The following is a 57,671-nucleotide window of genomic DNA, read 5'->3' on the forward strand; positions in this document are numbered from 1 at the left end:
TTTGTCTGGCGACCATAGCGCTGTGGCCCCACCTGATCCCATGCCGAACTCAGAAGTGAAACGCAGTAGCGCCGATGGTAGTGTGGGGTCTCCCCATGTGAGAGTAGGTCATCGCCAGGCGCCAAATTTCTAGAATTCGTTTGTGACGAATTTTAAAACAGAACAATGTGCTGGTATGGCTCAGTTGGTAGAGCGCACCCTTGGTAAGGGTGAGGTCCCCAGTTCGAATCTGGGTACTAGCACCATTATTTAGTTCAGCGACAATAGCGCAATGGAACCACCTGATCCCATGTCGAACTCAGAAGTGAAACGTTGTAGCGCCGATGGTAGTGTGGGGTCTCCCCATGTGAGAGTAGGTCATTGCTGAGCACCAATTTAAAACCCAGCCAATGGCTGGGTTTTCTCGTTTCTGGCGTCTAGAAATTAAATTCTAACCCTCTGTTTTTGTCGTTTTTTCTCTTCTTCAATTTTCTTTTGTGCTTCTTTTTACACTCTTCTACTTGCGCATCGTCACGATTTTCTATAGTTTTGTTTAGGTCTCCGGACGTCTAAACATCTTAAAGGTTAAGGAGTAAGCCAAGATGCCAATTAAAATTCCCGATCGTTTGCCCGCTACGGATATTCTGCGTAGTGAGAATATATTTGTAATGACTGAAGCAAGGGCTGCTAGCCAGGGAATTCGTCCGCTAAAAGTATTACTGTTAAATTTGATGCCAAAGAAGATTGAGACAGAAACCCAGTTTTTACGTTTATTGTCCAATACTCCTTTGCAAGTGGATGTTGAGTTATTACGTATTGATAACCGCCCGACTAAGAACACCCCCACTGAGCATCTGGATACTTTTTACCGGCAATTTGAAATGGTGAAAGATCGTAATTTTGATGGTTTGATTGTGACTGGGGCACCTCTGGGGTTAGTGCAGTTTGAAGATGTGCTGTACTGGGAAGAGATCCGGCTCATTATGAACTGGGCCAAAGATCACGTAACCTCAACAATGTTTGTCTGTTGGGCTGCTCAAGCCGGATTAAAGCTGCTTTATGATTTGCCTAAGCGGACCAGGAAGGAAAAGTTATCAGGCATATATCAACATTCCATCCATGACTGTCATCATCCTATTTTGCGCGGTTTTGATGAGACCTTTAAAGCCCCGCATTCTCGCTATGCTGATTTTTCTCCGAACTACTTAGCCGAACATACAGATTTAGATATATTGGCAACCTCAAAAGAGGCAGGCGTCTATCTGGCGGCAACCAAAGACAAACGGAATGTTTTTGTCACCGGCCATCCTGAGTACGATGTAGCGACCCTTCATGGTGAGTATATTCGAGATCTTGCTCAAGGAATGGAGCCCAATATTCCGGTGAATTATTATCCTGATGACAATCCGGATAATCCCCCTGTGGCAACTTGGCGTAGCCATGGTCATTTGCTGTTTCTGAATTGGTTGAATTACTGTGTTTATCAGCAAACCCCCTATGATCTGGAACATTTCTCTGAAGATAATTTTACTAAAGATGACTAGTGGTTGATCGGTATTATTAGATATAAAGAAGACTGGCTGGGCCAGTCTTCTTTATATCACTGTTCTGTTATTTGTTCTGTGCTTCCCACGCTCTCGCTTTCTTGATTAGCGGTGTAATTGTAGAACCTTGTATCAGAATGGAAAAAACAACAACGGCATAAGTCATCACAAGGATGATTTCACGCACATCGATGTTTTTTTCTGGAATAACGAGAATGCCCGCCGGAATTGCCATCGCCATGGCTAATGCAAGACCACCGCGTAAACCGCCCCAAGTCAGGATTTTTACCGAGAGTGGATTGTAGTTACGGTAACGAGAAAAACCTAAATAAGACAGTTTAATACTCAGATAGCGGCTGAGTAAAACCAAAGGGACAGCAATCACCATCATCAACCAGTCTTCCTGGTGGAAGCTGAATTGCAGCATCGCCATACCAATCAGCAGAAACAACACACCATTGAGGAACTCATCAACTAATTCCCAGAAATGATCAAGGTGGTCTTCACTCTCTTTCGAAAAACCAATATAGCGTGTCCAGTTGCCGATCATGATGCCCGATACCACCATGGCAAGCGGTCCGGAGACATGGATAATATCGGCGAAGACATAACCTGCGGTTGGAATACCTAGAGTAAGCAGTAACTCCATCGAGTGATCGTTGGTTGAGCTTATTAGGTAATGGAACAGAAGGCCAAGTGAAAATCCGTACACAATGCCACCAATGGCTTCTTGCAGGAATAGCTGACCGACACCTAATACGGTCGGTGTTTCGTTACCAAAAGCAATCGTGAAGAGGGTAACGAAGATGACCAGGCCAAAACCATCATTAAATAATGATTCACCTTCAATTTGAGTCGAAATACGGCGCGGGGCATCCAGCTTTTTGACAATAGCAAGTACGGCAATGGGATCGGTTGGAGAGATCAGTGATCCAAAGATCAGGCAGTAGATTAAGTCAAATTGAATACCAGCGAGCTGGCAGATCCCCCATAAGCTGATACCGATAAAAAGGGTGGAAAATAGGGTTGCTCCCAGAGCTAAGACTGTAATTTCCCATTTTTGATCTTCCATGTGAGGAAGTTTGATACCGAGACCACCGGCAAAGAGTAAGAATCCTAAAATTCCTTTAAGCAGAAAGCCCTCAAAATTAATATGCGCTAATTGCTCGGCGGCAATGTCTTCTAGGTGGAACCAGCCATTTTGACCAGCAATGATGATGCCCAACGATAGTATCAACGCACCTGCTGTGATAGCGATTGTTGTTTGCATCTTACCGATCTTACTGTTTATAAAAGCAATGATCATTGCTGCAGCAGCAAGAAAGCATAAGGTACTGTAGACCGGCATGCGTCAACCTCTGATTGGTTAAAAAATAATGACTGAAATTGTCACAAAATATAAATCCATCACGCGGTGATAGCTATACAAAAATTTCCTAGATTGAGATTTTGTTTTGTCGATTAAAACAACTTTAGACGTCTAGATTTCCATCAAGGCTGTGGTAGGATGTTATTCAGCTGTAAAATTGGAAAAAGGAAGTAGTGTGGTGTTGAAGGGAAAAGAATTATTACAGAGTCGATTAAAGCAGCAGATCCTGATCATTGATGGTGGCATGGGCACCATGATCCAAGGCTATAAGCTGGAAGAAGATGACTATCGCGGTGCGCGGTTTGCTGATTGGCATAGTGACCTGAAAGGTAACAATGATCTGTTGGTCCTGACGCAGCCACAATTGATCAAAGATATTCATAATGCCTATTTAGAAGCCGGCGCAGATATTCTCGAAACGAACACCTTTAATGCCACGACTATCGCGATGGCTGACTATGACATGGAAAGCCTGAGTGCTGAAATGAACTTTGAGGCAGCCAGGCTAGCGCGCCAGGTGGCTGATGAATGGTCAGCAAAAACACCAGAAAAACCTCGCTTTGTAGCCGGAGTTCTTGGCCCAACTAACCGCACTTGCTCAATCTCACCAGATGTTAACGATCCTGGTTTTCGTAATGTTACTTTTGATCAATTGGTTGAAGCCTATTCTGAATCTACTCGCGCCCTGATTAAAGGCGGTGCGGATCTGATTTTGATTGAAACTATCTTTGACACCTTAAATGCCAAAGCCTGTTCTTTTGCGGTTGAAACCGTATTTGAAGAAGATGGTATTGTTTTGCCTGTCATGATCTCAGGGACGATCACTGATGCTTCTGGCCGGACTCTTTCAGGCCAGACGACAGAAGCTTTCTATAACTCGATGCGACACGTAAAACCTATCGCTTTTGGCCTGAACTGTGCGTTGGGTCCTGATGAACTGCGTCAGTATGTTGAAGAGCTTTCTCGTATTTCAGAGTGTGCTGTTTCGGCTCACCCGAATGCCGGATTACCCAATGCCTTTGGCGAGTATGATCTTAGCCCTGAAGACATGGCTGAGCATATTGCTGAATGGGCGCAGAGTGGTTTCCTGAATTTAGTGGGGGGGTGCTGTGGCACAACACCAGAACACATTCGGAAGATGGCAGAGGTCACTCGTCATGTAAAACCTCGCCAGTTACCGGATATCCCCGTTTCCTGTCGCTTATCAGGGTTAGAGCCCCTGACGATTTCGGCTGAGACGCTATTTATCAATGTGGGTGAACGTACCAATGTGACAGGTTCGGCTCGGTTTAAGCGTCTTATCAAAGAAGAGTTATATGACGAAGCACTAGAGGTCGCCCGCCAGCAAGTGGAAGCCGGAGCTCAGATCATTGATATCAATATGGATGAAGGCATGCTGGATGCGGAAGCGGCAATGGTACGCTTCCTTAATCTGTGTGCAACCGAGCCTGAAATTTCTAAAGTCCCGATCATGGTCGATTCCTCTAAATGGGAAGTGTTGGAGGCGGGTCTGAAATGTGTCCAGGGAAAATCGGTCGTCAACTCGATCTCGATGAAGGAAGGGAAAGATAAATTTGTTGCGCAAGCGAAACTGATCCGGCGATATGGTGCGGCAGTGATCGTGATGGCGTTTGATGAGGAGGGGCAGGCGGATACCCGAGAGCGTAAAATCGAAATTTGTACCAATGCCTACCATATTCTGGTTGATGAAGTCGGCTTTCCGCCGGAAGACATTATCTTTGATCCGAATATTTTTGCCATAGCTACCGGTATTGAAGAGCATAACAACTACGCTGTCGATTTTATTGAGGCTGTTGGAGATATTAAACGGACGCTGCCACATGCGATGGTTTCCGGCGGTGTCTCGAACGTCTCCTTCTCGTTCCGTGGTAATAACCCCGTAAGGGAAGCGATCCACGCTGTATTCCTGTACCACTGCTTTAAGAACGGTATGGATATGGGGATCGTCAATGCAGGTCAGCTGGCGATTTATGACGATCTGCCTGATGAACTGCGTAATGCGGTAGAAGATGTGGTGCTGAACCGCCGTGATGACAGTACCGAGCGGTTGCTTGATATTGCAGGCAAGTACCGTGATAGCGGCGCAGTAGAAGAAGATCGCAGTGCCCAAGAGTGGCGCGGCTGGCCCGTTGAAAAACGTTTGGCGCATGCTCTGGTTAAAGGTATTACGGAATTTATTGTCGAAGATACCGAAGAGGCCCGTGCTAATGCCTCGAAGCCACTGGAAGTGATCGAAGGTCCTCTAATGGCGGGCATGAATATTGTGGGTGACCTGTTTGGCGAAGGCAAGATGTTCTTGCCACAGGTGGTGAAATCAGCCCGGGTAATGAAACAGGCGGTCGCTTATCTGGAGCCGTATATTGATGCAGAAAAGCAAGCCGGGCAAACGAACGGTAAGATCCTGCTGGCCACCGTCAAAGGTGATGTACATGACATCGGTAAGAACATTGTTGGTGTCGTTTTACAGTGCAATAATTACGAGATCATTGACCTTGGTGTGATGGTCTCTTGTGACAAGATACTGAAAGTCGCCAAAGAAGAAAATGTCGATATTATCGGCTTGAGCGGATTGATCACGCCATCACTGGATGAAATGGTGCATGTTGCCAAAGAAATGGAACGTCAGGGCTTTGATCTTCCTCTCATGATTGGTGGAGCGACCACCTCAAAGGCGCATACTGCCGTAAAAATTGAGCAAAACTACCATGGACCCGTTGTTTATGTTTCCAATGCATCCCGTGCGGTTGGGGTGTGTTCGACATTACTGTCTGATGAGCGTCGGCCGGCATTTGTTGAGAGTTTGAATAAAGAACATGAAATAGTGCGGGAGCAGCATGCCCGCAAGAAACCACGTACAGCACCAGTGACACTAGAAGAAGCCCGGGCGAATAAGGTGGTGATTGATTGGGATAGCTATACCCCGCCAGCACCGGCTAAACCGGGTGTGCATGTCTTTACGGATTTTCCTGTCTCTACCTTACGGAAATACATCGACTGGACGCCATTTTTTATGACCTGGTCACTGAGTGGCAAGTATCCGACCATTCTTCAACATGAAGTGGTCGGGGAAGAGGCCCGGCGTTTGTTTGACGATGCCAACCAGCTACTCGATGAGATTGAACGTAGTGGCATGATGACAGCAAACGGGGTGTGCGGCCTGTTTCCTGCGAATGCGATTGGTGATGATATCGAGGTATACACTGATGAAGGTCGCACTGAAGTGTTGACGGTACTTCATGGTTTACGCCAGCAAACTAAAAAGCCGAAAGGGCCAAATTATTGTTTGTCTGATTATATTGCGCCAAAAGAAAGCGGGAAGCCTGACTGGATCGGTACGTTTGCGGTGACGGGGGGGATAGGCGAACACGATATTGCAGCGCAATTTAAAGCTAAAGGTGATGATTACCATGCCATTATGATTCAGGCTGTGGCTGATCGCCTGGCAGAGGCATTTGCGGAGTGTTTGCATGAGATGGTCAGGAAAGAAATTTGGGGCTATGCGCCAGATGAAGCGCTGGCCAAAGACGATCTGATCCGGGAAAAATATCAGGGTATCCGTCCGGCTCCGGGGTATCCGGCCTGTCCTGAACACACCGAAAAAGGTGAGATCTGGAAATTGCTGGATCCAGAATCGACGACTGGAATGGTCTTAACGGAAAGTTATGCCATGTGGCCGGGCGCTGCGGTTTCTGGCTGGTATTTCTCGCACCCTGATTCCCGTTATTTTGCGGTAGCCCAGATCCAGGAAGATCAGCGTGATAGTTATGCTGAGCGTAAAGGATGGGATTTAGTCGAAGCCGAGAAATGGTTAGGTCCTAACCTCTAATGCGATGATGACAGACAATAAAGGCGCTCTGGTGAGCGCCTTTATTTTTTGGGGATGTCCCGTCCTGAAATAGGATTATTCAAAGATCTTGCGATGCAGCTCTTTGACTACCGGTTTGGCATCGTGCTCTTTGACTAAGAAGCACAGGTTGTGAGGGCTGGCACCGTAGCAAATCATTCTTGGGTTAAAGTCTTCCAGTGTGTTGAAAACCTTCGAGACGGAACCTTTCGTATTGCTCATCTGATTGCCAATCAAGGCGACTAAGCAGAGATCCTGCTCGACCTCTACCCGGCATAACTTGGTGAGGTCTTCCAGTGCACCTTGAGGGAGTTTTGGGGTACCGCCACTCGTATCGGTTTGATCCAGGGTTAATGAGACGCTGACCTCAGAAGTGGTGATCAAATCAACAGAGACTTTATGCTCAGCCAAAATCCTGAACACTTCAGCCAGAAAGCCATAAGCATGGAACATATTGAGGCTGGTCAGGGTCACCATGGTCTGATTACAGCGCAGTGCTAAGGCGCGAAACAGAGGAGCAGCACTGACACTTTCCCGAATCCAGGTACCGCCCAGCTCCGGAGCCTTGGATGAGCCGACAAAGACAGGGATCTGTTGACGGATCGCTGGGCGTAAAGTTGACGGGTGCAAGATCTTCGCACCGAAATTGGCCATCTCATAGGCTTCACTGAAGCTGATCTCTTTGATCGGTTTTGCTTTCGGCGCAATACGAGGATCGGTGGTGTACATACCGGGAATATCAGTCCAGATCTCCAGGGTTGCAGCATCAATCGCCTCTGCCATCAGGGCTGCACTGTAGTCGCTGCCTCCGCGACCCAAAGTGGTGGTTTTACCTTCGGCATCAGAACCAATGAAACCTTGTGAGACTACCACGTGATTGGCAAAGAGTGGGTTGAGCGCTTGCTGCGATAACTGGCGGATCACTTCTGGTTGTGGAATTGCTCTGCCGAAATGGCTGTCTGTGCGCATGACATCGCGAATATCAAAGCGAACAGCATTGATCCCTTGCTCGATCATGATTTGGGTAAAGAGATGGGTGGAAAGCAGCTCACCATTTGCGACTAATTGATCGGTTAACTCTGCCGAAGTGTGCAGTGCGGCCTGCTCCGCCAGAGTGGCGATCTGGTCCAGTAAACTATTGACTGCTTCTAAAATCGGGCTTGGTTGCTGTAATTGACTGATAACGGATTGATGAATGTCAGTCAGACGCGTCAGTAAAGCTAAGCGATGCACTGAATCTGTCACACCGTTAGCCAGTTCAACCAAGATGTTAGTCACCCCGGAACAGGCGCTGATTAGCACTAAACGGGTTTGCGGGTTATTTTGGATGATCGCGGTGCTACGGCTCATCGCGGAAAAATCGGCAACGCTGGTACCGCCGAATTTGGCCACTGTCAAAGGTGGTGAAGTTGCTGAATTGTGATTTACATGGCTCAAGGTAAGTCTCCCAGTAACAATAAAAATATAATGAGGAAAAGGGAATTTACACGGATAAATATTCCCAATATCTAATTGTCAGGAGAGCAGGCAGGCGAGACGTACGAATAGCGCTACAACCAGAAGCTCTCCACCTTTTACTCATCAAAAATAAAAGGTGACAGCCAGAAGGATTCAACCTTCGAAGCCGATATTACTGGTCCCCTGTCCAGCAATACCTCGGCGTTATTCCCCCTCTCTAAACTGCTTTGGGGTGGGGCCCCGCAACCTAGATACCTGGATAACGCTCCTCTTCTGTCTTTACCCGATGGCATACTATCCATCTGGATGAACAAAACTTATCCTTCATTGAATAGGATTTGTTGTTAGGTTGTCAATCTTTCTGTGGTTATTTATGCAAAATAAATGCAATTGATTGATATTAGTTTTCAACGAGACTTGCGACTTAGGGGAATTCCTTTAATACTCTGTAGCTGAATTAGCGTAATTATTCCCCCGACATATAATAAAATAGGGAATTGCTGACCTCTTACCTCAAGGAGAAACAATCATGACAATTGGGAGTTTTTATCCGCCGCAGCGTACCCTTATGGGGCCTGGCCCATCAGATATTTATCCGCAAGTTTTACAAGCATTAAGCCGTCCGACAGTGGGTCACCTTGATCCACTGTTTATTGGCATGATGGATGAGTTGAAACAACTGCTGCAATACGCGTTTCAAACAGAGAACACCTTTACTATCGCCGTTTCCGCACCGGGTAGTGCCGGCATGGAAGCGTGCTTCGTTAATCTGGTTGAACCGGGTGATAAAGTCATTGTCTGCCGCAATGGTGTTTTTGGCGATCGTATGCGTGAAAATGTCGAGCGCTGTGGTGGCCTGGCTGTGCTGGTGGATAATAATTGGGGTGAGCCCGTCGATCCGGTACTGGTCGAGCGGGCACTTGTTGCGCATCCGGACGCGAAGATTTTAGCTTTTGTGCATGCAGAAACGTCAACCGGTGCGTTAAGTGATGCTGAGACACTAGCGAAACTGGCGCGTCAGCACGATTGTCTGACAATTGTTGATGCGGTCACTTCCCTGGGCGGGGTGCCTCTGCGGGTGGATGAATGGCAACTGGATGCGGTGTACTCGGGAAGCCAGAAGTGCTTATCTTGTGTACCGGGCTTATCGCCACTGACATTTTCCCAGCGGGCCATAGAGAGAATACAGCGCCGCACCATACCGGTACAGAGTTGGTTCCTGGATCAAAGCTTAGTGCTGGCTTACTGGAGCGGGGAAGGGAAGCGCAGCTATCACCATACCGCGCCGGTCAATAGTTTGTATGCCCTGCATGAAGCTTTGGTGCTGCTGAAGAAAGAAGGGTTGGAAAATGCGTGGCAGCGACATAAAGATCAGCATTTTGAATTACGTGAAGGGTTAGAAAAACTCGGGATTGAGTTTGTTGTCGATGAAGCCTCTCGTTTGCCACAACTTAACGCAGTATATATTCCTGAAGGGGTGGACGATGCGTTAGTGCGTCAGACCTTGCTTGAACGCTATAATCTGGAGATCGGCGCCGGTTTAGGCGCGTTAGCGGGCAAAGCCTGGCGGATAGGTCTGATGGGGTATGCGGCAAGAAGCGAGAATGTTGCCCTATGCCTAAAAGCACTGGAAACGACGCTGAAATAGGAAAGGTTGAATTTCTTCCTGAATTCAATAAAAACGGCTACCTGGGTAGCCGTTTTTGATCTGATTGATTAACGAGCTTTACGGCGTCTGTGGCACAGGCTTATTTGGTATCGCCGGTAATACCGACGAAAGGGTAAAGTCATTGCCGGGGAACAAAAATTCAGCCTCTTGCTGGATCTGTCTGGCCTGCTCCTGCTGGTCCAGCAGATGATAGGCTGCAATCAAATTATGATACAGCGCCGGACGTGGCCAGCTGACCGCTTTCTGAGTTGCCCAGTGGATATATTCTTCAATTAAGCTTTGATTGTTACTCGCGGCACCTAACTGCAGCTGAGTGAGGTGCAAATCCCAGTCAAAACGGTTCTGCCACGCCCATGGGTTATTCACCTGCATCAGATAATCAATATTCACCGGCCGCGTGGTTTCGAACTTGGTCAGCAACCAGCCTGAATATAAGGTCGTCAACATAAAGCTGGTGATAAGAATAGGCATTAGTACGGCACAGAATTTTACCGTCAGTACATAGCGCGCATGGTATTTATGGTATTTCGCCGTCAGGTTATCGACCCAGTAAATCAAGATGATAAAAGTTACCCAGTGCACCAGCGAATGGTAAAAGGGGTATTCCAGCTGAGTATGGAGTGTAATTGGCAAAAACAGGCCGACTAACGCCAGTTGTGTCTCTTTTCTGGCCTTGCGGATCGTTAAGGCGACGGCGGCGGCGGCGGCAAGCAATGCCAATAACGGTACAATTCCGCCTTCAGCAGCCCAGTACAATAGTTCATTATGCGGGTGATCCAGCCCAGAAAGACCATAGTTTTGCTCAGGATCGGCCTGATGCCATTTTGCCGTCTGGATAATATAGGCAGGTTCAAATTTACCGTAGCCGTAACCAGCCAGCGGCTCTTTACTAAACATTTTATAAGCCTGGGGGATGTGAATAGCACGCGCGCTTTCCAGGCTCACTCGCTCTTCCGCGGGGGTCCAGTCGATGGTGCTATTTATGCTCCATGAAACACTTAAGCCGAGTGCAACCATTAACAGCCACATTCGCCATTGTGCTTTGGCGGCAAACGTCCGCAAGTAGGGCAGCATAAGGGCTACGCCCACCATCGCACCAAGCCATCCGGTACGAGAGCTGAGCACCACGATAATCGGGATTATGGCAACGGGCGTCAGCAATAATACAAGCTGCTGCCATGACCACTTACCGCGATACATCGGGATACGAGCCAGCAAATAAGCTGACAGCACTAAACCTGTTGCCAGAAAGCTGGCCATCACATTGGGCTGTTGAAATATACCGTAAGGGCGATTTTGTTCCGTGTCATAGCCAATGGCATTACCGGGGTCGATCCAGAGGAATTGGTACCAGGCGAAGATCGCCTGAATCCATATCGCCGCTAAGATCAGCCATAACATGCGCTGGCGCTGTTTGTGGGTAAAGGCAAACTGCTGTAATCCGACAAAGAAGAGAAAGCCGGCCCATAATCCAATGAGCCGGTTAGCAACAGCGTACCCATCGGCATCGGGGTAGAAAGCCGGAAGTGTCAGTAAGAGACAACAGACAAACAGAACCACGGTCAGGCGCGAGTAACGCCAGATTTTCTGGCGACTGATTTCCAGTAACCCTAAGGCAATGGCAAAGCTGAAGGGGATCCAGCTGATGGTATTAAATGACAGCTCAAGCCCGGATCCCCCTGGGTTGTGCTGGAAGTAATGCATCGCGAGTAAAAAGAGGAGCCCCAGAGAGACGATAAAATATCTCGTGAGAGGTTTGCTGATGCGCTGCTCTGCCAGTTTAGTACCTTGTAAATGTAACACCGTCATTGTTTATCCATGTTTGCTGACATGCTAAGTGGGGGAATAAATAAGAAACAGGCTGGTGCCTATCAGCCAGCCTGTGCTTATAATCAAGCCCATTAATTGGCGCTTGGCAGTAGCGGCTTCAGAAAGCGTGCAGTATGCGAGCCAGCTACTTGTGCCACTTGCTCAGGAGTGCCGGTAGCAATAATTTCACCGCCTCCACTGCCGCCTTCAGGCCCTAAATCAATGATCCAGTCTGCAGTTTTAATCACATCCAGGTTATGCTCAATCACTACGATAGTATTGCCATGATCGCGCAGGCGATGCAGCACCGTCAGTAGCTGCTGAATATCATGGAAATGCAGCCCGGTTGTCGGTTCATCCAGAATATACAGGGTCTTACCGGTATCGCGTTTTGATAACTCTCGCGCCAGTTTTACGCGCTGCGCCTCACCACCGGACAAGGTCGTCGCCGCTTGGCCTAAGCGGATATAAGATAAGCCGACATCCATTAATGTTTGTAGTTTTCTTGCAATCGCTGGAACCGGATCAAAGAATTCGCGTGCATCTTCGACCGTTAAGTCTAAGACTTCGTGAATGGTTTTGCCTTTATAACGAATTTCCAGAGTTTCCCGATTATAGCGCTGGCTTTTGCACGAATCGCAAGGAACATACACATCAGGCAAAAAGTGCATTTCCACTTTGATCACGCCATCCCCCTGACAGGCTTCACAGCGGCCACCTTTGACGTTAAAGCTGAATCGCCCGGGTTTATAGCCCCGGGAACGGGCTTCGTGGGTTCCTGAAAACAGCTCTCTAATCGGGGTGAAAATGCCGGTATAGGTGGCGGGATTAGAGCGCGGAGTTCGGCCGATAGGGCTTTGGTCGATATCAATAACCTTGTCGAAATGCTCAAGATCCCGAATTTCTCGATAAGGTGCGGCCTCACCCGTTGTCGCGCCATTGAGCTGGTGGTGGGCGATACGGAAGAAAGTGTCGTTGATCAGGGTTGATTTACCCGAGCCAGACACCCCGGTAACACAGGTAAACAGACCAACAGGAATATTAAGATCGACATTTTTCAGGTTATTGCCGCTGGCGCCCAATAACTTCACGGTTTTATCTGGATCTATAGCCACCCGTTGTTCCGGAATTGCAATGGATTTACGGCCGCTGAGGTATTGTCCGGTCAGTGAGTCCGGAGCCTGGAGAATATCTTCGATGGTGCCTTCGGCAATGATATGGCCGCCATGGACTCCCGCGCCGGGACCGATATCGATCACATGATCTGCAGCCCGGATGGCATCTTCATCATGCTCGACCACGATCACGGTATTACCCAGATCGCGCAGATGATTCAGTGTTTTGAGCAGGCGTTCGTTGTCTCGTTGGTGCAGCCCGATAGATGGTTCGTCAAGAACATACATAACGCCAACCAGACCGGCACCGATTTGGCTGGCCAGGCGGATGCGCTGTGCTTCACCGCCCGACAAGGTATCTGCGCTGCGGGATAGATTCAGGTAATTAAGGCCGACATTGATTAAGAATGTTAGTCGCTCTTTGATTTCTTTTAAGATCTTGTCGGCAATTTGTGCCCGTTGGCCGACTAAGGCCAGATTGTTAAAAAAGTTCAGTGCCTCACTGATACTCATTTCACAGATCTGCGGCAGGTTGGTTTCAGCAATAAATACATGGCGCGCTTCCTGGCGCAGACGCGAACCGTGGCAGCTTGAGCAAGGCTTGGTGGAGACAAATTTGGCGAGATCTTCGCGCACCGAATTGGATTCGGTTTCACGGTAGCGGCGCTCCATATTGTTGAGGATTCCCTCAAACGGGTGTCGCCGGACGGTGATATCTCCGCGATCATTAATGTATTTAAATTCAATTTCGGTTTTGCCAGAACCACTGAGAATAACGGTCTTGATCTTTTTCGGCAGTTCATCGAACGGGGTTTCAACGTCAAACCCATAATGCTCAGCCATCGATTTAAGCATCTGGAAGTAATAGAAGTTGCGTTTATCCCAGCCGCGAATGGCACCGCCAGATAAACTTAACTCACCATTTTGTACCACGCGTTCAGGATCAAAGTACTGTTGTGCCCCAAGCCCGTCACAGGTACCGCAAGCCCCTGCCGGGTTATTGAATGAGAACAGACGCGGTTCAAGCTCCTGCATACTGTAACCGCAGTGCGGGCAGGCAAAGTTAGCGGAGAAAATGAGTTCACCGGGCTGGTTATCATCCATCGGGCTGATCACAACGTTACCGCCAGAGAGTTCAAGTGCGGTTTCAAACGATTCGGCCAGTCGCAACTGAAGATCCTGACGGACTTTAAAGCGATCGACGACTACTTCAATGGTATGTTTTTTATGTAACTCTAATGTCGGTGGATCGGAAAGATCGCACACTTCATCGTTGATACGGGCACGGATATAGCCCTGCGCAGCAAGGTTAGCCAGGGTTTTAACATGCTCACCCTTACGCTCTTTGACGATCGGCGCCAACAGCATCATTTTACTGCCTTCAGGCAGTTCAAGTACCTTATCCACCATCTGGCTGACGGTTTGAGCGGCCAATGTTACATCGTGGGTCGGACAGCGGGGATCGCCAACCCGGGCATAAAGCAAGCGCAGGTAATCGTAAACTTCAGTAATGGTCCCCACGGTAGAACGCGGATTATGTGACGTCGATTTCTGCTCGATAGAAATGGCCGGCGACAGCCCTTCAATATGGTCAACATCCGGTTTTTCCATCAATGACAGGAACTGGCGAGCATAAGCAGATAACGACTCAACATAGCGGCGCTGACCTTCGGCGTATAAGGTATCGAAGGCAAGGGAAGATTTCCCTGAACCAGATAATCCTGTGATAACAATCAACTTATCGCGAGGGATTGAGATATTGATATTTTTAAGGTTATGGGTGCGAGCGCCCCTGACGTCTATCTTATCCATGGTATGCGAGCTTTATGGCTGACTAATTGATTCGTTATTATTGCATAGCAAGGAAAAGCTTGAAAGGACGAGCTGTATAAAGATACAGTATAAAGAGTGAAAATTAGCCAGGTGTTTGTTGTCAGGTTTGGTGTTTATTGGTTCTGCCAACCCGGAATTTCGAGATTGTTATGCAATAACAACGGGTTTTTTGATGATGGATTTAATCCTGAGCGGTAATGAATAAAAATTGCGTCAGATAACACAGTGTGGGCCCTATGCCTTACCTGTGTCTGCATGATAAACTGCGCGATTAAGTATAAACTTTGACTAAGCGGCTATTGATAATCAGATAGTGCGCGAACAGATTTGGAGTTAAGTATGGCCAGTCGTGGCGTAAATAAGGTTATCTTAGTCGGTAACTTAGGTAATGACCCAGAAATCCGTTATATGCCAAGTGGTGGTGCAGTAGCAAATATTACCATTGCTACCTCCGAATCATGGCGTGATAAGGCAACGGGCGAGCAGCGTGAAAAAACAGAATGGCACCGTGTAGCGCTATTTGGCAAGCTTGCTGAAGTTGCGGGTGAATACCTGCGTAAAGGTTCACAGGTCTATATCGAAGGTCAATTACAGACACGTAAGTGGCAAGATCAGAGCGGCCAGGATCGCTACACAACAGAAGTAGTGGTTCAGGGTTTTAACGGTGTAATGCAAATGCTTGGTGGCCGTCAGGGCGGCGGTCAAGGTGCACCAATGGGCGGACAACAGCAGCAGCAAGGTAACTGGGGTCAACCTCAACAACCTGCAGCCGCACCTAAGCAGAATTTTGCGCCGCAACAGCAGCAACAAGCTGCACCACAGCAGCAGGCACCTCAACAGCCTCAGCAGCAGTACAATGAGCCACCAATGGACTTCGATGACGATATTCCATTCTAGGCTGATGAGAACAATGACGTCATAAAAAAAGCAGCGCTCGCGCTGCTTTTTTGATGTCTGTTATCTCGCTAATTTATAGGTTTGCTTTGGATTTAATAAAATCGATAAACAGCTTGGTTTTCACATGGTTATAGTCAAGCTTCGGATAATAGGCATAGGCTGAGCTTACCGGCTGTTTCAGCGCCGGTAATACAGGCACTAACAGGCCTTTGCTGAGTTCGCGTTTGACCATATTTTCACCGGTAAGAATAATCCCCATCCCGGCAACGGCGGCGGCAACTAAAGCTTCAGGGTTTTGAGTAGTAAAATTACCGCGCAGGCGCAGGCGTAAATTATTTTCAAAGACATGCTCCTGCTCGTGGCCGTGAGTCCCAAACAGTAGGCAGTTATGCTGAGTGAGTTGTTCCGGGCTCTCAATGGATGGCTTGTCTTCCAGATAACCGGGAGAGGCATAAAAACCAGGCTGAAAATTTAACAGCCGGGTGGCGATATAGCTCGAAGAGTTAAAATCGGTTAATTCACGGCTGATGAATACATCAAGATTTAAATCCGGCAATTGACCAGGAGTAATGGTATGTAATTCCACCTGAATGTTCGGGTAAATTTCTATAAACTCCGCCAGATAATGGACGAGTAAACGACTGCCTGTCGCCAGCGGGGCACCAATACGCAAGACGCCACTGACCTCACCATAGGTGGATGTCGTTTCAGCCAGCATCTGGTGCCAGTCATCGAGTAAGCGGGCACTACGCTGATAGAACAGCTTACCGGCATCCGTCACCATCAGGCTGCGGGTGGTGCGCTTGAGGAGCTGTACCCCTAATTGCTTTTCTAACCAGGACAGGCGTTTCGACAATGCTGAGCTTGACGTATTCAGCTTGGTGGCAGCTTGGGCTAAAGAGCCTTGATCGACAACAGTGACAAAGCTTTTGGTACAAGTAATCCAATCCATATATTTCCAACGTTATCTGTGATTGATCCCAATTTCATTAATTGCCTGGCTATCAGTCGGCAATTAAGCGAATTGATATCACTATGTTTACAGACAGTGATTCACATTGATAGATGAACAAGTGATAATTATTAACAAATTCTTTAAGTGTCGTGTTGAACACTGAAATTATTTATCAACTGTTTATATTTTATAAATATTCCGTGTGAATTTGGAGCGTTATGAGAAAAGCATCAGGGATGAAGTTAACTAATCGCTTAGTTGCTTTTGTCACGCTCATTGTTATTTGTGCCATTTTTGTCATTTTTATCGGTGGTGCTGTCAGTTTTCGAAAGTTAGGACAGGATTACCTGACTCATTATCTTGATGGCGTGGTGACGGTGATTGACCAGGAGCTGGCGGATCCGCAAGGTTCGCAGTCATTATCGCGCTGGCTTCCCCATCTGCTTAAAGCCAGTAATGTTGTCGAGCTGGAAGTCGCGAGCTCGGCAGGCATGGTTTATTCCTTCAAAGGGCTTCAACCCATTGCCGATCCGAATATTTTTCATATTAGTCGTTATGAGCTGGAACATAACCCCGGCTTTTATATCGATATTAAATCTCTGCCGCCGTATACCGAGTTTACTTATTCGCTAGGGGCTATGTCATCGATCACGCTGGCGATCATCATTATTATCATGGGCCTGGTCTGGGGGCTGAACTGGCTGCGTCAGCAGCTTTATGGCTCTGAATTACTCGAAGTCCGTGGCCGGATGATCCTTGCTGGCCGGGTTGATGAATATGCCGTTGGGGGGGAAGAAGAATGGCCGGCAACGGCAAGCCTGGCAATTGATCAGCTGATTGCTGAGTTAAAAGATGCGCGCCAGGAGCGTAGCCGCTTTGATACCTTTATTCGTACCCACACCTTTCTTGATCAGTTAACCGGCGCGGCCAATCGAGTGTTGTTTGATAGTCGCCTGCAGTCGTTAGTTCAAGAGCAGGAAACCCATGGCGCGGTCATTCTGATCCGTATTTCCGACTGGGATGAACTGCTGGCGGAGAAGGGAAAAGAGACCGCGGATGATCTGATCCAGGATGTCGGTATGATCTTATCTAATTTAATTCAGCGCTATCCCGACACTGTGCTGTCGCGCTATTTTGATGCGGAATTTGCCATTATGCTGCCTCAGCATTCGGCCAAAGAGGTTAAGCTGTTTACCCATCAATTGCTCAATGCGCTGGAAAGGCTGATACCCGCCGCTCCTTTGCAACAGGACAACTGGTGCCATATTGGCGTAACATTCTTTTCCAGCGGTGAACGCCGTGGGCGTATTATGGATGAAGCCGATATGGCCTTGCGCAGTGCGCAATTACAGGGAACAAATAGCTGGTACGCCTTTAAGAAAGATCAGCAATTGGAAGAGGTGCGCGGCAGTGTGCGTTGGCGTACGTTACTCGACGCCATATTTAATAGTGGTGGGCCGATCTTATTCCAGCAACCAGTAGTAAGTGCATCAGACGAAACGATTTTACATCGTGAACTACTCGCGCGAATTAAAGATGAAAACGGGGTGTTGATTAAAGCCTCGCGCTTCTTGCCGGCGGTTGAGCAAATTGGGTTCAGTGTCCGGATGGATAAACTGGTAATTTCTCAGGCATTACAGCTTTTAAAAACAATGCCCGGCAATGATGTCCTATCCATTAATGTCAGTGTTCAGTCCTTATTGGAAAAAACGTTTGTGCGCTGGTTGCGTGATGAATTATTGCAAACCCCGCGAACGGTGCTCAATCGCCTGTCTTTTGAATTAGCCGAAGGCAGTTTGGTTAAACACCTTGATGCGATGCGTCCGGTCGCTCGTATGCTGGTGGGGCTGGGCTGTAAGCTCGTTGTCGATCAGGCCGGAAGAACGATTGTTAGTACCCACTATATAAAAGATGTCCGGGTTGACTACATCAAACTGCATCGCAGCCTGGTACGTGAAATCAATCAGCGTCAGGAAAATCAGCTTTTTGTTCGTAGTATGCTGGGGGCTTGTGCCGATTCACAAGCGCAAGTGATTGCCGTGGGGGTGGAAAATGAACAAGAATGGCAAGTATTAAAACAACTTGGCGTAAAAGGTGGTCAGGGGCGCTATTTTGCGCCAGAGATGCCTGTGGGGAATGCATTTAAATAGCGATATAAGTCTGGTGAATTTTACGTTCGGAGACAAAATTTAATTAATTGAATTATGTTTATTGGCCCAATACTCAGGTAAAATGGTCAAATAATTGACATCGATTAATTATTTGACGTTATCATCATAATATTAATACAGATTCAGTCAGCTGCGTTGGATATTCATGAAGCCTATCACACTGTTAAATAAATATTTAAAAAATAAAAGTAACGATAAAGTTGCCAGTATTGCAGTTTTTACTGATTCCATCACGCTTGTGTATGAATCAGAGCAGAAATGGATAATAGACAGTGTCGATATTTCTAGTGTTTCTCAATGGGCTGAAAGTATTAAGACCCTGATTGAAAAGCACCAATTATCCGGTAGCCAAATAAAGTTGGTGCTGGGGCATGGTTTATATCAAAGTCTGCTAATCGAAAAACCGGAAGTCACACGGGAAGAATTACCGACGGCACTGCCTTTTTTGGTGAAAGATTTAGTGAACGAGTCACCAATGGAATTGGTGGCTGATGGTTTTCCTGCGCCATTAAAAGATCGCTTGCAGGTGTTTGTGGCTAATCGCAAGCAAGTGGAGCAATTGATTCAGTGCTGTGCTGATGTGAGTTGCGAACTGGTATCGGTATCTGCCGAAGAAGTTGTGTGGGGACAATTTACCTCCTCCTCATTGAGCCAATTGATTTTACATCGCCGCCATCATGCCGGGTTACAGCTGACAGCCTTTAAACAGCAATCCATGTGCTTTCAGCGTCAGCTACGTGGCTTTAGTGTGCCGTTAATTGAAGGGGAAGGTAATGCCCTTCAGCTCGATAGCCTGGCCCTTGAATTACAACGTTCTCTAGATTTCCTCAGCGCTCAGCTTCGTGATAACCCGATCACTCAGCTTGTTGTTTCTTGTGATGGTGAACAAGATGCCTTGCTGGCACAGGAATTAAGCCAGCGCCTGAGTGTGTCCGTCAGTGCAGTTACCCCCGCTCATCCGGTATTGGAGAGTAACGGGGCTCGTATTGCCTGGGCTGCATTAGGTGAGTTTGGTGATACCGGGATTAATTTTTATTCTGACAGCCTGAAGCCACAAAAACAGTACTTAAGCTTGCGAAATGTGGTCATGGGCTGGGGAATTGCCATCGTACTGATGGGCACCGTCGCGGGATGGTATAGCTGGCAGAACTATGTGGAACAAGAAAAACTATCGGCAGAGCAAGCGCGGCTAGCAGACAAGCGTGCAGAGTTGGATCGCGCCAAAGCGGTTTTGGCCAAGCATGTTCCAAGTCCGTTGAAAGTTGAATTAGCGGGTACCTTAGAGCAGGATTTGGCCGCCAAACAAGCAACATTGAAAGCCATCGAAATGCATGATGACAGCCTGAAGGTTGGTTATGCCGGTATGTTGCAGCAGCTTTCTGATGCAGCAAGTAGTGATATTTCGGTGAGCCGGATCCATGCCACAGGTAAAGCGCTTGACTTAGAGGGGCTGGCAAGGAACCCTGATGCAGTACCAAGCTGGCTTCGCGCTTTCAAAGATTATCCGTCCCTGGTTGAACGCCGTTTTCAGCTGATGTCACTTGGCCGGAATAAGCAGAATATTGTCACGTTTCGATTAATTGCAGATCGAACGGCACAACAGGAGACGAAAGAATGAATGGTTGGCAACAGTTGAGCGACCGTTTTGATCTTCTGACGCGCCGTGAACAAATGCTGATATTACTGTCGGGCTGGACCGCCTTGTTGTTTATTGGTTTTGTGATGTTTGTGGAACCGCAAATGAAGGATTTGCTATCGGCAAAACGGCAGATTGTGTCGGTTGCCAGCGAATTAACCGCCAGTGACAATCAGATTATTTTGATCGAGCGAAAATTAAAAAGCGATCCCAACAATGAGGTTGAGAGCAAAATTGCCGGTCTGAAGCAGCAAAATCAGACATTGGATGAGCAATTGCGGGATCGGGTTGCCAGCCTGGTAACACCGGTGCAGATGTCTGGTTTGATGGAAGAAGTCTTACGCCGCTCAGAGCGTTTAAAACTGATGGCCTTGGAGTCACAACCACCGGTACAGCTGATCAGCGGGGATGACGAAGGGTATTTCATTCACCCTGTGCGTTTAACTCTGCGAGGCCGTTATTTCGATGTGGTGAATTACCTCCGGCAACTGGAAGCTCTCCCGGTGAAGTATTATTGGCAAAGTTTTAATTATCAGGTGGATAAATACCCCTTTGCCAGTATTCAATTAGATGTTTATACATTAGGCGAAAGTAAGGATTTCATCGGTGGTTAAGTCAGGCATTTTTGCAGCAGCGTTAATGACGATGTTGGTGAGTACTGCTCAAGCCAGCCAGGATCCAACGGCACCACTTGGTTGGCAGGCTCCGGCCAAAAAGCAGTTATCACATCGTGCTCGTTTACCTGAGCTGCAAAGCATTATTTGTGCAGAAGAAACTAACTGTACTGTGATTATGAATGATGTCGCTATCGGGCTTGGCGGGCGAGTAAGTGGTTATACCCTTAGTGATATCAAAAATGATCATGTCACCGTGACACGCGGAGGCAAGCAGTGGCGCTTAGAGTTGTTTGCCGAAAATATAAAAACGAATTAAAGGTCAGTGGTTAGCATGCGTGGATTAGTTTTAGGAATTATGTTGGCCTCGTTAATAGGCTGCTCAACCAACATGGGCCACCGGGATCCGGTTGAGGTGAAAGAGGCGTTGAACGTCGCCGCCAACGAAGCCAATAGCCGCCCGTTGGCTGACTTACCATCGGCGGTCAATGCTGATTTGATGCCGAGCTTAGCAGGCAATGACTTCATGTCATCCACGGCGCTTGAAAAACGTTTCCGGGTCAGTGCGCGCAATGTTGATGCGCGGGCTTTTTTTGGCAGCCTGGTCAAAGGTACCCCCTTTAATATGGTGATACACCCTGACGTGCAGGGGCGTATTTCTTTAACACTGCGCGATGTCACTCTCGATGAGGTGCTGGATGTGGTGTCTGATATGTACGGTTACAACACCAACCGTAACGGCAACATCATTCAGATTTACCCGGCAACGTTACGGACAGAAGTGATCCCGGTTGATTACCTGCAGCTTCAGCGACGTGGTGTGTCATTAACATCAATTACGACAGGCTCGATCACCAGCAACGATTCCGGTTCATCGAATTCGAACAGCAGTACAGATAGCAATTCAAATTCAAATTCAAATTCAAACTCGAATTCAGAGAAGAGCAGTAAGGCAACTGGCGGAACCAAGATTGAGACCATCTCAAACAGTGACTTCTGGCAGCAACTTGAGAAAGCGGTCCAGGCAATGATTGGTTCTGGTCAGGGACGCAGTATTGTCGTATCGCCACAGGCCAGCCTGATCTCGGTGCGTGCTTTTCCCAATGAGCTACGGGAAGTGAAGGAGTTTATCGGAGTATCGGAAAAGCGTCTGAAGCGTCAGGTGGTGCTGGAAGCCAAAATCATGGAAGTCACCTTAAGTGACGGTTATCAGCAAGGCATCAACTGGGGCAATATCACCAAGAGCATCGGCGGCACCGATATTATTTTCGGCCGTCCAACAACCAATCCGATCCAAGCCTTACCGGGTGGCGGTGCGATTTCCAGTCTGCTAGGCGGCCAGACAAATGTCACTATCAGTGATGGCAATTTTGAAGCCGTCTTGAGCTTCCTGGAAACCCAGGGCGATTTGAATGTCTTGTCCAGCCCGCGGGTGACGGCGGCAAATAACCAGAAAGCGGTGATTAAAGTCGGCGGCGATGAATATTTTGTAACATCGATTGATTCAGGTGAAGTGAACAGTGACGGTGGCACGGCAGCCCCGGAAGTTGAACTGACTCCGTTCTTTTCCGGGATTTCTCTGGATGTCACTCCGCAGATTGATAACGAGGGGGGAGTGCTTTTACATGTCCACCCTACGGTGGTGGATGTGGTCAATGAAACCAAGGAAATCGATCTGGGTACGACATTTGGCGTCTACAAGTTACCTTTAGCGAAAAGCGCGATCCGCGAGTCTGACTCCGTGATCCATGCCCGCAGTGGCGATGTGGTGGTGATTGGCGGTTTGATGAAATCTGCAGTCAATGATCAGGTATCAAAAGTTCCTCTGCTGGGTGATATTCCGGGGTTGGGCCATCTGTTCCGTAACGTTAACAAGATCCATTCTAAAACTGAGCTGGTGATCTTGATTAAGCCGACGGTGGTGAGTGATCAGACCTGGCAGAAAGAGATCGAACGTTCACGGGCATTGGTCACGGAATGGTTCCCTGAAGAAGGCTAAACCATGTATCAGTCTCACTTTGGCTTTTGTCAGGCACCTTTTACCCTGACCCCGAACACCGCCCTTTTCCATGCATTGCCTCCGCACCTAGAGGCAATTCAGACGGTGCTGGCGGCACTGGAAATGAGAGAGGGGATTATTCAGATTTCCGGTGAAGTCGGTACCGGCAAAACACTGGTTTGCCGCATGCTGATCAATCAGCTGCCGGAACGGTTTGATCTGGCTTATTTGCCGACCCCGGCAATGGATGGTCATGAGCTGCGTACGGCACTGGCCAAAGAACTTAATTTAAGCCGGGAAGGGGAGCTGGATTTAACGGACAGCACCGCCCTGACAGAACGTATTCATCATGAATTGATCCGGCGAAAGGCACAGGGTCAATCGGTTGTGGTATTACTGGATGAAGCGCAGGCGCTGCCGGATGATGCGCTGGAGGTGATCCGCTTGCTCGGCAATCTCGAAACCGAGCAGGAGAAGTTACTGCATATTGTCCTGTTCGGTCAGCCCGAGCTGGATGAGCGATTATCTCAGCATCACTTACGGCAGTTTCGCCAGCGTATTACGTTCAGGGCTGATTTGCGTTCTCTGGATCTCGCAGAAACCATTTCATACATCGAACATAGATTGGAACGGGTTGGTTGTGAAACACGACTGTTCAGTCTGGCGCAATATCGCGCCTTGTGGAAATCCAGCCAGGGTATTCCAAGAGTGATAAATCAGCTTTGTCATAAGGCATTAATCGCAACATATAGCAGCAACAATCGAATGGTTAGTCGGACAGAATTACTGATGGCGATTAAAGATACATTAGGGGCGCGTCAGCCAACGTGCACCTATCCCGTACTATGGGGATGGCATTAAACATGAGCGAAATTAATAAGATGCTCAATGATCTGGCCCAGCACAAAACAGCTGCAGCCCATGCCAAAGAGCCGTTAGTGGCGGCAAAAATAAAGCCGGTTCCGAAAACAACCTGGCCGTTATGGGCGCTGGCCGGCGTGTGCGTTACCGCTTTGGCCGGTGGTACCGGCTGGTGGCTGGGACAGCAAAATCATTCAGAGCCGGTGCCGGATGTTCAAGCTGCCAAATCTGCAGTCATGCCTGTTTTGAAAGCGGATATTGTGAAAGCGGATAGCCCGACAGACCGAATTCCTGAGCAGAGTGCTGCAACCTCTTTTGTATCGGCAGAACAAGAAGCGGTTGCACTTAATGTTAAACCGCTCAGCGTCGTCAAAACGGAGGCCAAAGACGTCGTAAAACCGGTTTCTGCTCCGGTAATCGTTAACGCCAAGCCGAAAACAAAGCCGAAGCCCGAACCGAAGCAAGAGATAAAATCGCTGAAACCTCAGCCGCAAGAAACAACAACCGTCCAGCCTCAGCCTAAGCGAGTGAAACTTGCAAATACCTCACAAGCTGACGTTGTTGCGCCAGTGCAGACACCGGCACAATCAGAACCTGAGCCGGAACTGCTGGATGGCAATGATGGGCTGAGTATTGAAACCGTAGAGCTCAATGGCACACAGCTGGCTGATATTGAATACCGTAAAGCCATGAAAGTGCTCAAAGAAGGCGACAGTAAAAAAGCCATCGTTTATCTCGAATCGGCACTGAAATACCTGCCGGACTGGATTACTGTCCGGCAGAAGTTATCGGCTCTTTATTATGGCAGGGGTGATACCCGAGAGGCGATTGCGGTATTGCAGCAGGGCCTGTCACGGGAGGGCGAGCAGCCTGATCTTCGGCTGACTTTAGCCAAATTGCTGGTTAATGAATCTCAGCAGCAGGCGGCGTTGAATGTGTTAACACGCGAACCAAAGCAAGATCACAATGGTTATCTGGCTATGCGCGGTGCTTTAGCGCAGCAATTAAAGAACAATGCTCTGGCCCTCGACAGCTACCAAAAGCTGGTAAAAACCGAGCCCTATGACGGGCGTTGGTGGATGGGATTAGGTATCGCGTTAGAGCGCAGCCATAGTCTCGATAAAGCACAAAACGCGTACCAGCAGGCGTTGTTAATGGGGCGTGTTTCACAACAATCACAACAGTTTATCCAGCAGCGCCTGTCGGTGCTGGCGGCTCAGGGGGGCTGAGACCATGCAAATCAAATTAAGAAAGCGTCTTGGCGATCTGCTGGTTGAAGAAGGGATTGTTGCTCAGGAACAATTAGATCAGGCTCTGGCCCAGCAGCGGACTGTCGGGCGCAAGCTCGGTGATACCCTGATCAGCATGGGGTTCCTAACCGAACAGCAGATGCTGTCATTCTTATCCCGCCAGTTAGATATTCCGCTGGTTGATCTGACCCGCGCCTCGGTTGATACCGACGCGGTAGCGTTATTGTCTGAAGTGCATGCGCGACGTTTGCGTGCCCTAGTGATCAGCCGTCATGGTGATACGGTGCGCGTCGCGATGAGTGATCCTGCTGATCTGGCGGCTCAGGAAGCGCTGTTCAATCAATTGGGCGAGTACCGGGTTGAGCTGGTGGTTGCCCCGGAACGTCAGTTAATTGCGTCATTTGACCGTTATTACCGCCGTACCAAAGAGATCGCCTCTTTTGCCGAGCAGCTGCACGCGGAGCACCGAACCGATTCCGCGTTTTCTTTTGGCATGGATGACAGCGATAACGAAGAAGTCACCGTTGTAAAACTGATCAACTCACTGTTTGAAGATGCCATTCAGGTGGGAGCGTCAGATATCCACATAGAGCCGGATGAAGATGTATTGCGGATCCGCCAGCGTATCGATGGCGTATTGCATGAAACCCTGTTGAATGAATCAAGTGTCGCGTCAGCGTTGGTGTTGCGCCTTAAGTTGATGAGCGGGTTGGATATTTCTGAAAAGCGCTTGCCGCAAGACGGTCGCTTCAACGTCAAGGTCCGCGGTCATTCGGTTGATGTTCGTGTCTCGACGATGCCGGTACAGCACGGTGAATCCGTCGTTATGCGCTTGCTCGATCAGTCGGCGGGGATCCTCAGCCTTGACGAGGTCGGCATGCCGTCAGAGATCGTGCAGCGTTTCCGTCGCCAGTTAAAACGCCCGCATGGCATGATCCTGGTTACCGGCCCGACGGGTTCAGGTAAAACCACCACCTTGTACGGCGCGCTGAGTGAGCTCAATAAGCCGGGAAAAAAACTCATTACGGCGGAAGATCCGGTGGAATACCGACTGCCCCGGGTTAATCAGGTACAGGTGAACAGTAAAATCGGCCTGACGTTTTCTTCGATACTGCGTACTTTCCTGCGTCAGGATCCTGACATTATTCTGGTGGGGGAGATGCGCGATCAGGAAACCGTGGAAATCGGTTTGCGTTCGGCATTAACCGGTCACCTGGTTCTGTCAACGCTGCACACCAACAATGCTATCGACAGTGCCTTGCGGATGATGGACATGGAAGCGCCGGGTTATCTGGTCGCCAGTGCCGTACGTGCCGTGCTGGCACAGCGTCTGGTCAGGCGTGTCTGCCCTGACTGCGGTGAAAGCGATGAATTGGATGAGCCTACAGTCCAGTGGCTTAAAGCGCGTTTTCCACAACATCAGCACCGGGAGTTCCGTCGCGGCCGGGGCTGTCAAACCTGTAACTTTACCGGCTACAAAGGCCGGATCGGGGTATTTGAACTGCTGGAAATGGATCAGCCGATGATGGATGCCTTGCGTGGCAATAATGCGGTGTTATTCAGTCAGATCGCCCGCGAAGCTAAAGGTTATAAACCGCTGGTGATGTCAGCCATGGAGCTGGCATTGGCTGGCCGAACCAGCTTAGATGAAGTCGTGCTGCTGAGTGAGGGTGACCTTAATGACGGCATACTGGGCTAGGACGTGAATGATGCCAGTTTTTAATTACCGCGGCCGCGGCAATCAGGGCCAGATGCAAAAAGGGCAGGTAGAGGCCGCCAGCCAAGAGGCCGCCGCCGATCTGCTGATGCGTCAGGGGGTGATCCCGCTTGAGATCCGCCAGGGCTCAGCGAAAGGCGATGGCTTTGATTTTAAATCGTTATTTCAAAGCCATATTCCGCTGGAAGTACTGGTGATTTTTTGCCGTCAGCTCTACAGCCTGACCAAAGCCGGTGTACCGCTGTTACGGGCAATCAATGGCCTGGGGCAAAGTGCCGGCCACCCGCTGTTGCAGAGAACAATAGAAACCGTCACCGCCGAGCTGACCAATGGCCGCTCGCTATCTGCCGCGATGAAGCAGCATCCGAGGGTGTTCTCTGATCTGTTCGTGTCGATGATCCATGTCGGTGAGAATACCGGTCGGCTGGATGAGTCACTGTTACAGCTCGCCAATTATTTTGAGCAGGAGATGGAAACCCGTCGCCGGATCAAATCAGCGATGCGTTATCCGGTTTTTGTTCTGTCGGCCATCATGCTGGCAATGGTGGTCTTAAACATCAAGGTGATCCCGCAGTTTGCCTCGATGTTTGCCCGCTTCGGGGTGGACTTACCGTTGCCGACCCGGATCTTAATTGGCACATCGAATTTCTTTGTCGGTTACTGGCCGCTCATGCTGGGGGCTGGCATCGCATCCTGGTTAGGCGTGAAGATCTGGCGTGGCACACCTGCCGGGCAAGAAAAGTGGGACAGCTGGCGGCTGAAGGTGCCTGTGATTGGAAATATCGTTAACCGGGCCCAGATGTCGCGTTTTTCCCGTACATTCTCGTTGATGCTTCGTGCCGGCGTGCCGCTAAACCAGGCGATTCAGATGGCCGCAGAAGCGCTGGGAAATCGTTTTTTAGAAAACCGCCTGATTGAAATGAAAAACGGTATTGAAAGCGGTAATAGCATTGCCAGTACGGCCACTCAGTCAGGGGTCTTTACCCCGCTGGTTTTACAGATGATCGCGGTCGGTGAAGAAACCGGCCAGGTGGACGAGTTGCTGCTTGAAGTCTCGGATTTTTACGATCGGGAAGTGGATTACGATCTGAAAACCCTGACGGCGAGAATCGAACCGCTCTTGCTGCTGGTGGTGGCGGTGATGGTACTGATTTTGGCCCTGGGTATTTTTCTGCCGATGTGGGGCATGCTCGATGTTGCAAGAGGCGTTTGATCGGCTGCAAAGAGCAAGATTTAACGGATTCATCTGGTTTGCGGTCATTCTGGTACTGATCACCACCCTACTTACGCAATGGTCTCGGGTGAGTGATAAAGCGGAGCAAACGATGTTAAAGGTGACGGTCAGAAGCTTTTATGAAAGAGCTTCTAGCCTGCGCCAGTTATGGGAACTCAATGATAAACCGCAAGTGGCCGAGAATAATGGGGTGATGTTTGGTTTTACGGCTCTTGGCTGGCCGATAGTGAACCATGGCGGCCACATTAATTGTGAACAAATGTGGGTACTGTTATCAAACGATGATCAAGCTACGTCATATATTCAATTGGTTGATAAAAAAAGTTTGAAGTCAGGGGCTTATAATTCCTGTTTTTATCAAATAAGTGATGGTAAGTGGCTGGAATTATTATATGAAAATGAGACAATACGCATTAACGGGTTTTTGACGAACCAAGTGTCGTCATTTTGACTAAATGAGCAGTTTGTCAATGAAAAAGCAAAGCGGTTTTTCCCTGGTAGAGCTGGTTATCGTGATTATTGTTGTCGGCCTTTTAGCGGCGGCGGCATTACCGCGTTTTCTCCAGATCACCGATGAAGCGAAAAAAGCCTCGATTGAAGGGGTTGCCGGTGGTTATGCCACGGCGGCTTTATCAGCCCGTGCCCAGTGGGAAGCGTACGGTCGCCCGGTTGATACCAATGGTGATTATAAAGTTAATTACGATGGTACCGACTTTGCGTTAACCAGAGCGACGGATGACAACACGGTGCGTGACGGTTATCCGTTTGCATTAGAAACAAGCAGCACCAGTGATGTTAGCAGTGTGACGGCGAGTGATTGCCTGGCATTGATTGACAACTTGTTGCAAAACCCGCCGCAGGCAACCGTCTCACAGGCGGATGCTGCCAAGGGGAATTTCCTTTTTTACGTTAAAGCAGAAGGTTCGGACACCAGCAAGCTTTGTCGTTACTACCAACTGGCTTCGGCCGGTACCAACGGCGCGGGTTCAACGGATGTTGAAGCCGGCCATTCATTCACCTATACGCCGGCCCTTGGCCGAGTTGAAGTGAACTTAAAATAATTTGGAGAGAGTTATGAAACGTCAAGGCGGTTTTACGCTGATTGAGTTAGTGGTTGTGATTGTGATCCTGGGTATTCTGGCGGTAACCGCTGCACCTAAGTTTTTGAACCTGCAGGATGATGCGCGAGCTGCATCACTGCAAGGTCTGAAAGGGGCGATTGATGGTGCTGCTGGTATTGTTTACGGTAAAGCGGCAATTCAAGGTGATGAGAGTAAAAATGTAAATACAACTGTTGACGGTATTGAAACTATTTATGGTTATCCGACTGCCGTTGAAGCTGGTATTGAGGCTGCCGTTATTGGACTGACAAATGACTGGGCTGAAGTATCTTCGGCAACAGGTTCAATCACTTATGGCTTTAAAGGTGAGACTGATGCATCCAAGTGTGTTGTGACATATCAGCAAGCGACAGGAACTGCTGCGACATCTGCGGCTAAGACAACCATTACCTTTGGTTCTGGTTGTAATAAATCTGGTAGTTAATCGCGAATAGTGCCTCTTTGCAGGCACTATTTTCTTAATGCTCTGAACAAGAGTATTAAGAAAATAGTTCTAGTTTTACCAATGGAGTAGGCAATGCAAAAACGCCAGCAAGGCTTTACATTGGTTGAGCTCATTGTTGTTATTATTCTTCTCGGGATCCTTGGTGTCACCGCTACCAGCCGCCTGATCGGTAAAAGCAGCTTTACCGCCCATATCGCCCGCGATCAGGCGATTTCCATTGCCCGCCAGATGCAAATTACCGCGATGCAGTCCGAGCTCCTGAATAAAACTGACTTTGATGCGTTGGGGACAGATCACAAAGTAGTGATTTCATGTCGTCAATTGGTTGCCAGTCAGGGCGGGGTACGGTTTGGTGTCCCAGCCAATATTAGCGTTGACGGTCAAAATAAGCTCTGTGGTGATAGCAGTAGCCGAAGCGATGTGATTACGTTGACTGATTCATCAATAAAGACGGTCATTGGTAATTTCCCGTTGCATTTTGATCTGTTAGGTCGACCTATCACCTTAAATGCTCAACGAGAAGCGAGTCGAGCTTGCGAAGATCGCGGGGGATGCCGTGTTACTTTTGGCAGTGGTAATGAAGTCGCCTCATTATGTATAAGTAAAGAGGGATATATTAATGACTGCTCATAAGAACAAAGGCTTTACCTTGATCGAAGGCATTATTGCCATTGTCATAATGGGGATTGCCATGGTGACCCTGACCAGCTTTTTATTCCCTCAAATAGAGCAATCAGCCACCCCTCATTACCAGGCGCGAGCTTCAGCCCTTGCCAATGCGTTTATGACTGAAATACTGGCGCGCAAGTTTGATCACAACAGCGATGATAACGGTGAGCGTGTTCGCTGTGATGATAATGCCCACCCAGACGACTTACCGGTATTCACACCGAAAGAGTGCAGTAAAGAGCTAGGTGAAGATAAAGTGCAGGGGACGGTTAATAAGGAAGACCGCACCCAGCTCAATGATGTTGATGACTATATCGGCTGCTGGGTCGGGGAGAACCGCAGCTGTACGGATCCGCGCGGTAATATTGCGGATGTGCTGGGTGATGGCATCAATGAGCAATATAAGAATTTTGTGGTATCCGTTAATGTCTTTTATGACGCGAACTTTGATAATCAGGCCGATGATGCCAGTGTCAAAGCCAATCGCCGCCACAAGCGGATCAACCTGACGGTTGATGCGGGGCGTTACGGCACCTACCAGTTTTCAGCCTACCGGAGTAATTACTAATGCCAGTCAGTAAATACTCACAGGGCTTTACCCTGATAGAAATCATTATGTCCCTGATTGTGCTGAGTGTGATTTCAGTGGGGATCGGCAGTTATCTGCAGCTCGGCGCGCAAGGCTATATTCAAAACCGCGATCGGGAACAGCTGCAGTCACTGGCCCGGTTTGCCGCCGAACGTATTTCGCGGGAGTTACGCCATGCCGTGCCCAACAGCCTCTCGGTTTCCGACGATAACAAGTGTATTACTTTCACCCCGATCGAATATGCCGGTTTCTATACCAATCAGACGCTTGAAGAGATAGAAACACTGGAGGGAGTGATGTCTGGCTCGGTGGAGGGTAAAGATGCCAAGGTGACTAACCGCAGGCTGGTGATCAACCCGGTCAGGATGGCAGACTTAACGTCAGCTTCGCGATCTGCCGCGATCAAGGAAGTAGCGGGCATTCAGCCTTGGACGATCAGTTTTAACAACAAAACGACCTTTGCCAGTGAATCGGCTTCCGGGCGTTTTTATATCTATGGAATTGATGCCCGGTTTTGTATTTCCGGCAACCGGCTAACCCGGGCGACAAGAAAGGTTGGAAACACTGCATTTTCTACCGCAGTGCCATTAGCCGAACAGATTGTTTCATCTGAAAGCGAGTTTAACCTAGATCACGCCTCGTTAAACCGCAATGCCTTGGTGCACTTCCAACTGGCATTCAGTCAGAACGGTGAGAAAACCCAATACAGCCACGATGTGCAGGTGATCAATGTTCCGTAGCAAACAGCAAGGCAGCGCATTAATGGTTTCTATTTTTGTTATTACGGTGATGGCGGTGATGGCAATGGCGCTGATGAAAATCAACTGGTCGCAGAGTGATACCACCACCCGTGAAGTGCTGGGAACCCGGGCCTGGTTTGCCGCCCATAGCGGCATCGAGTGGGGGCTGAATCGGCTCTTTCCGATCGACGACGGCTCAACGGGTAGCCTGTGCACGGCTTCCGCAGATTTCCCTGTTGCGGTGGAAAATTTTCACAACTGCCGGGCCAGCGTGACGTGCCAGGCGTTCGCGGTCCCTACCTCTGCAGGCAACGTGACGCATTACAAGTTAGAAAGCACCGGAACATGCGGCACCGATAAGCACCAGATGGTGCGGGTGCAGGAAGCATGGGCGAAGGATATTTAATGTGATGAGATATTTAGGATTTCTGCTTTATGGCTTAAGTATTTTCTTTTCGCTACACGCTCAAGCTAATTGCAGTGCGTTAAAAACCAGTGAAAATTTTACTGTTTTATTTCGCATAAATGATGCGAACCTAGATGAGACTGTGTTTATTTCAAAGAAAAACGGAAAGTCATCATATCCATTATGGTCAGATGATTGGTTTTATCGTTATTCGTCAATTATTTATGATTCAATTTCGGTTGAGAAAGGGAAAGATTATGATATCTGGCTGCATTATGAGTCAGGTGGGCATAAAGCGGGTGTTTTGACATACTATCAGTATATCGCTCCCGCTGGCTGGACATATGTCACTCATAAGGATGTTAATTTATCATTTTTGCGTAGCATTAATATTGGTATCAGTGAAGAGAATACAGATCAATTGATATGCAGTTCTGGCGGGGAGGGACCGGAGCTTCCTGAACCAGAACCCGATTATTGTGAATTGTTTCCGGGGCCGGTTCAGACTTGGCAAGGAAATACCAATAACTATTTTAGCCAGGATGCAACATCACAGATTTTTAATACCAGTGAAAAGAAGGTTGGCTTTTCAAATCAAATCACTAAGTCGTATAACCCGCTTTATGCCCCATCGGCTTTTGTGAGTGGTTTGTGTGACGGAATGCGGTGTGAATTGGATGGTCCGCAGTCTGAAGAAAAGGCGCTACGGTGGGATACTTCGACTGTTGAGCATATCAAAATAGATCATGTGGTCAAAAAAAATGAGATAAGTAAACCCAATACACAATATGAGAGTTATTGGGGGGCGCCATACCCTGGTTTGCAGGTCGAAAGGAACGCTAGCTTAACTTTCACCAGCGGAGAGTATTGGGTCGATAGCGCCATAATTCTTGGGAAACTGAATATTGACGGTAATGTTGTCCTTCATGTATGGAATAAATTAGATATCGGCGGTTCGGTGAACACTTCAAATCCCACTGATAACCTGACAATTTTTGCTTATAACTCGGGTGGTTCGTGTCCTTTGCCAGCCAACTTTCCGAAGGGGCCTCCTCAGGTGAATACCAGCTATGCGGTCAATATTAATGTCGCGGGGCAGTTTAACGGCCGGATCTATTCACAAGGCCCGGTGGCCTTATCCAATGCAACGACCTTGATTGGCGCGGTAACAGCCTGTCAGTTGCAGCTGAGTAATACCGCGAAAATTATCGGAAAGAGTGAGTGTTTTGATCCTCAACCGAAGAACACCCTGAAGATCACGCCGAAAAGTGCATTTGGCCTGACCTGCGAGCGGATGCCGGTGACGTTCTCTGTACGCAAAGAAAACGGGGATCTCGATACCGATTATTCCGGAACACTGAACGCGTCAGTGACCTCGTCCAATCCGACGAACAGTTGCTGGGCGCTGACAGAAGATGCGACAGAGTGCAGCAAGGAAAACATAACGATCTCCTTGCCCGGTGGGCAGCGGAAGTTATGGCTGCAGAGCAAGACTGCTGGCGATATTACGATTAAAGGCAAGACAGGTGATTTGAGTGATAACGCCGGGCCATATCGGTTTGCACCTTTTGGCTTTCGGGTTAATGGCGGCGATCCCGCTAAAACAGTTGCCGGAAAAAATGAAACGCTGTTGATAGAAGCGGTGGCAGATAGGGGTGCAAAATGTGAAGTGATCGAAGATTACGGTAAGGTCGAGGGTGAAAATAAGCCATTAAGTATAACCTCTCTGGACTATGTTCAGCCGACAACCGGTAGTAAGAGTCTGGATGTTGACGGTTCAACGCTTGCCGATGGTGCTTCAATAGTAAAAAGCCTTAGGTTTACGCAGGGGAAAGCGCTTCTTCCTGTTACCTACAAAGATGCGGGGGAAATTTCTTTCGAGCTGGCTGATGATAAGTGGCAGCCGAAAGACTGCGAGACCGACAGCACAGACTGTGACGACCGTGAAAGGGATTGGAAAGGGCTGAAAGGCAAGGCGGTTATTTATTCGCGTCCGTATACCTTTGCGCTGTGCGATATTCAATCGGCTGGCGGTAGAACAGATTTTTCCGGTACCTCTTCGTCAGGAAATGGCTTTGCGGCGGCGGGCGAAACATTCAGTGTCACCTTTAAACCGATAATCTGGACATCGAGTTTAGCTAATCCTGACTCTGATAATAGCAGCGATAGTAATCACGACATTGTTACGACGGGGAGTGCGTGGTGTCAGGTGGCGACAACACCTAATTACTATTCTGTAGAGGCACTGAATTTGTCAGCGCCGCTGAATTTATCGATCCCTGATGCTCCTCACTCTCCAGTCCCTGAACAAGGAACTGCGAACAAAGGTGAGTTGGCTGGTACGGTATCTGTGCCATTTAACCAACGGCAGGCACAAGATGGCTTAATCGTGAGTAACCTGACCTGGAGCGAGGTAGGAAGCCTGTGGTTACAATCTGATGCGACTTATCTTGGAATGAAACTGGATCAGGGTGTCGGTGCTCTGGGCCGTTTTTACCCTCACCACTTTACTTTAAACAGTAGTGAGTTAGTGGACGCTGTTCCTGATAAGTTCACCTACATGGATCAGTCGTTTACGGCGAGCTTTGAGGTTGAGGCACAAAATAAGGCTGGAGGCGCGACGTTAAATTACGGTGATTTTGCTGCGGTCTATCAGGAAAAGCTGGATTTAGTGGCTATTGATGGCGGCGTAACGAGCACCGATAAGAATGAGCTGACCTCGCGACTGGATCAATCCGTATTGCCATCATTACCGCCGTGGGCCAAAAGCTGGTCGCAAGCCACATTAACGCTTGATCAAGGTGAGGTCGGCTTTTTGCGGGATGTCATTACCAGTGAGCCCAAAACAACCAGCCCCGATGGTCCTTATGACGTGCGGGTCGGGTTAGTTGTTAATAAACCTGCGGATTGTGCTACCAGAGGCTGTACAGACTTTGCCGACCAAGACTTAGAGTTACTAGATGCTGATGACGTCACCTCGGTAAAAGCCATCGCGCTGGCGGGTAATATTACCGCCCGCTATGGTCGCCTCAAGCTCGACGATGCAAACAGTCAGTTCGACAAAGCGGTCAACGTCTCTGTGCGGGCACAATACTGGGATTCATCGGTAAACGCGTTTGTGATCAATACCGATGACAGCATCAGCCGGTTTGATGGCGGCAATTACTGCAAGCAGATGATCTGGCCGACAGCACCTGATGATGTGGCAAAATCCAAGTCAATCATGCAGGGAAGCGGCACGGTTAGCAGCGGTAAGAGCTATGTGTTAGAGGCAAGCCCGGATCGCACTGATTATTTCCGCGAACAAGTCCGTTTTTGGCTGCGCTTGGCAAAATCACCTCAATCAACAGAAAGTGGTGTATTAAATTGCAAAGATGGAGATGCACCGACGGCTGGCGACTATTATCGCCCTTGGTTGCAATATAACTGGCGCGATAATGGCGATGAAGATCCCTCCGCTGTCGTTACCTTCGGTGTCTACCGTGGCAACGATCGGATCATCTATCGTGGTGAAAAAGGCATGAATAGGCTGCTTAACTAAATAAAATGCCGATCTGTGGCAGGTTTGACAAAGCTTACCTTGTCTCGCTCCCTGCCCCTTGGTACATTTAGCGCAATTTAAAGAATTTTGAGTTTGCAGGATTAGCTGAAGACTATGTTTAAAAAACTTCGTGGCATGTTTTCTAATGACCTGTCTATTGACTTGGGTACCGCCAATACCCTTATTTATGTCAAAGGTCAGGGGATCGTTCTCGATGAACCTTCCGTCGTTGCCATTCGCCAGGATCGCGCAGGTACCACAAAAAGTGTCGCTGCCGTCGGTCACGACGCTAAGCAAATGCTGGGTCGTACCCCGGGCAATATCGCAGCTATCCGCCCGATGAAAGACGGGGTGATTGCCGATTTCTATGTGACAGAAAAAATGCTTCAGCACTTTATTAAGCAAGTGCACGACAACAGCATTTTACGTCCTAGCCCGCGTGTACTGGTGGCGGTTCCATGTGGTTCTACTCAGGTAGAGCGCCGTGCGATCCGTGAATCGGCACAAGGTGCAGGTGCCCGTGAAGTGTATTTGATTGATGAGCCAATGGCTGCCGCTATCGGTGCCGGTATGCCGGTATCTGAAGCGACGGGTTCAATGGTGATCGATATCGGTGGTGGTACCACTGAAGTTGCCGTTATCTCACTCAATGGTGTGGTGTACTCCTCTTCTGTTCGTATTGGTGGTGACCGTTTTGATGAAGCCATTATCAACTATGTCCGCCGTAACTACGGTAGCTTAATTGGTGAGGCAACCGCTGAGCGCATTAAGCACGAAATCGGTTCGGCTTATCCTGGCGACGAAGTCCGTGAAATTGAAGTGCGCGGTCGTAACCTGGCTGAAGGTGTGCCACGCAGCTTTACCCTGAACTCCAACGAAATTTTAGAGGCACTGCAAGAGCCGCTAACCGGTATCGTATCGGCGGTGATGGTAGCCCTTGAACAGTGTCCGCCAGAGCTTGCCTCAGATATTTCTGAGCGAGGGATGGTACTGACCGGTGGTGGTGCGCTATTGCGTGATCTTGACCGTCTGTTAACCGAAGAAACCGGTATTCCGGTTGTGGTAGCTGAAGACCCGCTAACATGCGTTGCGCGTGGTGGCGGTAAAGCTCTGGAAATGATTGATATGCATGGTGGCGACCTCTTCAGCGAGGAATAATGCCAGCCATGGCAATTGACAAAACAGGTTATAGCGTTACATGAAACCTATATTTGGCAGAGGCCCTTCTCTGCAATTACGCCTGTTTCTTGCCATTTTACTGTCGGCCAGCCTTATGCTGGCCGACAGCCGTCTTGATGCCTTTGCCAATGTGCGCTACTTGCTGAACTCAGCGATCGCTCCTCTTCAATATGCTGCTAACTTACCTCGCGACATGTTAGATGGTGTATCTGGCCAGTTGAGCTCGCACCAGCGTTTATTGACAGAAAATAAAGCACTCAAGCGCGATGTACTGGTGATGCAAAGCGATGTGTTATTGCTTGATCAGTTAAAGCAGGAAAATCAGCGTTTAAGAGAACTGCTGGGATCGCCTTTTGTGCGTGACGAGCGAAAAATGATCGCCCAGGTAATGGCGGTCGACTCTGATCCTTACAGTCATCAGGTGATGATCGATAAAGGCCGGACTGACGGCGTTTATGAAGGCCAGCCGGTGATCAATGAAAAAGGTATTGTCGGTCAAATCTCCTATGTCGGGGCGCATAACAGCCGTGTACTGCTGTTAATTGATCCGACCCATGCCATTCCGGTGCAGGTGGTCCGCAATGATATCCGCGTCATCGCTTCCGGCAGTGGCGAAAGCGATATGGTGCAGTTGGAACACGTGCCGAGCAGTACCGATATCGAGGTGGGTGACTTGCTGGTCACCTCAGGCTTGGGCGGTCGTTATCCCGAAGGGTATCCGGTGGCCAATGTGACCGAGTTTTCGTTTGATAACAAACGTCCTTTTGCTCAGATCAAAGCCCGTCCGACGGTTCAGTTTGACCGTTTGCGCTATTTGTTGCTGGTGTGGCCGACACCCAGAGAGTACCAACTGGAAGGAGAGCTAACGCGTGGCGAGTAGTCGACCAAGAGGCCGCATACTAATCTGGCTGTCTTTCACTGTTGCCCTGATTTTACAGGCGGCCCCCTGGCCAGGCGAACTGGAACCCTTTCGCCCGTCGTGGGTGTTATTGGTGACATGTTACTGGGTGTTAGCCCTGCCGCACCGGGTTAATGTCGGTACGGCATTGATGGTGGGCCTGTTATGGGACCTGATGCTGGGTTCGACGCTAGGTATCCGCGGCTTGATGATGTCGGTATTGTGCTACATCATCGCGCTGAATTTCCAGGTACTGCGTAATTTGTCGTTATGGCAGCAGGCAATGCTCATCGCCTTGTTAACCCTGGGCGGTAAATTAGTGGAATTCTGGGCTGAATACCTGGTGTCGGTGATCACTTTTGATCCGCAACAGCTATGGGCGATATTGCTTAACTTCCTGTTGTGGCCCTGGCTATTTTTATTTTTACGACGGATGCGTCGTAAGTTCTCAATTCGTTAAATTATCACTTAGATAGGAACGTCATGCCTGCAATACAACTCTACCTTGCCTCGGGATCGCCTCGGCGCAAGGAGCTGCTGACTCAGCTTGGCTATCGCTTTGAACGTGTCGTTGTGGATGTTGAAGAATGCCACCGGCCCGGTGAGACGCCGGCGGGATACGTGCAACGGTTGTCCCGTGAGAAAGCGGCCGCAGGGGTGAAAGTAACGGATGGCCAGACTCCGGTTCTGGGCGCCGATACCATTGTGGTTGTCGATGATACTATTTTAGAGAAGCCGAAAGATTTCACTGATGCACAGCGTATGCTGAAGTTGCTGTCCGGTCGTCAGCACCAGGTGATGACGTCGGTTACCCTTGCGAACGCAGATCGTGAAGAAACGAAGTTAGTGATTACTGACGTCTGGTTTAAAACGTTGTCAGATAACGAAATTAAAAACTATTGGCAAAGTGGTGAACCGCAAGACAAAGCAGGTAGTTACGGTATTCAGGGGCTGGGTGGCAAGTTTATCGAACGTATTAATGGCAGTTATTATGCTGTGGTGGGGTTACCGCTAATGGAAACCGACATCATGATTCAAGATTTTTCAGATTTATAAGTTGAGGCAACCATGAGCACAGAGCTGCTGATTAATGTGACGCCGAGTGAAACTCGCGTTGCAATGATTGAAGGAGGCAACCTTCAGGAAGTACATATTGAGCGTGAATCGAAGCGTGGCATTGTCGGAAATATCTATAAAGGTCGGGTGAGCCGCGTATTGCCCGGTATGCAAGCCGCTTTTGTCGATATCGGACTCGACAAGGCTGCTTTCTTACATGCCTCTGATATTGTTCCGCATACCGAGTGTGTAGCAGAAAATGAGAAGCAGCAGTTCCAGGTACGGGATATTTCTGAGCTGGTGCGTCAGGGCCAGGATATAGTTGTTCAGGTGGTTAAAGATCCTCTGGGTACGAAAGGGGCTCGCCTGACGACCGACATCACCTTGCCTTCGCGTTATCTGGTCTTTATGCCGGGTGCGGGCCATGTTGGTGTGTCTCAGCGTATTGAAAGTGAGCAAGAGCGAGATCGCCTGAAGGGCATTGTGAAGAAACACTGTGACGATCTGGGTGGATTTATTATCCGCACCGCGGCTGAAGGTGCGACCGCCGATGAACTGGCACAAGATGTCGCATTCCTGAAGCATCTGTGGCGCAAGGTACTGGAGCGCCGCGCAAAACATAAACCGAAATCCATGCTGTATGGTGAGTTGGGGCTGGCACAGCGTATTTTGCGTGATTTTGTCGGCACGGAGCTCGATGGTATTCGGGTCGATTCACGTCTTGGGTTTGAAAAGCTCAAAGAGTTTACGGATGAGTTTGTTCCTGAAGTCAGTGACAAGATTGACTATTATTCAGGTGAGCAGCCGATTTTTGATCTCTATGATACTGAAAATGAAATTCAGCGCTCATTGGATCGTAAAGTCGAATTGAAATCCGGCGGATATTTGATCATTGATCAGACTGAGGCAATGACCACTGTCGATATCAATACCGGGGCGTTTGTTGGCCGTCGTAATTTAGAAGAAACGATCTTCAATACCAATATTGAAGCCACCAAGGCGATTGCCCGTCAGCTACGTTTACGTAATCTGGGCGGCATTATCATTATCGACTTTATCGATATGGCGTCGGAAGATCATCAGCGCAGGGTGCTTGCTACCCTGGAGCAGGCACTCTCTTTCGATCGGGTTAAAACCAATATTAATGGCTTTACTCAGCTGGGCTTAGTGGAAATGACCCGTAAGCGCACCCGAGAAAGTATTGAACATGTACTGTGTGGCACTTGTCCAACTTGTGAAGGGCGCGGCTCAGTGAAAACGGTTGAAAGTGTCTGTTATGAGATCTTGCGTGAAATTACGCGAGTAAACCGTGCATATGATGCTGATCGCTTTGTGGTGTATGTGGCACCTGCAGTGGCTGATGTCTTAGCCGGCGATGAGTATCACGCGCTTGCTGAACTTGAAGTCTTCATTGGCAAACAGGTTAAAATCAAAGGTGAGCCGCTATACATTCAAGAACAGTTTGACGTCGTTATGATGTAAGCGAGGCTATTGAGTGACAACAGTTCCAGTTCGTCTGGTACGTGGATTAATGTGGCTGGTACTGATTCTGTTAGTACTGGCCGCTATTGCGATTAGTGGTCTGCGCCTTTTTCTTCCTCAGTTAAATGAATTTCGTGAGCCGATCCGTCAATGGGCTTCCGAACAAGCGGGCATGAGCCTGCAAGTTGACAATGTTGAAGGTCATTGGCGCAGCTTTGGTCCGTCGATACTGCTACAGGGGATCGGGCTTTCACCGACCGACAATGCCGAACCATTAGCGACGATCAACGAGGTCGATTTACAGTTTGATTTATGGCAATCGGTATTACATCTTCGTCCGATCTTCAAAGATATTGGCATTCGCCAGCTGGAGATCGATTTAACGCAGTTACCGGGCTTTGACCCCAACATTCCTTCTCTGGCCACCAAGAAACCCTCGGATGCCGATATCTCTATTGCCCAGCGACTGGAGCAGATTTTTTTCATTCGCCTTGGCAACTTCTCGCTAACCGATTCAAAAGTGACGCTGTGGACGCCAGCGGGTGATAAAAAACGAATCGATATCAGTGAGCTGAAGTGGAAAAATATAAAAGGTAAGCATCTGGCTGAAGGCGTTATCAGCATTGCGGGTACCCACTTCAACCAGCTGAAAGTGATTGCTAACTTGTCGGAGAAGGGCGATTTGCCCAGCTTGTCTGGCAGCATTTATGCCCGGGCCCTGAATTTATCCATGACTCCCTGGCTGAATAAAAGACTGTCTGGTGTGACAGATATTACCGCCAGTGATCTCGATTTTGAGGTGTGGTTGGATCTGTTAGACGGCCAGATCACCAATAGCCGGGTCAGTCTGAAAGACAGCTATGTGCGATGGCAAGCCGGCGAGAAAACACATGAGTTCAGGGTACAACAAGGCCTGCTCGCATTGACTCCGCACTTTCTGCCGCAAGGTCAAACGGTCTGGCGCATTGACAGTGATCAGCTGAGAATACAAACCGATAAGGTGCTATGGCCTAAGTTTGATATTGCTGCCCAGTGGCAACCCGAGGAGTGGCAGCTTGCCGTTAGCACGGTTGAGCTGGAACGTCTGATGCCATTTTTCAGTTTTCTTCCGGCAGACAATAGCTTGTCTTCGATGTTGAAGGCTCTTCAGCCGACGGGAAAATTGTCAGATCTTCGCATTGCAAGCAAGCAGGATCAGTCACCGCAATTTTCAGCGCAGCTGCAACAATTCGGAATGCAGCAATGGGAGCTGTTGCCTGAAGTGCATAAGCTGGATGCCACTATTGCAGGGGATATGACCTCAGGCAAAGCCGTACTGAGTTTACACGACGATCACTTGCCTTATGGCAATGTATTCCAGGCCCCCCTGAATATTGACAGCGGTGAAGTAACGGCCTACTGGCAAGTGAATGAGCAAGGCTGGCGCTTATGGAGCGACAAATTACAGGTGGCGACACCGCATCTCAAAGCCAATGGCGAATTCCGTCTTGATTTTCCGGCCCAGCAACCCGCCTGGTTATCGTTTTATGGTGAGGCTTCTATTAGCAATGCCGGTGAAACCTGGCGCTATTTACCTACCTTAGCCTTGGGGCGAGATCTGACGGATTATCTGTCGGCGGCAATTCGAGGCGGTCAGGCGCAAGGCGCACAATTGCTTTGGTATGGCGAGTTGGCTGATTTTCCCTATAGCAATCATGCGGGGGTATTCCAGGCCAATGTGCCGCTGGAAAAAGCAAAATTCAGTTTTGATACCAACTGGCCGTTACTGACGGATTTGCAACTTGATTTGTTATTTGAAAATGACTTGATGTATCTCGATTCTCGCCATGCTCAAACCATGGGAGTAACCGCATCCCGGGTGACGGGGGCGGCAGAGCTGAGTGCTGGCGGTCACCTGAAATTAGATATTGATGTAGCAGCCCAAGGCGGAGATGTCCGCGACTATATGATGTCGACTCCGTTGGTGGATTCCGTCGGGGCGGCGCTGACTACCGTACAGGTGAGCGGACCGGTAAGTTCACGTTTTCAGTTGGATATCCCATTCGACGGCAGTGAGGTCCGCGCCTGGGGCAAGGCCAGTCTTGCTGATAATCAACTTGCGATAGACACCCCGCCGATACAACTCGACCAGGTTAATGGTCAGTTGAGTTTTGATAACGATATTATTAATGCGAAGGACATTAAGGGGATGTTGCTGGCTCAGCCGGTGACATTCGGCTTTAACGGCAACAGTGTTGATACGGGGTATCAGGTGGATATTGATTTGGCGGGGGACTGGCAGGTCGCGCCACTTCAGCAGCAACTCAATGATCCCTTGTTGAAACATGTTTCTGGTCGCAGTGAATGGCAGGCAACCGTAGGGATCAGCTTACATGATACCGGCTTTAATTATGATGTCGCGCTGAAAGCAGCGCTCGGGCAGATTAATAGCCAGCTGCCTTATCCGCTGCGACACCCGTTATCACCCTCATCGACTCAGTTTGCGACGGTTAATGCCTCTGGAAATGCCGAGTTACTGGCGGGACATATTATTGTACCGGATGCCAATTATCAGGCTCAGATTAACTTACAACCGGAACGGTTGGTTATTCAGAGCAGCTTGCTGAATATCGGTGAAGGTGCGCTACGTAAGCAGCCATTGAAAGGGCATGGAGTACGGATTAACAGCGATAAGTTTGATGGTGATGAGTGGATTGATGTTGTTAATGAAGTGGTAGACAGCACACGAGAAGCAACGAAAAAAGGCGAAGTCAGTACCTTCCCGGAGCTGCCGACGCCTACCCGTATAAATGCTCAGATCAAAAAACTTAAACTGGCAACCTTAGATTGGAACGATGTTTCGTTAGCGGTGCGAAAAAAGCAGCAGCAGTGGCATTTTATCCTTGGCAGTCGTGAGCTGACAGGTGAGGCGTTCTGGCCACAAGCTGGTCCGATCAATGTTGCGCTGGAGAAAATGCATCTAAATATTGATGCTTTGCAACCAGTAGATCAGCAGCGGCCGCAACAGAAATATGTGCCACAGCAGGATGCGCCACCTGCGACGGATTTTGACCGTAGCATGATGGCCCATATGCCTGACATTGATCTGCAAATCCAGGATGCCTGGTTGCAAGGATACCGGTTAGGTAAAGTGTCTGGAAAGTTGTACCGGGACGAGAACACCTTAGTGTTACAGAATCTGGAAGTGGATTCGGGAACAACGGCACTGAATCTTGATGGCCACTGGACATTAGACGGTGTTCAGAATGAAACCCAAATTGCCTTTGATATTGAAGGAGAAAATAGTTCTGATCTGATGGGGAGGTTTGGTATCTCCGGGGGGATTCAGGATGCCTCATTCAGCAGTTATGCCTCTATTCAGTGGCAAGGTGCACCCTGGGCGATACACCGGGAAACCTTAACCGGTGAATTGAAGACCGATATGGGTAAAGGGATCATCAGCGAGGTGGGAGGTGCCGGGCGTTTACTGGGCTTATTCAGTATTGATTCGATTCTGCGTAAGATGCAACTGGATTTCTCCGGGGTATTTGATGACGGATTAGCATTTAACTACATCAAAGGTTCCGGCAAGATCACCAAGGGCATTTTTAAAAGTGAGAACATCGAGATGGAGACCTTGGCAGGGGATATGTTTATCCAGGGAACTGCTAATCTTGTCAATGAGACCGTCGATGCTCGGGTGAAGTTCATCCCTGATTTTACATCGGGTATTCCGGTGTTAACGGCTTTTGCGGTAGCCCCGCAAACCGCGGTTCTTGTGTTTGCCATTTCAACGGCTCTGTCACCGGTGGTGGATGTCTTTACCCAGATCAATTATATCGTAAAAGGGCCCATTGAATCGCCAACGGTTACTGAGCGTTCGCGATTTAAAGGTGAGTATACGCTGTCTGAGTCCGTTGAGGAGTAGTAACGCCAGTGCGTAATAACAGAAGGCATCAATACCTTCAAAATAAGAACGACTAACGAGAATTGAAGAGTTTGGATCAGGGAGTAGGTCATGGCAAAAGTCGGTGTAGTACAGATGAATTCAGGTTCTGATCCTGAGGTTAACCTTCGTAAGCTTAAGAAAAAGCTTAAAGGGCTGCAATTGCAAGGAGCACGGTTAGTCTTAACGCCGGAAAATACCCTGGTGTTTGGCTCGCAACAGGATTATCAGCGCCATGCAGAACTGCTGGGTGACGGGCCGTTACAAACTGAGCTGGCCGGTATGGCGAAGCAGCTGGGGATCTGGTTGCTAATCGGATCGATGCCGATCCGCCAGCCGGATGGCACCATGACGGCCACCACGTTGCTGTTTGATGATCAGGGACAGTGTCAGGCGCATTACAACAAACTCCATATGTTTGATGTTGAAGTGGCAGATCAGCACCACAGCTATCGCGAATCAGATACCTTCAAGGCTGGCAATGAAGTAAAAGTTGTCTCCACCCCCTTTGGCAATATTGGCTTGTCGATCTGTTATGATGTGCGTTTCCCTCAGCTATATACAGCTCTGAGAGAGCAAGGGGCCGATATTATCGTGATACCAGCGGCATTTACGAAAGTGACCGGGAAAGCCCACTGGGACGTACTATTGCGTGCGCGGGCGGTAGAAACCCAGTGCTGGGTTGTTGCGGCAGCGCAATGGGGCGAACATAATGAAGGCCGGGAAACCTGGGGACATTCGATGATAGTCGATCCCTGGGGACAAATTGTGGCTTGTCAGCAGCAAGGTACAGGGGTGCTGACTGCTGATATCGATTTAGGTCTGAACCAGACAATCCGAACCAATATGCCGTTGGATCAGCACGCACGTTTTAGTGTGCACCAGCGATAAATTACAAGAGCAGAATAAATGACCCTGAATACTGTAGAAAAGACCATGCTAGCCCAATCAGGGTTAGGGCGTGATGAGCTTCATAATATCTTAGGAATGATAGCGGCCCGAGACGTTGACTATGCTGATATCTATTTTCAGTCCTGCTGGCATGAATCGCTAGTACTGGAAGACAGTATTATCAAGGATGGCTCATTCAATATTGATCGCGGTGTTGGGGTGCGAGCGGTTGCCGGAGAAAAAACCGGCTTCGCTTATTCAGATCAGATCAACCAGCTAGCACTAACCCAAAGTGCCAAAGCAGCCCGCGGCATTGTTCGCCAGGGCGGCAATGCCAGTGTTAAGGCTTTCAGCCCGATCACGCCATCAGGCATTTATGCACCGATCGATCCGCTTGGCAGCCTTGATAAGTTCCAGAAAATTGCGTTGCTTGAAGAGATCGACCGATATATTCGCGCCAAAGAGCCATTGATAAAGGAAGTCTCGGTCAGTATCAACGGTGTTTATGAGCAAGTGCTGGTGGCGGCTATTGACGGTACCTATGCCGCCGATATTCGCCCCTTAGTGCGGTTGTCTATCAGTGTGCTGGTAGAAAAGGGCGATAAGCGCGAGCGAGGCAGCGCAGGCGGCGGCGGCCGTTATGGTTATGAGCACTTCCTGAGTGAAGAAAATGGTCAGAAAGTCGCGCTGGGTTATGCAGATGAAGCTATTCGCCAGGCGCTGGTGAATGTGGATGCCGACGCAGCCCCTGCTGGCACGATGCCCGTCGTATTGGGTTCAGGCTGGCCGGGTGTGTTATTGCACGAAGCTGTTGGCCATGGTTTGGAGGGTGACTTTAACCGCAAGGGCTCTTCAATGTTCTCTGGTCAGATGGGACAGCAGGTAACATCACCGCTGTGTACGATTGTTGATGACGGTACGTTAGTTAACCGCCGTGGTTCGGTTAATATTGATGATGAAGGTACCCCGGGCCAATACAACGTACTGGTGGAAGGCGGCAAGCTGAAAGGCTACATGCAGGATAAGCTGAATGCGCGCCTGATGGGGGTTGCACCAACGGGTAACGGTCGTCGAGAGTCTTATGCCCACCTGCCGATGCCTCGTATGACGAACACTTATATGCTGCCGGGAGAGCACACGCCGGAAGAAATCATTGCCAGTGTTAAGCGGGGTATTTACGCGCCTAATTTTGGTGGTGGCCAGGTTGATATTACCTCTGGTAAATTTGTGTTCTCTGCCTCAGAAGCTTACCTGATTGAAAACGGTAAGGTGACTCGGCCAATTAAAGGGGCAACCTTGATTGGGAACGGCATTGAAGCGATGCAGCAGGTGTCGATGGTGGGTAACGATCTCAATATCGACCTGGGCGTTGGGGTTTGTGGCAAAGCGGGTCAGAGCGTCCCGGTTGGTGTGGGCCAGCCGACCTTAAAAATTGATGCTATGACGGTTGGCGGCACCGAGTAGTACTTCATCAAAGAAATTTTGATGAGTTCAGCCACCAAACGTCGTCATTCCGTAAAGTGAGGAACGAACTTATACGGAATCTAAGGCGCACATGGTTAAAGCTGGATCCCGGATATCTCGTTCCTCGATTCCGGGATGACATGTTTAGGTGCTTCAACTATTAATAATTATGTTGAAAGATAAACAGGCCCTACGTGTATCAAGTGAAATTGATACAAAAACGCCAGCAATTTACTGGCGTTTTTATTATTGCTTTATAGCGATTACTGTCAGCTTGCATTGCAGCCTTTAGTTTTCGAGGTACAGCTCTTTCAGGTACTGGAAGATTTCACGGTAGGCCTTCGGTGGCTTACTCTGGGCCTTTTCTTTGTTTGCCTGGCGCACGAGCTGGCGTAAGTGCTGACGGTCTGCTTCAGGGTGATCAACCATAATCGCATTGATCATGCTGTCGCCATTTTCGATTAGCCGATCGCGTTTTTGCTCAAGCTTCTTAAGCGCTACAGTTTGCTGCGAATGCTTGTTATTGAGCTTATCAAGTGCCGCCTGAATAGGTTCAATATCAATAGAACGCATTACTTTGCCGATGTATTGAAGTTGACGACGGCGAGCTTCATTTTTAAAGCGTTGCGCATCTTTGATGGAAGACAACAATTCTTCATCAAGCGGTATTTTTGCCAATCCATTCGGTGTCAAAGCAACAAGCTCTTCTCCCAGTTTTTGTAACGCATCCATGTCACGTTTCATCTCGGATTTACTTACCCAGATGATCTCTTCTTCCTCTTCCCATGGGGCTTTTTTGTTTTTACGGCTCATAACAGGCTCACTAAAAATGCTAATCAATCTATTTTATCAGTTTAATAACGATTTTGGGCGTAAATTCCTCACTTGCGATGTTATCCTATAAGTATCAAACCCAGATAAAGTGATTGTATGGACGTAAGAGAACAGGTCGCACAGCAGCGCGTAGAGCTGGAAGCTGCGGTCGCGAGGGCTTTAGAACTCGCAGGCAAACAAGCGGATGCTGCTGAAGTTGCTATTAATAAAACCACGGGGATCAGTGTTTCTACCTTAATGTGTGAGGTAGAAAACGTGGAATTTAATAGTGATGGCGCACTGGGTATTACCGTCTATCGCGGTCAGCGAAAAGGCAGCGCCTCGACGTCGGATCTCAGTGAGCAGGCCATTGCGCAAACCGTCGCAGCGGCATTGGATATTGCCCACTACACGTCTGAAGATCCTTTTGCGGGCCCTGCACCTGCAGAGCTGATGGCGAAAGATATTCCGGATCTAGATCTGTTCCACCCCGATGAACCCGAGCCGGATCACGCCGCTTCAATTGCCATTGCAGCAGAGCAAGCCGCACTGGATTTTGACCCTCGGGTTAAACAGAGCGATGGTGCAAGCTATGATAGCCATTATGGCGTGCGTGTTTATGGTAACAGCCATGGCATGTTAGCCAGTTATGCATCCAGTCGCCACAGTACCAGCTGCTGTGTGATTGCAGAGGGCAAAAACGGTGAGATGGAGCGTGACTACAGCTACACCACCTCGCGCGTTGCCTCTGATCTCTGGACGCCGGAACGTGTCGGCCGGCATGCTGCCGAGCGTACCGTTGGTCGTGTTGATGCGCAGAAACTGTCAACCCGTGAAGCTCCCATCATGTTTGCCGCAGATATTGCGACAGGCCTGTTTGGCCACCTGGTGATGGGGATCAGCGGTTCGAATTTGTACCGCAAGTCGTCTTTCCTGTTAGATTCACTGGGTGAGCAAATTTTCCCTGACTGGCTGAATATCAGTGAGCGACCACATATTTTACGGGGAATGGCAAGTACGCCATTTGATAGCGAAGGCTTGGCGACACGCGATCTGGAAATTATCAAAGACGGCGTGTTGCAAACCTACCTGATGACCAGCTATGCGGCACGTAAAATGGGCCGCCAGCCAACCGGTCATGCCGGTGGTATCCATAACTGGCTGGTCAAATCGACGGGTGAAAGTTTTGCCCAAATGCTGAAGAAAATGGATCGCGGGCTGCTGGTGACTGAACTGATGGGGCAAGGGGTCAATATCGTTAATGGCGACTATTCCCGTGGTGCCGCTGGCTTCTGGGTTGAAAATGGCGAAATCCAATACCCGGTAAGTGAAATTACGATTGCCGGCAACCTTAAAGATATGATGAAAAATATCGTCGCAATTGGTACTGATACCGAAACACGGAGTCAGATCCTGACCGGATCAATCCTGCTCGATACGATGAAAATCGCCGGCGAGTAAGAGCTGTGCCGGTCCTAGGTTGAGGTGACTGAACCCTGCTTGCAAGGCCCATAGCCTAAAACAAAAAAGCGAGAGCCAAGGCTCTCGCTTTTTTATTTCTCGCGACTCGAAACGAATAACTCACAACTCTAGATCAAAAATATCGTCGCTAATCCGAGGAAGACCGATAAGCCGACGATATCGGTAATGGTTGTCAGCGCCATGCCGCCAGCCAGTGCCGGATCTATATTAAACTTCTTGAGCATAACCGGGATCGTGACACCGGCAATACCTGCCACTAACAGGTTGGTCAGCATGGCGCCGGCAATGATCGCACCGAGAACCAGGTTGCCCTTCCAGACGACAACAACCCCCCCAATAATGAATGCCCACAACAGGCCGTTAATCAGGCCCACCCGAGCTTCCTTACTGAGCAGCCAGCGGGTGTTCGACTCACCGATATGACCGACAGCTAAACCGCGAATAACCAGAGCGACGGTTTGGTTTCCGGCCACCCCGCCCATCGATGGCACAATGGTCATTAAAATCGCAATGGCTGCCATTTGATCTAACGTTTCTTCAAAAAGGTTCGAGACAGAGGCGGCAGCCAGCGCGGCCAGAACATTCACCCCGAGCCAGATACTCCGGCGTCGGGCTGACTTCATTACTGGGGCAAAGGTATCTTCATCATCATCCAGACCCGCCATGCTCATCATTGAGTGCTCGGCATCTTCACGAATAATATCGACGACGTCGTCAATGGTGATACGACCGACCAGATGGTTATTGGTATCCACAACCGGGGCTGATAGCCAATTGCGTCGTTCAAACAGGTTGGCGATTTCACCGTCATCCATATCTACGGGGATCGCTTCATCGGCATCCTCCATCACGTCATGGATTTCGACATCAGGTTGGGCGGTGATCAGCGCCGCCAGTGAAAGGTGACCAATTAACTGTTCATTTTGGTCGACCACGTAAAGGGCATCGGTGGCTTCAGGCAATTCACCTTTCATACGCAGGTAACGCAATACCACGTCGGCGGTGACATCACCACGGATTGTGATGAAGTCGGTACTCATTATCCCACCGGCGGTTTCTTCCGGGTAGGCGAGGGCTTTTTCAATCCGATGGCGATCGGTGGCATCCATCTGTGCCAGTACTTCCTGATACCGCTCATCAGGCAGGCTACGCAGAACGTAGGCGACGTCATCACTTTCCATCCCCTCGGTAACGGCCGCCAGTTTCCCTGGGTCCATTTGCGAGACGATGCCGTCTTTTACATCTTCAGAAAGCTCATCAAGAATCTCACCTTGCTCTTCCGGATCGGTGAGCTGCCATAATACCTGGCGCTCTTTTGGCGGAGAGGCTTCCAACAGGTGTGCAATGTCCTCCGGCTCCATTTCCTGAAGCATACGGCGTACATGGACAAACATCCCATTTTCCAGGGCTTTGTTGACTTCTTGTAGCGTTTGATGGGTCTGATCTTGTTCTAAGACATCCGCCATAGGCATGGGACCTTGTGGTTTGATGGCGCAATAAATTTAACGCAGAAACTTTAACGGATGAATTTTAACGTAATAGTAAGGTGGTTGTCCCGCCAGATCTGACAGGAAAAGCATATTTAATACCAATCGGGATAATTGTCTCAATTAGTATAATAGATGGCTGAAGGGTATCGGTTATGGGGAAATAGGATTATGGCCGCAGATCGAGAGCATCTCAGCCATAATCACCTCATGTTATCGGTATATTTGTGAATTTAGCTATTATACCAATTAGTTTTCTTCATCAAAGCCCGCTTCAATCAATGCGGTCACGGCATCCAATGCCTTTTGGGCGTCATTACCTTTGGCACTGACTCTCACCTGCTGCCCCTGTGCAGACTCCAGCATTAATAACCCCATGACACTGTCAGCCGTTGCATTTTTCTCGTCGTTACTGATAGTCACGGTGGATTCAAAGCTCTGTGCTAATTCTACCAGTTTGACTGCCGCTCTGGCGTGCAGTCCTAACCGGTTTTTGATAAACAGCTCTCGGCTCAGGAATGTCATGACTTGCCTTCTAACGTACGATGGCGGATCTGTACTTGCTGGCCGCTATGCTGAAAATGATCGGCCAGTTGCTGGGCGACATAGACAGAGCGGTGCTGACCGCCGGTACACCCGATAGCGACCGTGACATAGCTGCGATTGTTCTTTTCCAGCAGCGGTAGCCAGGTTTCAATAAAATTACGGATTTGATAGATAAGCTGGGTCACTTCGGTATGGCCGGCTAAGTATTCTTTGACGCCTTGATCCAGCCCTGTCTGTGGTTTCAGTTCGGGTACCCAATGCGGATTAGGCAGGAAGCGGACATCAAACACATAATCAGCATCTGTTGGTAAACCATGCTTAAAACCGAAAGATTCAAATACCAGGATCAGCTCCCGCGAATCACGGCCAAGTACTCTTGATCGTACCGTTTCACTCAGGTCATGAATGGATTTGTTGGTGGTATCAATCACCAGATCCGCATGTTCTTTAAGCTCGGCCATAATCGTGCTTTCCGATTGAATGGCTTGTTCTAAGCTCATGTTTTGTTTTGAAAGCGGGTGCAGACGACGAGTTTCGCTATAGCGTTTTACCAGTTCTTTGTCATCGGCATCGAGGAAAATTACGTTGACGTCGATCTGGTCACTGAGCGAATCAAGGGTTTTCTGGATCTCACCCGGCGCTGTTGGCATGTTACGGACGTCAATGCTGACCGCAATATCTTGCTGGTAATTTTCGACGGTGCGAATAAATTGCGGCAACAGGTTAACCGGCAGATTATCTACACAGTAGTAGCCGAGATCTTCCAGTACGCGCAGAGCGACTGATTTGCCGGATCCGGAACGACCACTTACGACCATTAACATCATGGCAGACATACCTCAAATACTAGGGGGTAACTTACAAGACTATGATTCATCGGTCATTATTTGATAAAGCTCTTCGTCGCTTTTAGCGGTACGTAATTGCTTACAAACGTGTTTATTGCTGAGCTTTTCAGCCATGCTGGACAAGGTTTTTAAGTGCTCTTGGCATTGTGCATCAGGCACGAGCAGGGCAAAAAGCAGATCAACGGGCTGGTTATCGATGGCGTCGAACTGGATGGGATCCTGACACTGGATCAGTATAGCGACGGCCTGATCACTGTTATTGATCCGCCCATGAGGGATTGCGATGCCATTGCCAATTCCTGTACTGCCCATTTTCTCGCGATTTAGCATGCATTCAAATAGGGGGTGTGGATTTTGATCTAAGTGTTCAGCCGCAATCTCGCTGATAATTTCAAGGGCGCGTTTTTTGCTGGAGCAGTGGACTGCACTTTTCGTGCAGTCCAGGCTTAATACGGTACTCAGGTGCATGGTTAGTGACTATTGAGTTTATTTTTGTGTTTGTTTAATTGACGTACGAGTTTATCCGTCAATGCGTCGATAGCGGCATACATATTTTCAGAATCCGCTCTGGCGTGAATTTCACCATTATTGATGTGTAAGGTCGCTTCTGCCCCTTGCTGTAATTTATCTACGTTCAAAATCACATGAACATTATTAATTTTATCGAAAAAGCGCTCTAGTTTGTCGAACTTAGTGGTGACGTAATCACGAAGTGATTGGGTAATTTCAACATGGTGCCCAGTGAGATTGATTTGCATAGACATCTTCCTTCTGTTGGCATCTGATTAAATCAGACGTTTTCGCTGATTAGATGGCGGAATGGCTAGAGATTCACGGTACTTTGCAATTGTTCGCCTTGCAACCATGATCCCCTGTTCCGCCAATAACGTAGCAATCTTGCTATCACTTAGTGGCTTAGCTTGATTTTCAGTAGCAACCAGTTTCTTCACTAGTGCCCGGATTGCGGTTGATGAGCATTCACCACCGTTATCCGTACTAACGTGACTTGAGAAGAAGTATTTCAATTCAAATATACCGCGTGGAGTATGCATGTATTTCTGGGTTGTGACACGCGAAATAGTGGATTCATGCATCTCGACGGCAAGCGCAATATCATTAAGCACCATAGGTTTCATCGATTCTTCGCCGTAGTCAAAGAAGTCTTGCTGGTGTTCAACAATACAGCGGGCAACTTTTAGCAGGGTTTCGTTACGGCTTTCTAAACTTTTTATCAGCCACTTAGCATCTTGTAAATGGGTACGAATAAACTGACTGTCAGCACTGTTCTGCGTGCTCTTGCTCAAGGCCGCGTATTGCTGGTTAACACGAATTCGTGGCACGCTGTCAGGGTTGACGGTAACGATCCATTTCCCATGATCTTTAAACACCGAAACATCGGGAATAACATATTCTGTTTCTGATGGTACGGCCCGGTTGCCCGGACGCGGGTCTAAGCCATGGATCAGCTGCATGACTGACTTGAGATCAGGCTCTTTTAATTTGGTATCGCGCATTAATTGCCGATAATCCCGGTTTGCGAGCAGGCCGATATGATCTTTTAACAGCATCTTGGCTTCAGCCAGCCATGGCGTATCATCGGGGTAAGTGGCGAGCTGGAGCAACAGGCATTCTTGTAAATTGCGAGATGCCACACCGAGCGGGTCAAACTGTTGTACGCGTTTTAGTACGGCTTCGACTTCGTCAAGTTCGACCTCGTCGTCGCCCATACTCTCTTGAATCTCTTCGGCAGAACAAGTCAGGTAGCCTTTGTCATCAACCGCATCGATGATGGCGGTAGCAATGGCGACATCTGTTTCACTAAACGGCGTCAGATGAACCTGCCACATCAGATAATCCTGCAGCGATTCGGTCGTTTCCCCCTGATAGATCGGCATTTCATCGTCCATCGCGATGCCGGTACTGCCGGTGCCGGCACTGTAGACGTCGTCCCAGGTGGTATCTACCGGGAGCTCATCTGGCATTTCATGTTGTTCTATGGCTTCTGAGGTGTCGAACGGTTCAGGTTCGTTTTGCTCATTGTCTGAAGCGGTGTTTTCTGATGATGTCTGTTCTGAAGCGGTAAGCTCAACACTTGCCGACTCACTGGCTTTGTCATCGGTTGATGACTCGGTGTCATTGGGGCTTTCCTCGAGTTCCAGCAATGGATTTCCGTCTAAGGCTTCCTGGATCTCTTGCTGAAGATCCAAGCTAGATAACTGCAACAAGCGGATGGCTTGTTGCAATTGTGGCGTCATTGCCAATTGTTGGCCTAGCTTAAGCTGGAGCGAGGTTTTCATTCGTGTTTATGCACCTTGTCATTATTGTTTTGTGCGTGGAGCTGAGTGTCGGGCTTTTCGTACCAGGTACAAAGCCTCTTGCCTTTAGTTCGTCCCTATTTATAACTATAGACGGAACTGGTCACCCAGATAGACGCGTTTTACATGTTCATCATTTAATACATCAGATGGTGTGCCATGAGCAATCAATTGCCCCTGACTGACAATGTAGGCATGTTCACACACATCCAGTGTCTCTCGAACATTATGATCGGTAATTAGGACACCAAGCCCACGATCGCGTAAATGTTCAATGATCTTTTTGATGTCGATCACAGATATTGGGTCTACCCCGGCGAAAGGTTCATCAAGAAGAATGAATTTTGGGTTAGCCGCTAACGCACGTGCGATCTCTACCCGCCGGCGCTCACCACCGGATAATGCCATACCTAAGCTGTTACGAATGTGCTGAATGTTGAATTCATCCAATAAATCTTCCAGCTTATCCTGGCGCTGTTCTTTGGTTAGCTCCTTGCGGGTTTGCAGGACTGCCATCAGGTTGTCGTGAACGCTCAGGCGACGGAAGATTGAGGCTTCTTGCGGTAAATAGCCGATACCCATTCGTGAACGGTTGTGCATTGGCTGTAAGCTGATATCGACACCATCAATCGTGATTTGGCCTTCATCGCGTGCGACTAAGCCTACAATCATGTAAAAAGAGGTGGTTTTGCCCGCACCGTTTGGCCCGAGTAACCCGACAATCTTGCCTGATTCTACTTCAAGGCTTACATCCGAGACGACTTTTCGGCCGTTATAACTTTTGGCCAGGTGTTCTGCTTTTAGCTTTGCCATGCGCGTCGCTTATTTCTTGTTACTATTCAATTGGTTTGGTTGCAGAATGGTCGTGACACGTTTCTTCTTGCCACTTTCTGCAACCAGTTTTTGTTCATCAATTTTATAACTGATGATTTTGCCCTGAATTTCACTGCCATCTTGGATCAGGATCGCTTCATCGGTCATTTTTAAGAATTCTGTGGCGGTCTCATAGCGCATTTTAAGGGCTGCACCATCAATGGGCTTGCCGTTATCCATGATCTGATGAAAGGTTGCCGGCTTACCGTAAGCGTCGATGGTCTCTTTTCCTTCCTGACCATTCGGGCGGGTGACGACAACTTTGTCGGCACGAATATCAATACTGCCCTGACGGAGAACGACGTTGCCAGTGAAGGTGACAATATTTTTCTGAATATCAAGCTCTTGGCTGTTTGAGTCGATATAAATAGGCTGCTCTGTGTCATTACTTAATGCCCAGCTTGATGCGCTGATACACAGGCACAGCAGGCTAGTGATCTTATAAAGCTTCATATCTACCTTTTACATTCTTCAATAAGGTCGCCACACTGCGGTCCATATTACCTTTCATCCCCGTCCCTTCATTTTGGAAGGCGGATCCGGTAATTACAACATGATCTTGTGTATCAAAATCTTTGCTGATCAAGTCAAGTCGTAAATTGTCAGTTTGCATAACTTTGATGGCCGATTCTGGCAGTAAGTTAAAAATACGCACGTTACCCGTCATTTTCAGTACCTGGTTTTTATCCAGTCTGGCGGTATTTGAACTGATGCGCCATTCGGTATTTTCACCATTACGATATACCCAGAGCACGGGTTTAACAAAGTTGGTATCGCCACTTTTGCTAAAGTGTTCTAAATGGTCTGAATCAATTTGATAACTGCGTATACCAGACTCAGTAAATGCCGTATTGGAGACCATGCTACCAGTAAACAGCGGTTTTTCTGTATCGGGTTCTACCTGTATATCTGCTTGCCAGTTTTTTTCTAGCAAGTAGTAGCCAGTCCATGCACAAATGATCAGTAGCAGTGCATAGAGTAGCCTTTTTAAGGTCATATACTTAACCCTTTATGTTTGTCTAGTTCGCCTTTGGCTTCGAGGATTAAATCGCACACTTCACGTACGGCACCATAGCCACCTTGGATCCGGGTTACCAGATCAGCCCGTTGCGCCAGTAGTGGGTGACCATCTGCAACACAAACAGATAATCCCACTTTTTCCATCACGGGCCAGTCAATCAGATCATCGCCAATGTAAGCGGTCTGTTCTGCCGGGATCGCCAGATTCTCAACAATATCCTGGTAAGCGGCGACTTTATTGTCTTGTCCCTGGTACACATGTTTAATGCCCAGTGCAGCCATCCGGTTTTCGACAATGGCTGATTTACGACCGGTAATGATAGCGATTTCAACGCCTGCACTCATCAGCGATTTGATGCCGTAACCATCACGGGTATGAAAGGTCTTGAGTTCTTCGCCGTCATTTCCCATGTAAATACGGCCGTCAGAGAATACACCGTCAACATCACAAATCAGTAAGCGGATATTTTTAGCACACTGATAAGTAGTTTGACAGACAGGACCGTAAATAGTTTCTACTTGTTCTGTCATTACATTACCCCAGCTTTAAGCAGGTCATGCATATTCAATGCGCCGACCAGACGCCCTTGGTCAGTCACTAGTAAGCCGTTGATCTTTTTATCTTCCATCAGCTTCAAGCCTTCTGCTGCAAGCAGGTTCGCGGCAATGGTCGACGGATTGCGAGTCATGACTTCGCCGATCGGGGTATTGTGAATATCAATGCGGTTATCGAGCAAACGGCGTAAGTCACCATCGGTAAAAATACCCGTTAGCTGCTGTTGGCTGTCGACAATGGCTGTCATGCCTAATCCTTTTCGCGATACTTCCAGCAGCGCATCCTTAATTGTGGCCTGCTCTTCGATAAGAGGTAGCAAGTCACCGGTGTGCATGACATCAGAGATACGTAGCAGCAGCTTACGGCCCAATGCGCCGCCTGGGTGAGAAAGCGCAAAATCATTGGCGGTAAAACCGCGTGCTTCCATTAGCGCTATTGCCAGCGCATCGCCCATCACCAGCGTTGCAGTCGTACTGGAGGTCGGTGCCAGGTTCAGCGGGCATGCCTCTGTCGCCACGGTGATCTGGAGGTGGATTTGCGACAGTTTTGCCATGCTCGATTCTGGTTTTCCGGTCATGCTGATCAGAGGAATGCCCAGGCGTTTAATAACCGGTAACAGGGCGAGGATCTCAGATGCTTCCCCGGAGTTTGAAATCGCCAGGACGACATCATCTTTTTCTATCATTCCTAAGTCGCCATGGCTGGCTTCACCAGGGTGGACGAAGAAGGACGGGGTCCCGGTGCTGGCGAGTGTCGCCGCAATTTTATTGCCGATATGACCGGATTTACCCATCCCCATTACAATCACTTTACCGCGGCAGTTCAAAATAAGCTCACACGCCTGGGTAAAGCTACCGTTAATGTATTGCGTAATTTGCTGCAGTGCTTCTACTTCAATTTCAAGGACTTTGCGACCATGAGCGCAAAAATCAAACTTCTCTGACATGACATTGGTCTCCGTTAGGCCGCGAGATTATAAAACAGATAGAACTGATAGGCGATAAAACAAGAAACCAGCGCGCCACCTTCTATGCGGTTGATACGACGACGTTTTCCAAGAGCCATACAGAGCAATAAGATTGAAACCCCCAGCATAACGTAGAAGTCGCGACCCATTGCCAGCGGGCTGATCACTGACGGGTTCAGTAAGCCCGGGATCCCCATAACAGCCAGAATGTTGAATACATTTGAGCCGATAATATTGCCGACCGCCATGTCATCTTCACCTTTGAAGATGCTGGCAATCGAAGCGGCAAGTTCCGGTAAGCTGGTACCGATGGCAATAATCGTCAGGCCGATAATTAAATCACTCATACCGAAGAACTTGGCAATGGTCACTGCCGAGTCGAC

The 57,671-nt window shown here is 48.8% G+C and carries 48 protein-coding genes, 1 tRNA gene, 2 rRNA genes and 1 riboswitch (1 of these 52 running past the window's edge); of the genes, 33 read left to right on the forward strand and 18 right to left on the reverse strand.

The features are described from left to right. The first annotated feature begins 4 nt into the window (after positions 1 to 4). The 4 genes from rrf (C9I89_RS12080) (at position 5) to metA (ending at position 1,523) form a co-directional block, all read left to right on the forward strand. A 5S ribosomal RNA gene (gene rrf / locus C9I89_RS12080) occupies positions 5 to 120 on the forward strand. 49 nt (positions 121 to 169) lie between these two features. Further along, positions 170 to 245 (forward strand) — tRNA-Thr (locus C9I89_RS12085). 8 nt (positions 246 to 253) lie between these two features. Further along, positions 254 to 369 (forward strand): 5S ribosomal RNA (gene rrf / locus C9I89_RS12090). A gap of 212 nt (positions 370 to 581) precedes the next feature. Next, on the forward strand, positions 582 to 1,523 hold the full coding sequence (gene metA, locus C9I89_RS12095) for a homoserine O-acetyltransferase MetA (RefSeq protein WP_107283613.1): 942 nt from the start codon (positions 582 to 584) through the stop codon (positions 1,521 to 1,523). Positions 1,524 to 1,590: 67 nt separating this feature from the next. Here the strand turns inward: metA and C9I89_RS12100 are convergent, their stop codons facing one another. Further along, the gene (locus C9I89_RS12100) at positions 1,591 to 2,871 is read right to left on the reverse strand and encodes a cation:proton antiporter (protein ID WP_107283614.1); all 1,281 of its coding nucleotides are present in this window, start codon (positions 2,869 to 2,871) and stop codon (positions 1,591 to 1,593) included. 196 nt (positions 2,872 to 3,067) lie between these two features. On the opposite strand from C9I89_RS12100, the gene metH reads away from it, so the two are divergent. Next, positions 3,068 to 6,739 (forward strand): methionine synthase, encoded by a 3,672-nt coding sequence (gene metH, locus C9I89_RS12105; protein WP_107283615.1) that lies wholly within the window; start codon positions 3,068 to 3,070, stop codon positions 6,737 to 6,739. Positions 6,740 to 6,814: 75 nt separating this feature from the next. On the opposite strand, the gene lysC is transcribed toward metH, so the two are convergent. Continuing rightward, positions 6,815 to 8,194 (reverse strand): lysine-sensitive aspartokinase 3, encoded by a 1,380-nt coding sequence (gene lysC, locus C9I89_RS12110; protein ID WP_107283616.1) that lies wholly within the window; start codon positions 8,192 to 8,194, stop codon positions 6,815 to 6,817. Positions 8,195 to 8,309: 115 nt separating this feature from the next. After that, positions 8,310 to 8,496: riboswitch (Lysine riboswitch) on the reverse strand. Between the two features lie 248 nt (positions 8,497 to 8,744). Between lysC and C9I89_RS12115 the strand changes: the two genes are divergently transcribed. Further along, positions 8,745 to 9,863: a pyridoxal-phosphate-dependent aminotransferase family protein gene (locus C9I89_RS12115; protein ID WP_107283617.1), complete on the forward strand. Its 1,119-nt coding sequence runs from the start codon at positions 8,745 to 8,747 to the stop codon at positions 9,861 to 9,863. 78 nt (positions 9,864 to 9,941) lie between these two features. On the opposite strand, the gene C9I89_RS12120 is transcribed toward C9I89_RS12115, so the two are convergent. Together C9I89_RS12120 and uvrA are read right to left on the reverse strand one after the other, a co-directional pair. Then, positions 9,942 to 11,693, reverse strand: a complete 1,752-nt coding sequence (locus C9I89_RS12120; protein WP_107283618.1) for a PglL family O-oligosaccharyltransferase — start codon at positions 11,691 to 11,693, stop codon at positions 9,942 to 9,944. A gap of 92 nt (positions 11,694 to 11,785) precedes the next feature. Then, complete coding sequence (gene uvrA, locus C9I89_RS12125) at positions 11,786 to 14,620, reverse strand: excinuclease ABC subunit UvrA (protein ID WP_107283619.1); 2,835 nt, start codon at positions 14,618 to 14,620, stop codon at positions 11,786 to 11,788. A gap of 360 nt (positions 14,621 to 14,980) precedes the next feature. On the opposite strand from uvrA, the gene C9I89_RS12130 reads away from it, so the two are divergent. After that, the gene (locus tag C9I89_RS12130) at positions 14,981 to 15,538 is read left to right on the forward strand and encodes a single-stranded DNA-binding protein (protein ID WP_107283620.1); all 558 of its coding nucleotides are present in this window, start codon (positions 14,981 to 14,983) and stop codon (positions 15,536 to 15,538) included. 73 nt (positions 15,539 to 15,611) lie between these two features. On the opposite strand, the gene C9I89_RS12135 is transcribed toward C9I89_RS12130, so the two are convergent. Next, a complete protein-coding gene (locus C9I89_RS12135) occupies positions 15,612 to 16,490 on the reverse strand; it encodes a LysR family transcriptional regulator (RefSeq protein ID WP_107283621.1) in 879 nt (292 codons plus the stop codon). 221 nt (positions 16,491 to 16,711) lie between these two features. On the opposite strand from C9I89_RS12135, the gene csrD reads away from it, so the two are divergent. The 25 genes from csrD to tldD all read left to right on the forward strand — a co-directional run bounded on the left by csrD (position 16,712) and on the right by tldD (position 46,381). Next, positions 16,712 to 18,643: an RNase E specificity factor CsrD gene (gene csrD / locus C9I89_RS12140; protein WP_107283622.1), complete on the forward strand. Its 1,932-nt coding sequence runs from the start codon at positions 16,712 to 16,714 to the stop codon at positions 18,641 to 18,643. A gap of 166 nt (positions 18,644 to 18,809) precedes the next feature. Beyond that, the gene (locus tag C9I89_RS12145) at positions 18,810 to 20,282 is read left to right on the forward strand and encodes a PilN domain-containing protein (RefSeq protein WP_107283623.1); all 1,473 of its coding nucleotides are present in this window, start codon (positions 18,810 to 18,812) and stop codon (positions 20,280 to 20,282) included. Further along, a complete protein-coding gene (locus tag C9I89_RS12150) occupies positions 20,279 to 20,914 on the forward strand; it encodes an MSHA biogenesis protein MshJ (RefSeq protein WP_107283624.1) in 636 nt (211 codons plus the stop codon). The genes C9I89_RS12145 and C9I89_RS12150 overlap by 4 nt, the downstream gene beginning before the upstream one ends. Further along, positions 20,907 to 21,233: an MSHA biogenesis protein MshK gene (locus C9I89_RS12155; protein ID WP_245905481.1), complete on the forward strand. Its 327-nt coding sequence runs from the start codon at positions 20,907 to 20,909 to the stop codon at positions 21,231 to 21,233. Before C9I89_RS12150 ends, C9I89_RS12155 begins: the two co-directional genes overlap by 8 nt. Before the next feature lie 15 nt (positions 21,234 to 21,248). After that, positions 21,249 to 22,913 carry a pilus (MSHA type) biogenesis protein MshL gene (mshL, locus tag C9I89_RS12160; RefSeq protein ID WP_107283625.1) on the forward strand — a complete coding sequence of 555 codons (1,665 nt, stop codon included), beginning with the start codon at positions 21,249 to 21,251 and terminating at the stop codon, positions 22,911 to 22,913. 3 nt (positions 22,914 to 22,916) lie between these two features. Further along, positions 22,917 to 23,774 carry an ExeA family protein gene (locus C9I89_RS12165; protein ID WP_107283626.1) on the forward strand — a complete coding sequence of 286 codons (858 nt, stop codon included), beginning with the start codon at positions 22,917 to 22,919 and terminating at the stop codon, positions 23,772 to 23,774. Positions 23,775 to 23,776: 2 nt separating this feature from the next. Continuing rightward, on the forward strand, positions 23,777 to 25,003 hold the full coding sequence (locus C9I89_RS12170; protein WP_107283627.1) for a tetratricopeptide repeat protein: 1,227 nt from the start codon (positions 23,777 to 23,779) through the stop codon (positions 25,001 to 25,003). Between the two features lie 4 nt (positions 25,004 to 25,007). Next, the gene (locus C9I89_RS12175) at positions 25,008 to 26,723 is read left to right on the forward strand and encodes a GspE/PulE family protein (RefSeq protein WP_107283628.1); all 1,716 of its coding nucleotides are present in this window, start codon (positions 25,008 to 25,010) and stop codon (positions 26,721 to 26,723) included. A gap of 10 nt (positions 26,724 to 26,733) precedes the next feature. After that, complete coding sequence (locus C9I89_RS12180; protein WP_107283629.1) at positions 26,734 to 27,954, forward strand: type II secretion system F family protein; 1,221 nt, start codon at positions 26,734 to 26,736, stop codon at positions 27,952 to 27,954. 112 nt (positions 27,955 to 28,066) lie between these two features. Then, positions 28,067 to 28,426, forward strand: coding sequence for a hypothetical protein (locus C9I89_RS12185; RefSeq protein WP_245905482.1), 360 nt, complete (start codon positions 28,067 to 28,069; stop codon positions 28,424 to 28,426). A 19-nt stretch (positions 28,427 to 28,445) separates the two neighbouring features. After that, positions 28,446 to 29,036, forward strand: a complete 591-nt coding sequence (locus C9I89_RS12190; RefSeq protein WP_107283630.1) for a prepilin-type N-terminal cleavage/methylation domain-containing protein — start codon at positions 28,446 to 28,448, stop codon at positions 29,034 to 29,036. Between the two features lie 13 nt (positions 29,037 to 29,049). Next, positions 29,050 to 29,520 carry a prepilin-type N-terminal cleavage/methylation domain-containing protein gene (locus tag C9I89_RS12195; protein ID WP_107283631.1) on the forward strand — a complete coding sequence of 157 codons (471 nt, stop codon included), beginning with the start codon at positions 29,050 to 29,052 and terminating at the stop codon, positions 29,518 to 29,520. A gap of 93 nt (positions 29,521 to 29,613) precedes the next feature. Beyond that, positions 29,614 to 30,174, forward strand: a complete 561-nt coding sequence (locus C9I89_RS12200) for a prepilin-type N-terminal cleavage/methylation domain-containing protein (RefSeq protein ID WP_107283632.1) — start codon at positions 29,614 to 29,616, stop codon at positions 30,172 to 30,174. Continuing rightward, entirely contained in the window at positions 30,161 to 30,778 is a 618-nt protein-coding gene (locus C9I89_RS12205) for a type II secretion system protein (protein ID WP_107283633.1), read from the forward strand. The genes C9I89_RS12200 and C9I89_RS12205 overlap by 14 nt, the downstream gene beginning before the upstream one ends. Further along, on the forward strand, positions 30,778 to 31,539 hold the full coding sequence (locus C9I89_RS12210; protein WP_107283634.1) for a PilW family protein: 762 nt from the start codon (positions 30,778 to 30,780) through the stop codon (positions 31,537 to 31,539). Before C9I89_RS12205 ends, C9I89_RS12210 begins: the two co-directional genes overlap by 1 nt. Then, entirely contained in the window at positions 31,529 to 31,945 is a 417-nt protein-coding gene (locus C9I89_RS12215; RefSeq protein ID WP_170107691.1) for an MSHA biogenesis protein MshP, read from the forward strand. Before C9I89_RS12210 ends, C9I89_RS12215 begins: the two co-directional genes overlap by 11 nt. Before the next feature lie 4 nt (positions 31,946 to 31,949). Beyond that, positions 31,950 to 35,486, forward strand: a complete 3,537-nt coding sequence (locus tag C9I89_RS12220; RefSeq protein ID WP_107283810.1) for a DUF6701 domain-containing protein — start codon at positions 31,950 to 31,952, stop codon at positions 35,484 to 35,486. Positions 35,487 to 35,600: 114 nt separating this feature from the next. Beyond that, positions 35,601 to 36,644 (forward strand): rod shape-determining protein MreB, encoded by a 1,044-nt coding sequence (mreB, locus tag C9I89_RS12225; protein ID WP_107283635.1) that lies wholly within the window; start codon positions 35,601 to 35,603, stop codon positions 36,642 to 36,644. A gap of 40 nt (positions 36,645 to 36,684) precedes the next feature. Beyond that, positions 36,685 to 37,545, forward strand: coding sequence for a rod shape-determining protein MreC (gene mreC, locus C9I89_RS12230; RefSeq protein ID WP_107283636.1), 861 nt, complete (start codon positions 36,685 to 36,687; stop codon positions 37,543 to 37,545). Beyond that, positions 37,535 to 38,023: a rod shape-determining protein MreD gene (gene mreD, locus C9I89_RS12235; RefSeq protein WP_107283637.1), complete on the forward strand. Its 489-nt coding sequence runs from the start codon at positions 37,535 to 37,537 to the stop codon at positions 38,021 to 38,023. Before mreC ends, mreD begins: the two co-directional genes overlap by 11 nt. Positions 38,024 to 38,046: 23 nt before the next feature. After that, complete coding sequence (locus tag C9I89_RS12240) at positions 38,047 to 38,619, forward strand: Maf family protein (RefSeq protein WP_107283638.1); 573 nt, start codon at positions 38,047 to 38,049, stop codon at positions 38,617 to 38,619. A gap of 12 nt (positions 38,620 to 38,631) precedes the next feature. Continuing rightward, positions 38,632 to 40,101 (forward strand): ribonuclease G, encoded by a 1,470-nt coding sequence (rng, locus tag C9I89_RS12245; protein WP_107283639.1) that lies wholly within the window; start codon positions 38,632 to 38,634, stop codon positions 40,099 to 40,101. Between the two features lie 13 nt (positions 40,102 to 40,114). Next, positions 40,115 to 44,008 (forward strand): YhdP family protein, encoded by a 3,894-nt coding sequence (locus C9I89_RS12250; RefSeq protein WP_107283640.1) that lies wholly within the window; start codon positions 40,115 to 40,117, stop codon positions 44,006 to 44,008. A gap of 90 nt (positions 44,009 to 44,098) precedes the next feature. After that, positions 44,099 to 44,917: a carbon-nitrogen hydrolase family protein gene (locus C9I89_RS12255; protein WP_107283641.1), complete on the forward strand. Its 819-nt coding sequence runs from the start codon at positions 44,099 to 44,101 to the stop codon at positions 44,915 to 44,917. Between the two features lie 18 nt (positions 44,918 to 44,935). After that, complete coding sequence (gene tldD, locus C9I89_RS12260) at positions 44,936 to 46,381, forward strand: metalloprotease TldD (protein ID WP_107283642.1); 1,446 nt, start codon at positions 44,936 to 44,938, stop codon at positions 46,379 to 46,381. A gap of 288 nt (positions 46,382 to 46,669) precedes the next feature. Here tldD and yjgA read toward each other — a convergent pair whose 3' ends face one another. Next, the gene (gene yjgA / locus C9I89_RS12265; protein ID WP_107283643.1) at positions 46,670 to 47,194 is read right to left on the reverse strand and encodes a ribosome biogenesis factor YjgA; all 525 of its coding nucleotides are present in this window, start codon (positions 47,192 to 47,194) and stop codon (positions 46,670 to 46,672) included. A gap of 117 nt (positions 47,195 to 47,311) precedes the next feature. On the opposite strand from yjgA, the gene pmbA reads away from it, so the two are divergent. Continuing rightward, positions 47,312 to 48,655, forward strand: coding sequence for a metalloprotease PmbA (pmbA, locus tag C9I89_RS12270; RefSeq protein WP_107283644.1), 1,344 nt, complete (start codon positions 47,312 to 47,314; stop codon positions 48,653 to 48,655). Between the two features lie 128 nt (positions 48,656 to 48,783). On the opposite strand, the gene mgtE is transcribed toward pmbA, so the two are convergent. The 12 genes from mgtE to C9I89_RS12330 all read right to left on the reverse strand — a co-directional run. Next, positions 48,784 to 50,142, reverse strand: coding sequence for a magnesium transporter (mgtE, locus tag C9I89_RS12275; protein WP_107283645.1), 1,359 nt, complete (start codon positions 50,140 to 50,142; stop codon positions 48,784 to 48,786). 270 nt (positions 50,143 to 50,412) lie between these two features. Next, positions 50,413 to 50,688, reverse strand: coding sequence for an HPr family phosphocarrier protein (locus tag C9I89_RS12280; RefSeq protein WP_107283646.1), 276 nt, complete (start codon positions 50,686 to 50,688; stop codon positions 50,413 to 50,415). After that, positions 50,685 to 51,536, reverse strand: a complete 852-nt coding sequence (gene rapZ / locus C9I89_RS12285) for an RNase adapter RapZ (protein WP_107283647.1) — start codon at positions 51,534 to 51,536, stop codon at positions 50,685 to 50,687. The genes C9I89_RS12280 and rapZ overlap by 4 nt, the downstream gene beginning before the upstream one ends. A gap of 39 nt (positions 51,537 to 51,575) precedes the next feature. Then, a complete protein-coding gene (ptsN, locus tag C9I89_RS12290; protein ID WP_107283648.1) occupies positions 51,576 to 52,025 on the reverse strand; it encodes a PTS IIA-like nitrogen regulatory protein PtsN in 450 nt (149 codons plus the stop codon). Positions 52,026 to 52,027: 2 nt separating this feature from the next. Beyond that, entirely contained in the window at positions 52,028 to 52,315 is a 288-nt protein-coding gene (gene hpf / locus C9I89_RS12295; protein WP_107283649.1) for a ribosome hibernation promoting factor, read from the reverse strand. A 27-nt stretch (positions 52,316 to 52,342) separates the two neighbouring features. Beyond that, positions 52,343 to 53,854 (reverse strand): RNA polymerase factor sigma-54, encoded by a 1,512-nt coding sequence (locus C9I89_RS12300; RefSeq protein ID WP_107283650.1) that lies wholly within the window; start codon positions 53,852 to 53,854, stop codon positions 52,343 to 52,345. 105 nt (positions 53,855 to 53,959) lie between these two features. After that, a complete protein-coding gene (gene lptB / locus C9I89_RS12305; RefSeq protein ID WP_107283651.1) occupies positions 53,960 to 54,685 on the reverse strand; it encodes an LPS export ABC transporter ATP-binding protein in 726 nt (241 codons plus the stop codon). Between the two features lie 9 nt (positions 54,686 to 54,694). Then, positions 54,695 to 55,198 (reverse strand): lipopolysaccharide transport periplasmic protein LptA, encoded by a 504-nt coding sequence (lptA, locus tag C9I89_RS12310; RefSeq protein ID WP_107283652.1) that lies wholly within the window; start codon positions 55,196 to 55,198, stop codon positions 54,695 to 54,697. After that, positions 55,185 to 55,742 carry an LPS export ABC transporter periplasmic protein LptC gene (gene lptC, locus C9I89_RS12315; RefSeq protein ID WP_107283653.1) on the reverse strand — a complete coding sequence of 186 codons (558 nt, stop codon included), beginning with the start codon at positions 55,740 to 55,742 and terminating at the stop codon, positions 55,185 to 55,187. The genes lptA and lptC overlap by 14 nt, the downstream gene beginning before the upstream one ends. Beyond that, complete coding sequence (gene kdsC, locus C9I89_RS12320; protein ID WP_107283654.1) at positions 55,739 to 56,296, reverse strand: 3-deoxy-manno-octulosonate-8-phosphatase KdsC; 558 nt, start codon at positions 56,294 to 56,296, stop codon at positions 55,739 to 55,741. Before kdsC ends, lptC begins: the two co-directional genes overlap by 4 nt. Beyond that, complete coding sequence (gene kdsD, locus C9I89_RS12325) at positions 56,296 to 57,267, reverse strand: arabinose-5-phosphate isomerase KdsD (protein ID WP_107283655.1); 972 nt, start codon at positions 57,265 to 57,267, stop codon at positions 56,296 to 56,298. The genes kdsC and kdsD overlap by 1 nt, the downstream gene beginning before the upstream one ends. A gap of 14 nt (positions 57,268 to 57,281) precedes the next feature. Continuing rightward, a protein-coding gene (locus tag C9I89_RS12330; protein ID WP_107283656.1) for a calcium/sodium antiporter crosses the window boundary here: on the reverse strand, positions 57,282 to 57,671 show its end. 576 nt of this gene lie beyond the right edge of the window; 390 of the gene's 966 nt are visible here — the last part of the coding sequence; its start codon lies off the right edge, out of view; the stop codon is at positions 57,282 to 57,284.

This window comes from Photobacterium lipolyticum (genome assembly GCF_003026475.1).
GTDB classification, from domain to species: Bacteria; Pseudomonadota; Gammaproteobacteria; order Enterobacterales; family Vibrionaceae; genus Photobacterium; species Photobacterium lipolyticum.

Excerpts from the sequence above, each read along its gene's own strand:
- metA (WP_107283613.1), top strand. The coding sequence starts at position 582 with ATGCCAATTAAAATTCCCGATCGTTTGCCCGCTACGGATATTCTGCGT.
- C9I89_RS12100 (WP_107283614.1), bottom strand. The coding sequence starts at position 2,871 with ATGCCGGTCTACAGTACCTTATGCTTTCTTGCTGCTGCAGCAATGATC.
- C9I89_RS12115 (WP_107283617.1), top strand. The coding sequence starts at position 8,745 with ATGACAATTGGGAGTTTTTATCCGCCGCAGCGTACCCTTATGGGGCCT.
- C9I89_RS12120 (WP_107283618.1), bottom strand. The coding sequence starts at position 11,693 with ATGACGGTGTTACATTTACAAGGTACTAAACTGGCAGAGCAGCGCATC.
- uvrA (WP_107283619.1), bottom strand. The coding sequence starts at position 14,620 with ATGGATAAGATAGACGTCAGGGGCGCTCGCACCCATAACCTTAAAAAT.
- C9I89_RS12130 (WP_107283620.1), top strand. The coding sequence starts at position 14,981 with ATGGCCAGTCGTGGCGTAAATAAGGTTATCTTAGTCGGTAACTTAGGT.
- C9I89_RS12135 (WP_107283621.1), bottom strand. The coding sequence starts at position 16,490 with ATGGATTGGATTACTTGTACCAAAAGCTTTGTCACTGTTGTCGATCAA.
- csrD (WP_107283622.1), top strand. The coding sequence starts at position 16,712 with ATGAGAAAAGCATCAGGGATGAAGTTAACTAATCGCTTAGTTGCTTTT.
- C9I89_RS12145 (WP_107283623.1), top strand. The coding sequence starts at position 18,810 with ATGAAGCCTATCACACTGTTAAATAAATATTTAAAAAATAAAAGTAAC.
- C9I89_RS12150 (WP_107283624.1), top strand. The coding sequence starts at position 20,279 with ATGAATGGTTGGCAACAGTTGAGCGACCGTTTTGATCTTCTGACGCGC.
- mshL (WP_107283625.1), top strand. The coding sequence starts at position 21,249 with ATGCGTGGATTAGTTTTAGGAATTATGTTGGCCTCGTTAATAGGCTGC.
- C9I89_RS12165 (WP_107283626.1), top strand. The coding sequence starts at position 22,917 with ATGTATCAGTCTCACTTTGGCTTTTGTCAGGCACCTTTTACCCTGACC.
- C9I89_RS12170 (WP_107283627.1), top strand. The coding sequence starts at position 23,777 with ATGAGCGAAATTAATAAGATGCTCAATGATCTGGCCCAGCACAAAACA.
- C9I89_RS12175 (WP_107283628.1), top strand. The coding sequence starts at position 25,008 with ATGCAAATCAAATTAAGAAAGCGTCTTGGCGATCTGCTGGTTGAAGAA.
- C9I89_RS12180 (WP_107283629.1), top strand. The coding sequence starts at position 26,734 with ATGCCAGTTTTTAATTACCGCGGCCGCGGCAATCAGGGCCAGATGCAA.
- C9I89_RS12185 (WP_245905482.1), top strand. The coding sequence starts at position 28,067 with ATGTTAAAGGTGACGGTCAGAAGCTTTTATGAAAGAGCTTCTAGCCTG.
- C9I89_RS12190 (WP_107283630.1), top strand. The coding sequence starts at position 28,446 with ATGAAAAAGCAAAGCGGTTTTTCCCTGGTAGAGCTGGTTATCGTGATT.
- C9I89_RS12195 (WP_107283631.1), top strand. The coding sequence starts at position 29,050 with ATGAAACGTCAAGGCGGTTTTACGCTGATTGAGTTAGTGGTTGTGATT.
- C9I89_RS12200 (WP_107283632.1), top strand. The coding sequence starts at position 29,614 with ATGCAAAAACGCCAGCAAGGCTTTACATTGGTTGAGCTCATTGTTGTT.
- C9I89_RS12205 (WP_107283633.1), top strand. The coding sequence starts at position 30,161 with ATGACTGCTCATAAGAACAAAGGCTTTACCTTGATCGAAGGCATTATT.
- C9I89_RS12210 (WP_107283634.1), top strand. The coding sequence starts at position 30,778 with ATGCCAGTCAGTAAATACTCACAGGGCTTTACCCTGATAGAAATCATT.
- C9I89_RS12215 (WP_170107691.1), top strand. The coding sequence starts at position 31,529 with ATGTTCCGTAGCAAACAGCAAGGCAGCGCATTAATGGTTTCTATTTTT.
- C9I89_RS12220 (WP_107283810.1), top strand. The coding sequence starts at position 31,950 with ATGAGATATTTAGGATTTCTGCTTTATGGCTTAAGTATTTTCTTTTCG.
- mreB (WP_107283635.1), top strand. The coding sequence starts at position 35,601 with ATGTTTAAAAAACTTCGTGGCATGTTTTCTAATGACCTGTCTATTGAC.
- mreC (WP_107283636.1), top strand. The coding sequence starts at position 36,685 with ATGAAACCTATATTTGGCAGAGGCCCTTCTCTGCAATTACGCCTGTTT.
- C9I89_RS12240 (WP_107283638.1), top strand. The coding sequence starts at position 38,047 with ATGCCTGCAATACAACTCTACCTTGCCTCGGGATCGCCTCGGCGCAAG.
- rng (WP_107283639.1), top strand. The coding sequence starts at position 38,632 with ATGAGCACAGAGCTGCTGATTAATGTGACGCCGAGTGAAACTCGCGTT.
- C9I89_RS12255 (WP_107283641.1), top strand. The coding sequence starts at position 44,099 with ATGGCAAAAGTCGGTGTAGTACAGATGAATTCAGGTTCTGATCCTGAG.
- tldD (WP_107283642.1), top strand. The coding sequence starts at position 44,936 with ATGACCCTGAATACTGTAGAAAAGACCATGCTAGCCCAATCAGGGTTA.
- yjgA (WP_107283643.1), bottom strand. The coding sequence starts at position 47,194 with ATGAGCCGTAAAAACAAAAAAGCCCCATGGGAAGAGGAAGAAGAGATC.
- pmbA (WP_107283644.1), top strand. The coding sequence starts at position 47,312 with ATGGACGTAAGAGAACAGGTCGCACAGCAGCGCGTAGAGCTGGAAGCT.
- mgtE (WP_107283645.1), bottom strand. The coding sequence starts at position 50,142 with ATGGCGGATGTCTTAGAACAAGATCAGACCCATCAAACGCTACAAGAA.
- C9I89_RS12280 (WP_107283646.1), bottom strand. The coding sequence starts at position 50,688 with ATGACATTCCTGAGCCGAGAGCTGTTTATCAAAAACCGGTTAGGACTG.
- rapZ (WP_107283647.1), bottom strand. The coding sequence starts at position 51,536 with ATGATGTTAATGGTCGTAAGTGGTCGTTCCGGATCCGGCAAATCAGTC.
- ptsN (WP_107283648.1), bottom strand. The coding sequence starts at position 52,025 with ATGCACCTGAGTACCGTATTAAGCCTGGACTGCACGAAAAGTGCAGTC.
- hpf (WP_107283649.1), bottom strand. The coding sequence starts at position 52,315 with ATGCAAATCAATCTCACTGGGCACCATGTTGAAATTACCCAATCACTT.
- C9I89_RS12300 (WP_107283650.1), bottom strand. The coding sequence starts at position 53,854 with ATGAAAACCTCGCTCCAGCTTAAGCTAGGCCAACAATTGGCAATGACG.
- lptB (WP_107283651.1), bottom strand. The coding sequence starts at position 54,685 with ATGGCAAAGCTAAAAGCAGAACACCTGGCCAAAAGTTATAACGGCCGA.
- lptA (WP_107283652.1), bottom strand. The coding sequence starts at position 55,198 with ATGAAGCTTTATAAGATCACTAGCCTGCTGTGCCTGTGTATCAGCGCA.
- lptC (WP_107283653.1), bottom strand. The coding sequence starts at position 55,742 with ATGACCTTAAAAAGGCTACTCTATGCACTGCTACTGATCATTTGTGCA.
- kdsC (WP_107283654.1), bottom strand. The coding sequence starts at position 56,296 with ATGACAGAACAAGTAGAAACTATTTACGGTCCTGTCTGTCAAACTACT.
- kdsD (WP_107283655.1), bottom strand. The coding sequence starts at position 57,267 with ATGTCAGAGAAGTTTGATTTTTGCGCTCATGGTCGCAAAGTCCTTGAA.